Annotated in this window: 54 protein-coding genes, 2 tRNA genes, 1 pseudogene and 1 riboswitch (2 of these 58 only partly in view); of the genes and pseudogenes, 38 read left to right on the top strand and 19 right to left on the bottom strand. The window is 48.4% G+C overall.

Going from position 1 to position 57,671, the window contains the following annotated elements:
- The 5 genes from C8J48_RS10090 to C8J48_RS10070 form a co-directional block, all read left to right on the top strand.
- Nucleotides 1–275: the final stretch of a thiamine phosphate synthase gene (locus tag C8J48_RS10090; RefSeq protein ID WP_107727689.1), read on the top strand. The gene continues 382 nt to the left of window position 1, outside the view; only the last 275 of its 657 coding nucleotides appear in the window; its start codon lies off the left edge, out of view; the stop codon is at nt 273–275.
- A gap of 17 nt (nt 276–292) precedes the next feature.
- Entirely contained in the window at nt 293–1,441 is a 1,149-nt protein-coding gene (thiO, locus tag C8J48_RS10085; protein ID WP_146160476.1) for a glycine oxidase ThiO, read from the top strand.
- Complete coding sequence (gene thiS / locus C8J48_RS10080) at nt 1,438–1,641, top strand: sulfur carrier protein ThiS (protein ID WP_107726438.1); 204 nt, start codon at nt 1,438–1,440, stop codon at nt 1,639–1,641. Before thiO ends, thiS begins: the two co-directional genes overlap by 4 nt.
- Nucleotides 1,642–1,645: 4 nt before the next feature.
- A complete protein-coding gene (locus C8J48_RS10075) occupies nt 1,646–2,410 on the top strand; it encodes a thiazole synthase (protein ID WP_107726437.1) in 765 nt (254 codons plus the stop codon).
- Between the two features lie 361 nt (nt 2,411–2,771).
- The gene (locus tag C8J48_RS10070) at nt 2,772–3,827 is read left to right on the top strand and encodes a tartrate dehydrogenase (RefSeq protein WP_107726436.1); all 1,056 of its coding nucleotides are present in this window, start codon (nt 2,772–2,774) and stop codon (nt 3,825–3,827) included.
- 154 nt (nt 3,828–3,981) lie between these two features.
- Here the strand turns inward: C8J48_RS10070 and C8J48_RS10065 are convergent.
- The 3 genes and pseudogenes from C8J48_RS10065 to ftsW all read right to left on the bottom strand — a co-directional run bounded on the left by C8J48_RS10065 (nt 3,982) and on the right by ftsW (nt 6,267).
- Nucleotides 3,982–4,430, bottom strand: a pseudogene (locus C8J48_RS10065) (carboxymuconolactone decarboxylase family protein).
- Between the two features lie 32 nt (nt 4,431–4,462).
- Complete coding sequence (locus C8J48_RS10060; protein ID WP_170105358.1) at nt 4,463–5,038, bottom strand: sigma-70 family RNA polymerase sigma factor; 576 nt, start codon at nt 5,036–5,038, stop codon at nt 4,463–4,465.
- Nucleotides 5,039–5,085: 47 nt separating this feature from the next.
- Nucleotides 5,086–6,267: a putative lipid II flippase FtsW gene (ftsW, locus tag C8J48_RS10055; protein WP_107726432.1), complete on the bottom strand. Its 1,182-nt coding sequence runs from the start codon at nt 6,265–6,267 to the stop codon at nt 5,086–5,088.
- A 134-nt stretch (nt 6,268–6,401) separates the two neighbouring features.
- Between ftsW and rodA the strand changes: the two genes are divergently transcribed.
- The 3 genes from rodA to C8J48_RS10040 are packed head-to-tail and all read left to right on the top strand — an operon-like array spanning nt 6,402 to nt 8,138.
- The gene (gene rodA, locus C8J48_RS10050) at nt 6,402–7,550 is read left to right on the top strand and encodes a rod shape-determining protein RodA (RefSeq protein ID WP_107726430.1); all 1,149 of its coding nucleotides are present in this window, start codon (nt 6,402–6,404) and stop codon (nt 7,548–7,550) included.
- Between the two features lie 42 nt (nt 7,551–7,592).
- Entirely contained in the window at nt 7,593–7,868 is a 276-nt protein-coding gene (locus C8J48_RS10045; RefSeq protein ID WP_107726427.1) for a hypothetical protein, read from the top strand.
- A 57-nt stretch (nt 7,869–7,925) separates the two neighbouring features.
- Complete coding sequence (locus C8J48_RS10040; RefSeq protein WP_107726425.1) at nt 7,926–8,138, top strand: DUF1540 domain-containing protein; 213 nt, start codon at nt 7,926–7,928, stop codon at nt 8,136–8,138.
- A gap of 59 nt (nt 8,139–8,197) precedes the next feature.
- Here the strand turns inward: C8J48_RS10040 and C8J48_RS10035 are convergent, their stop codons facing one another.
- A complete protein-coding gene (locus C8J48_RS10035; protein WP_146160475.1) occupies nt 8,198–9,415 on the bottom strand; it encodes a cation:proton antiporter in 1,218 nt (405 codons plus the stop codon).
- Between the two features lie 679 nt (nt 9,416–10,094).
- Between C8J48_RS10035 and C8J48_RS10025 the strand changes: the two genes are divergently transcribed.
- The 5 genes from C8J48_RS10025 to dacB all read left to right on the top strand — a co-directional run bounded on the left by C8J48_RS10025 (nt 10,095) and on the right by dacB (nt 13,585).
- The gene (locus tag C8J48_RS10025; RefSeq protein ID WP_107726420.1) at nt 10,095–10,781 is read left to right on the top strand and encodes a zinc metallopeptidase; all 687 of its coding nucleotides are present in this window, start codon (nt 10,095–10,097) and stop codon (nt 10,779–10,781) included.
- A 101-nt stretch (nt 10,782–10,882) separates the two neighbouring features.
- Nucleotides 10,883–11,377 (top strand): YhcN/YlaJ family sporulation lipoprotein, encoded by a 495-nt coding sequence (locus tag C8J48_RS10020; RefSeq protein WP_107726418.1) that lies wholly within the window; start codon nt 10,883–10,885, stop codon nt 11,375–11,377.
- 226 nt (nt 11,378–11,603) lie between these two features.
- On the top strand, nt 11,604–11,867 hold the full coding sequence (locus C8J48_RS10015; protein ID WP_107726416.1) for a DivIVA domain-containing protein: 264 nt from the start codon (nt 11,604–11,606) through the stop codon (nt 11,865–11,867).
- Nucleotides 11,868–11,897: 30 nt separating this feature from the next.
- Nucleotides 11,898–12,287: a hypothetical protein gene (locus C8J48_RS10010; protein ID WP_107726415.1), complete on the top strand. Its 390-nt coding sequence runs from the start codon at nt 11,898–11,900 to the stop codon at nt 12,285–12,287.
- Nucleotides 12,284–13,585: a D-alanyl-D-alanine carboxypeptidase/D-alanyl-D-alanine endopeptidase gene (dacB, locus tag C8J48_RS10005; protein WP_107726412.1), complete on the top strand. Its 1,302-nt coding sequence runs from the start codon at nt 12,284–12,286 to the stop codon at nt 13,583–13,585. Before C8J48_RS10010 ends, dacB begins: the two co-directional genes overlap by 4 nt.
- Before the next feature lie 201 nt (nt 13,586–13,786).
- Here dacB and C8J48_RS10000 read toward each other — a convergent pair whose 3' ends face one another.
- Nucleotides 13,787–14,689, bottom strand: coding sequence for a C40 family peptidase (locus C8J48_RS10000; protein WP_107726411.1), 903 nt, complete (start codon nt 14,687–14,689; stop codon nt 13,787–13,789).
- A 135-nt stretch (nt 14,690–14,824) separates the two neighbouring features.
- Between C8J48_RS10000 and C8J48_RS09995 the strand changes: the two genes are divergently transcribed.
- Nucleotides 14,825–16,441, top strand: coding sequence for a peptide ABC transporter substrate-binding protein (locus C8J48_RS09995; RefSeq protein ID WP_342748244.1), 1,617 nt, complete (start codon nt 14,825–14,827; stop codon nt 16,439–16,441).
- Between the two features lie 57 nt (nt 16,442–16,498).
- Here C8J48_RS09995 and C8J48_RS09990 read toward each other — a convergent pair whose 3' ends face one another.
- On the bottom strand, nt 16,499–17,314 hold the full coding sequence (locus tag C8J48_RS09990) for a DUF368 domain-containing protein (protein ID WP_107726409.1): 816 nt from the start codon (nt 17,312–17,314) through the stop codon (nt 16,499–16,501).
- Nucleotides 17,315–17,572: 258 nt separating this feature from the next.
- Between C8J48_RS09990 and C8J48_RS09985 the strand changes: the two genes are divergently transcribed.
- From C8J48_RS09985 to C8J48_RS09970, 4 genes are all read left to right on the top strand, one after another.
- Nucleotides 17,573–18,112 (top strand): hypothetical protein, encoded by a 540-nt coding sequence (locus C8J48_RS09985; protein ID WP_107726406.1) that lies wholly within the window; start codon nt 17,573–17,575, stop codon nt 18,110–18,112.
- Between the two features lie 112 nt (nt 18,113–18,224).
- Nucleotides 18,225–18,298, top strand: a tRNA-Gly gene (locus tag C8J48_RS09980).
- 133 nt (nt 18,299–18,431) lie between these two features.
- A tRNA-Gly gene (locus C8J48_RS09975) sits at nt 18,432–18,505 on the top strand.
- Between the two features lie 124 nt (nt 18,506–18,629).
- Nucleotides 18,630–19,259 (top strand): O-methyltransferase, encoded by a 630-nt coding sequence (locus C8J48_RS09970; RefSeq protein ID WP_245891120.1) that lies wholly within the window; start codon nt 18,630–18,632, stop codon nt 19,257–19,259.
- Nucleotides 19,260–19,393: 134 nt separating this feature from the next.
- Here C8J48_RS09970 and C8J48_RS09965 read toward each other — a convergent pair whose 3' ends face one another.
- Both C8J48_RS09965 and C8J48_RS09960 read right to left on the bottom strand, forming a co-directional pair.
- Nucleotides 19,394–21,247, bottom strand: a complete 1,854-nt coding sequence (locus tag C8J48_RS09965) for a DUF2264 domain-containing protein (protein ID WP_107726402.1) — start codon at nt 21,245–21,247, stop codon at nt 19,394–19,396.
- 232 nt (nt 21,248–21,479) lie between these two features.
- Nucleotides 21,480–24,251: a hypothetical protein gene (locus tag C8J48_RS09960; protein ID WP_107726400.1), complete on the bottom strand. Its 2,772-nt coding sequence runs from the start codon at nt 24,249–24,251 to the stop codon at nt 21,480–21,482.
- A gap of 249 nt (nt 24,252–24,500) precedes the next feature.
- On the opposite strand from C8J48_RS09960, the gene C8J48_RS09955 reads away from it, so the two are divergent.
- The 7 genes from C8J48_RS09955 to C8J48_RS09925 all read left to right on the top strand — a co-directional run bounded on the left by C8J48_RS09955 (nt 24,501) and on the right by C8J48_RS09925 (nt 35,393).
- On the top strand, nt 24,501–25,436 hold the full coding sequence (locus C8J48_RS09955; RefSeq protein ID WP_107726398.1) for a carbohydrate ABC transporter permease: 936 nt from the start codon (nt 24,501–24,503) through the stop codon (nt 25,434–25,436).
- Between the two features lie 14 nt (nt 25,437–25,450).
- Entirely contained in the window at nt 25,451–26,284 is an 834-nt protein-coding gene (locus C8J48_RS09950; protein ID WP_245891119.1) for a carbohydrate ABC transporter permease, read from the top strand.
- 129 nt (nt 26,285–26,413) lie between these two features.
- Nucleotides 26,414–27,766: an ABC transporter substrate-binding protein gene (locus C8J48_RS09945; RefSeq protein ID WP_107726394.1), complete on the top strand. Its 1,353-nt coding sequence runs from the start codon at nt 26,414–26,416 to the stop codon at nt 27,764–27,766.
- Nucleotides 27,767–27,831: 65 nt separating this feature from the next.
- Nucleotides 27,832–29,655: a cache domain-containing sensor histidine kinase gene (locus tag C8J48_RS09940; protein WP_107726392.1), complete on the top strand. Its 1,824-nt coding sequence runs from the start codon at nt 27,832–27,834 to the stop codon at nt 29,653–29,655.
- Nucleotide 29,656: 1 nt separating this feature from the next.
- Nucleotides 29,657–31,249, top strand: coding sequence for a response regulator transcription factor (locus C8J48_RS09935; protein ID WP_245891208.1), 1,593 nt, complete (start codon nt 29,657–29,659; stop codon nt 31,247–31,249).
- 26 nt (nt 31,250–31,275) lie between these two features.
- Complete coding sequence (locus tag C8J48_RS09930; RefSeq protein ID WP_107726387.1) at nt 31,276–33,228, top strand: heparinase II/III family protein; 1,953 nt, start codon at nt 31,276–31,278, stop codon at nt 33,226–33,228.
- A gap of 38 nt (nt 33,229–33,266) precedes the next feature.
- Nucleotides 33,267–35,393, top strand: a complete 2,127-nt coding sequence (locus C8J48_RS09925; protein WP_107726385.1) for a carbohydrate-binding protein — start codon at nt 33,267–33,269, stop codon at nt 35,391–35,393.
- Here the strand turns inward: C8J48_RS09925 and C8J48_RS09920 are convergent.
- A complete protein-coding gene (locus C8J48_RS09920) occupies nt 35,390–35,614 on the bottom strand; it encodes a DUF454 family protein (protein ID WP_170105356.1) in 225 nt (74 codons plus the stop codon). The genes C8J48_RS09925 and C8J48_RS09920 overlap by 4 nt on opposite strands.
- Before the next feature lie 134 nt (nt 35,615–35,748).
- On the opposite strand from C8J48_RS09920, the gene C8J48_RS09915 reads away from it, so the two are divergent.
- The 5 genes from C8J48_RS09915 (at nt 35,749) to C8J48_RS09895 (ending at nt 39,944) form a co-directional block, all read left to right on the top strand.
- A complete protein-coding gene (locus C8J48_RS09915; protein WP_107726381.1) occupies nt 35,749–36,534 on the top strand; it encodes a ParM/StbA family protein in 786 nt (261 codons plus the stop codon).
- On the top strand, nt 36,534–36,746 hold the full coding sequence (locus tag C8J48_RS09910; RefSeq protein WP_107726379.1) for a hypothetical protein: 213 nt from the start codon (nt 36,534–36,536) through the stop codon (nt 36,744–36,746). Before C8J48_RS09915 ends, C8J48_RS09910 begins: the two co-directional genes overlap by 1 nt.
- 129 nt (nt 36,747–36,875) lie before the next feature.
- Complete coding sequence (locus tag C8J48_RS09905) at nt 36,876–38,597, top strand: acyl-CoA dehydrogenase family protein (RefSeq protein WP_107726378.1); 1,722 nt, start codon at nt 36,876–36,878, stop codon at nt 38,595–38,597.
- A 64-nt stretch (nt 38,598–38,661) separates the two neighbouring features.
- Complete coding sequence (fadH, locus tag C8J48_RS09900; RefSeq protein WP_107726376.1) at nt 38,662–39,429, top strand: 2,4-dienoyl-CoA reductase; 768 nt, start codon at nt 38,662–38,664, stop codon at nt 39,427–39,429.
- Between the two features lie 14 nt (nt 39,430–39,443).
- Nucleotides 39,444–39,944 (top strand): GNAT family N-acetyltransferase, encoded by a 501-nt coding sequence (locus C8J48_RS09895; RefSeq protein WP_107726373.1) that lies wholly within the window; start codon nt 39,444–39,446, stop codon nt 39,942–39,944.
- A gap of 177 nt (nt 39,945–40,121) precedes the next feature.
- On the opposite strand, the gene C8J48_RS09890 is transcribed toward C8J48_RS09895, so the two are convergent.
- Nucleotides 40,122–41,666, bottom strand: coding sequence for a BCCT family transporter (locus tag C8J48_RS09890; RefSeq protein WP_107726371.1), 1,545 nt, complete (start codon nt 41,664–41,666; stop codon nt 40,122–40,124).
- A gap of 533 nt (nt 41,667–42,199) precedes the next feature.
- On the opposite strand from C8J48_RS09890, the gene C8J48_RS09885 reads away from it, so the two are divergent.
- Nucleotides 42,200–43,261, top strand: coding sequence for a chitobiase/beta-hexosaminidase C-terminal domain-containing protein (locus C8J48_RS09885; protein ID WP_107726369.1), 1,062 nt, complete (start codon nt 42,200–42,202; stop codon nt 43,259–43,261).
- Nucleotides 43,262–43,479: 218 nt separating this feature from the next.
- Here C8J48_RS09885 and helD read toward each other — a convergent pair whose 3' ends face one another.
- The 4 genes from helD to C8J48_RS09865 form a co-directional block, all read right to left on the bottom strand.
- Nucleotides 43,480–45,792 carry an RNA polymerase recycling motor HelD gene (gene helD, locus C8J48_RS09880; RefSeq protein WP_107726367.1) on the bottom strand — a complete coding sequence of 771 codons (2,313 nt, stop codon included), beginning with the start codon at nt 45,790–45,792 and terminating at the stop codon, nt 43,480–43,482.
- A 401-nt stretch (nt 45,793–46,193) separates the two neighbouring features.
- The gene (locus C8J48_RS09875) at nt 46,194–47,024 is read right to left on the bottom strand and encodes an energy-coupling factor transporter transmembrane component T family protein (protein ID WP_107727686.1); all 831 of its coding nucleotides are present in this window, start codon (nt 47,022–47,024) and stop codon (nt 46,194–46,196) included.
- Nucleotides 47,024–48,775, bottom strand: coding sequence for an ABC transporter ATP-binding protein (locus tag C8J48_RS09870; RefSeq protein ID WP_107726365.1), 1,752 nt, complete (start codon nt 48,773–48,775; stop codon nt 47,024–47,026). The genes C8J48_RS09875 and C8J48_RS09870 overlap by 1 nt, the downstream gene beginning before the upstream one ends.
- A gap of 12 nt (nt 48,776–48,787) precedes the next feature.
- Nucleotides 48,788–49,348 (bottom strand): ECF-type riboflavin transporter substrate-binding protein, encoded by a 561-nt coding sequence (locus C8J48_RS09865; protein ID WP_107726363.1) that lies wholly within the window; start codon nt 49,346–49,348, stop codon nt 48,788–48,790.
- Nucleotides 49,349–49,438: 90 nt separating this feature from the next.
- Nucleotides 49,439–49,552: riboswitch (SAM riboswitch) on the bottom strand.
- A gap of 374 nt (nt 49,553–49,926) precedes the next feature.
- On the opposite strand from C8J48_RS09865, the gene queF reads away from it, so the two are divergent.
- The 3 genes from queF to C8J48_RS09850 all read left to right on the top strand — a co-directional run bounded on the left by queF (nt 49,927) and on the right by C8J48_RS09850 (nt 52,715).
- Entirely contained in the window at nt 49,927–50,343 is a 417-nt protein-coding gene (queF, locus tag C8J48_RS09860) for a preQ(1) synthase (RefSeq protein WP_107726361.1), read from the top strand.
- 62 nt (nt 50,344–50,405) lie between these two features.
- Complete coding sequence (locus tag C8J48_RS09855; RefSeq protein WP_107726359.1) at nt 50,406–51,284, top strand: GNAT family N-acetyltransferase; 879 nt, start codon at nt 50,406–50,408, stop codon at nt 51,282–51,284.
- A gap of 252 nt (nt 51,285–51,536) precedes the next feature.
- Nucleotides 51,537–52,715 carry an MFS transporter gene (locus C8J48_RS09850; RefSeq protein ID WP_107726357.1) on the top strand — a complete coding sequence of 393 codons (1,179 nt, stop codon included), beginning with the start codon at nt 51,537–51,539 and terminating at the stop codon, nt 52,713–52,715.
- A 237-nt stretch (nt 52,716–52,952) separates the two neighbouring features.
- Here C8J48_RS09850 and C8J48_RS09845 read toward each other — a convergent pair whose 3' ends face one another.
- Nucleotides 52,953–53,471: an HAD family hydrolase gene (locus C8J48_RS09845; RefSeq protein ID WP_107726355.1), complete on the bottom strand. Its 519-nt coding sequence runs from the start codon at nt 53,469–53,471 to the stop codon at nt 52,953–52,955.
- A complete protein-coding gene (locus C8J48_RS09840; protein WP_107726354.1) occupies nt 53,423–53,710 on the bottom strand; it encodes a hypothetical protein in 288 nt (95 codons plus the stop codon). The genes C8J48_RS09845 and C8J48_RS09840 overlap by 49 nt, the downstream gene beginning before the upstream one ends.
- Before the next feature lie 191 nt (nt 53,711–53,901).
- On the opposite strand from C8J48_RS09840, the gene C8J48_RS09835 reads away from it, so the two are divergent.
- From C8J48_RS09835 to C8J48_RS09830, 3 genes are read left to right on the top strand one after another with little or no spacing between them, the layout of a single operon-like run.
- Nucleotides 53,902–54,498 carry a TetR/AcrR family transcriptional regulator gene (locus C8J48_RS09835; RefSeq protein WP_170105352.1) on the top strand — a complete coding sequence of 199 codons (597 nt, stop codon included), beginning with the start codon at nt 53,902–53,904 and terminating at the stop codon, nt 54,496–54,498.
- Complete coding sequence (locus C8J48_RS19285) at nt 54,498–54,749, top strand: DUF2306 domain-containing protein (RefSeq protein WP_342748243.1); 252 nt, start codon at nt 54,498–54,500, stop codon at nt 54,747–54,749. The genes C8J48_RS09835 and C8J48_RS19285 overlap by 1 nt, the downstream gene beginning before the upstream one ends.
- Entirely contained in the window at nt 54,731–55,198 is a 468-nt protein-coding gene (locus C8J48_RS09830) for a hypothetical protein (RefSeq protein ID WP_342748242.1), read from the top strand. The genes C8J48_RS19285 and C8J48_RS09830 overlap by 19 nt, the downstream gene beginning before the upstream one ends.
- Nucleotides 55,199–55,214: 16 nt before the next feature.
- Here the strand turns inward: C8J48_RS09830 and C8J48_RS09825 are convergent, their stop codons facing one another.
- Nucleotides 55,215–55,700 carry an SRPBCC family protein gene (locus tag C8J48_RS09825; RefSeq protein ID WP_245891118.1) on the bottom strand — a complete coding sequence of 162 codons (486 nt, stop codon included), beginning with the start codon at nt 55,698–55,700 and terminating at the stop codon, nt 55,215–55,217.
- 57 nt (nt 55,701–55,757) lie between these two features.
- Nucleotides 55,758–56,264, bottom strand: a complete 507-nt coding sequence (locus C8J48_RS09820; RefSeq protein WP_211316615.1) for a VOC family protein — start codon at nt 56,262–56,264, stop codon at nt 55,758–55,760.
- A 352-nt stretch (nt 56,265–56,616) separates the two neighbouring features.
- Here C8J48_RS09820 and C8J48_RS09815 point away from each other — a divergent pair, with 352 nt between their 5' ends.
- Nucleotides 56,617–57,105: a cysteine dioxygenase gene (locus C8J48_RS09815; protein WP_107726348.1), complete on the top strand. Its 489-nt coding sequence runs from the start codon at nt 56,617–56,619 to the stop codon at nt 57,103–57,105.
- A gap of 128 nt (nt 57,106–57,233) precedes the next feature.
- On the opposite strand, the gene codA is transcribed toward C8J48_RS09815, so the two are convergent.
- Nucleotides 57,234–57,671, bottom strand: the final stretch of a protein-coding gene (gene codA, locus C8J48_RS09810) for a cytosine deaminase (protein ID WP_107726346.1). It continues 834 nt past the right edge of the window; only the last 438 of its 1,272 coding nucleotides appear in the window; the start codon falls outside the window, past its right edge; it ends in the stop codon at nt 57,234–57,236.

Below are 57,671 nucleotides of genomic sequence, written 5' to 3'. Positions count from 1 at the left end.
AGACGGCAGGGGCGGCGTATCTCTTTTTTGGTCATGTCTATGACTCGCAGTCAAAGCCAGGGTTGCCGCCGCAAGGTGTAGCCGCTCTGCGCAAAGTGGTTAACGGCGTTACCATCCCAGTTATCGCGATCGGCGGTGTGGAGGAAAGGCGCTTGGCAGAATTGGGCTCGACAGGGTGTGCTGGAGTGGCGGTGATATCAGCGATCATGGATGCTCATGATCCGGGCGAGACCGCTCGAAGAATGCGGGAGGCGTTGGTGCGACATTGGACCTAAAAGGAGCGAAATCCGATATGACGCAAACAGCGGATGTAATCATTGTCGGCGGCGGGGTAATCGGGTGTGCGATCGCCTACGCGTTGGCGGAAAAAGGGACAGAGGTAACCGTGTTGGAACGGGATCGTATTGGGGCTCATGCCTCATCGGCAGCGGCGGGAATGCTGGGAGCCCAGGTGGAAATGTCGTTTCCCGGTCCCATGTTGGATCTCTGTTTACAAAGCCGAGAACGGTATCCTCTGTGGCAGCACCGTTTGCTGGAGCAGACGGGTTTGGATATTGAGCTGCGGGAAGAAGGGATTCTCCGTTTGGCACGGACGGAGGAGGAAGTAAAAGCACTACAGGAACGGGAAAATTGGCAGCATCGCTACGGGTTAAATGCTTCTTGGATTGAAGGGGAAGCCCTGTCGCTGTCGGAACCTTCTTTGTCTCGCGAATGGTTGGGCGGATTACACATTTCCGGTGACGGACAGGTGCTGGCTCCCCGTCTGGTCCAAGCACTGGCACAGGGGGTTCGCGTGAACGGCGGATCGATTGAAGAAGGTGTGGATGTGCATGATGTAGTGACAAAAGGAAGGCGGGCAACGGCGGTAGAGACCAATCGCGGTACCTTTTATGGTGAAATGTTGGTGTTGAGTGGTGGGGTTTGGCTTTCCTCGCTTCTTTCCCGCCTGGGGATGTCACTTTCTGTCTCTCCTGTCAAGGGGGAGTCAATCGCCTTGCGTCCACAACGACCCTTGTTTCAACGGACATTGTTCGGGTCAGAAGGCGTTTATCTCGTGCCCAAACGGGATGGGCGCGTGTTGGTAGGGGCGACGGAAAAGCCGGGAGATACCCGTCCTGGGGTAACGGCAGCAGGGGCGGCATGGCTGTTGCAGGAAGCGATTCGCCTCGTTCCCGCTCTAAAAGAGGCGGAATGGATTGACGCCTGGTCCGGCTTCCGTCCACGAACAGCGGATGGGTTGCCGGTGTTGGGGCCGTTGTCCGCTTGGAACAATGTATTTGTCGCCGGCGGTCACTTTCGGAACGGCATTTTGCTGGCGCCTGCCACCGGCGAAGGGATGGCTGCTTGGATTTTGGGGGAAAAGGTGCCGGAGTGGGAGGCGTTTTCACCGGAACGATTTCAGAAGGTGGCGATCTCAGAACAGGGAGGTGGGAGGCCGTGACGATTGAAGTAAATGGAAAAAAGATGGAGCTGCCGGTGGAAGTAACCACGATTGCCGCTCTTCTCCGTCATCTACAATTGGAATCCCGCATTGTAGTAGTGGAACAAAATCGAAACGTGTTGGAACGGGATCAACATCTCGATTCGCCCTTGCAGGATGGAGATCGGTTGGAAATCGTGCAATTTGTAGGAGGAGGATGAGAAAATGTTGAAAATCGGGGAATTTACGTTTGCATCGCGCTTGTTTTTGGGTACCGGCAAATTTTCATCTTTGGATATACAGGCGAAAGCGGTAGCAGCTTCCGGCACAGAGGTACTCACCTTTGCCTTACGCCGCGTCAATCTGGATCAACCGGATCAACCGGGTTTTTTGGATCAACTGGATCTAACCCGTTTTACCTTACTACCAAACACCGCCGGGGCAAAAACAGTGGAGGAAGCGGTCAGGTTGGCTCGCTTGGCGCGGGCATCCGGACTCTGCCACATGGTAAAGGTGGAAGTGATCGGAGATGATCGCACTTTGCTCCCGGACCCCATCGCTACACTGGAAGCGACTCGTCAGCTGGTAGAAGAGGGATTTACTGTTCTACCCTATACCAATGACGATCCCATCTTGGCCCGGCAGTTGGAGGAGGCGGGAGCCCATGCGATTATGCCCGGTGCCTCTCCGATCGGATCGGGTCAAGGAATTCTCAACCCCTTAAATATGCGGCTCATCATTGAACAGGCAAATGTGCCCATATTGGTAGACGCCGGCATCGGCTCACCCTCCGACGCTGCTCTGGCCATGGAGATGGGAGCGGACGGTGTTCTCCTAAATACTGCAGTCTCCCAGGCAACAGACCCGGTCCGAATGGCTCAGGCGATGAAACTGGCAGTGGAAGCGGGACGACTCTCCTATCTCTCCGGCCGTATTCCGAAGAAGGAAGTGGCTTCTCCCAGCAGTCCCATGGAAGGAATTCCATCTTAACGATTCGAACGATTTTTGAAGCAAAAGGGGAACAAACCCTGTTGTACCTTTGATCAATTACCGAGCAGAGTCACCAAAGGTTCAATGTTTAACTTTCCAACCTTGATTGTGACTTCACAGGGGTTCAAAAAAGATACCTCGAAATAAAAAGACATAAGACTGCTGACAAGGAATTCAGGTCGGCAGTCTTTTTATGTCAAAAAGAATTTTCCGAGGAAATCCATCGACAAAAAAGCTTGGAAATGATGAATATTGAGGGGAGAAATATCCCTTGCCAAAATCATTCGGTTATTGATAGTATTATAAACGAGATACAGTCGACCGTATACCGCGTATAGAATGATGTGAGGAGGGATTTGCTTTGAAACTAACGATTGCTTCAATCCCCGGTGATGGCATTGGAAAAGAAGTGGTTCCCGCAGCAAAAGAGGTTTTGGAAACCATTGCAGACATTCATGGCGGCTTAAGTTTTACGTTTACCGATTTTCCATGGAGTTGCGAGTATTATTTGGAACACGGAACGATGATGCCGGAAGACGGTCTTAAAAAGCTAGAGCAATTTGATGCTGTTTTTCTTGGAGCCGTAGGAAATAAACAGCTTGTTCCCGATCATATCTCCCTGTGGGGATTGCTGATCAAAATTCGGCGTGAGTTTGAACAAGTGATCAATATCCGACCTGCCAAAATGTTCAACGGCATCAAGTCTCCTCTGGCGAACCCAAAGGATTTCGATTTGATCGTCGTTCGGGAAAACAGCGAGGGAGAATATAGTTCCATTGGCGGACGGATCTATAAAGGAGTAGAGGAGATCGCCATCCAAAATGGTGTATTTTCCCGACGAGGAACGGAACGTGCCATCCGTTTTGCGTTTGAATTGGCGCAGAAGCGCAGACAACATGTTACCAGTGCAACCAAGTCCAATGGAATCGTTTATTCGATGCCGTTTTGGGATGAGGTATTTGAGGCGGTTTCACAGGATTACCCCGACGTTAGCACCGATTCACAACATATTGACGCGTTGGCGGCCTTTTTTGTCACCCACCCACAAAAATTTGATGTGATTGTAGCCAGTAATTTATTCGGCGATATTTTGACCGATATCGGTGCCGCCATTATGGGAAGTGTGGGCATTGCGCCTGCTGCCAACATCAATGTGAATGGGAAGTATCCCTCGATGTTTGAACCGGTCCATGGATCGGCTCCAGATATTATTGGAAAAGGAATCGCCAACCCAATCGGGCAAATTTGGACGGCCAAAATGATGTTGGACCATTTTGGTCAGGAAGAAATGGGTCAATTGTTGTTGGATGTGATCGAAGAGGTATTGCAGGAAGGATATTTAACCCCTGACATCGGCGGGAAGTGTACGACGCAGGAATTGACGCAAGCGATTATCACAAAAATGAAGGGGAAATAAACGGATGAGATGAACTATGAGATCAGATATGCCGTTTGAAGCGGCCTGCTGATCTTGGCCATCAAGTCAAAGTGTTGTCTGATCGAGACGGCGATCAATAACTTCCTGATTTCATACAGAAAAGACGCCTCTAATTAGGAGGCGTCTAGTTTTATTATTGATCCCAACAGCCGGGAAACATACCTGTCGTAATCGCGAGTCGATTCCAGTTATTGATTGTGTTAATAGCCATAACGAGGGCCACAAACGCTTCCTCATCAAAGTAGGTACGAACATGATCATACACATGGTCGGGTACACCACCTTCGGACACAAGTGTTACCGCTTCGGTCAATTCAAGGACTGCTCGCTCCTGGTCGGTATAGCAAGGAGATTCCCGCCACGCGGTCAGCAGAAATACCCGTTATTCCAATTATCCCATTTCCAGCAAATCCTTGACATGCATATCGAGACAGAAAGAACAACCGTTGATTTGCGAGACGCGGATTTTGATCAGTTCGTATAGCGAGGATCGAGTCCGCTTTCTTTCATAAAGGTCTCCAGCTGTAACATCGTTTGATATGCTTTGGGATTGGCCTTGCGATAATTCATACGAAGCTTCATCCATATAACCTCCATTGTGTGAAAAATGGCTTTCACATATGGAGACAATCGGGCGGGGGGTTTTGTGACACTCCCTGCAAGTTTTTTAGTTTGTCCGGATTTAGGACCACGTGTTGCAGTGGGGCGGTAGGAAGGGGATGTGGAAGCTTGCGCTTGGCACGACTCATGATTTTGCGGCAGTTGGACGTCGTTTTATCAAGTATGTCCGCAATCGCCTCATACTCAAATCCCAAACTTTCACGCAAGATAAACACGGCCCGTTCGATTGGTGATAACTGCTCCATCAGTACAAGAAAGGCGTATGAGATGGACTCATTCCGCTCGATGATATCCGCAGGTTGCTGTTGATCCAGTAGCGGTTCAGGAAGCCAGGGTCCTACATACTCCTCCCGCTTGTGGCGCGCTGACCCCAGTAAGTTTAAACAACGGTTGGTCGTCATCTTAATCAGGTATGCTTTTACATGGCTGATTTTATCGATTTCCTGTTGCTGCAAGCTAAGAAAAACGTCCTGGACGATATCTTCCGCATCGGAGATGGAGCCCAGCATGCGATAAGCCACACCAAATAAGAGCGACTGATAGTGCTCGTACAATTGTTCTAGTTGCAAAATATTTCCTCCATGACATCGATTAGAAAAGATCCGCACAGAGTATATCAAAGTTGGCGGTTGTTTACACGGGCATAGCGAGATCCGGGAGTGTAGGAGGTATGCTGAGGCCTCTGCTTGGTATGGGTATCGGCTGCGATGGGGCGAAAACGGGAGATGCTGAGAAGGATACCTGCTGCTAGCATACTGATCATCAACGACGACCCACCGTAACTAATAAAGGGCAAAGGAACGCCGGTTACTGGTAAAACGGCGGTTACCACGCCTAAATTGAACAATGCTTGAATCGCAAACATGCTGACGATCCCAATTCCCAATAAGGTGCCAAATAGATCCGAGGAGCGGATCGCGATGCGTATCCCCCGCACCACGAAGACGACAAAGAGAAGGATGAGAAAAGAGCCGCCGATAAAGCCGAGCTCTTCAGCGATAATGGCAAAGATAAAATCGGTCTGGGACATAGGCAGATAAGCCAGTTTTTGAATGCTGTTGCCCAATCCCTTACCGGATAACCCTCCCGGTCCGATGGCAAATAAAGCCTGGATCGTCTGAAAGCCGCCGCCGGTGGGATCTTTCCAGGGATCAAACAATACATGCCACCGCTGCAAGCGGTAGGGCTCTACCACCATCACCCACAGGATAAATGGAATCCCTGTGGAAGCCAACAACAACAGATGCTTTAGACGGGCACCGGCACAGTAGATGACGATCATACAGGAACCCAGTAGGATTACCATGCTGGAGAAATGAGGCTCAATTACAATCAGAAAACAAAGCATTCCAATCACCAATAGGGGAGGGAGTAGCCCTCGTTTAAAGCGGTGTAGCACCTCCTGCTTTTTTACCATAATCGAAGCAGTGTAGATGATCGCCCCCACCTTAGCCAGCTCCGATGGCTGAAATCCGATAGGGCCCAATTGAATCCAGCGCGTTGCTCCATTTAAGGTTTTGCCCACTCCAGGAATAAAGACCAATAGCAGTACCGTTAAGCTTCCTAATAAAATCCATCCGACATAGCGGCGATACAGGCTGTACGGGATATTCGATACAACAAAGAAAAGGATAAGGGAAGCACCCGCCCATAACAGCTGCCGCTTAAAATAATAATAGCTGTCACCGTATTTCGTCAGTCCATCATAATAACTGGCACTAAAGATCATCACCAGTCCAAATCCCATTAAAACAAACACGATTAACATCATCCAAAAATCGGGTTTGCTTCTCACCATGACAATCGTCTCCCCACCCTTGTTGTAACGTTTACCCATATGAAAAACGAATCTGTTCGTCTCTTTTTAGCAAGGTGTTCATGCGTTATACTAACAAGTAGTCCAATGTCGATAAAAGCAGGTGTTACGTTGGAATGAAAATGGGCCGCATGATTCGTCGCTTTGATTATCCGCTGTTGTTTTTAATTTTCCTGTTGGCGGTTATCAGCATTGTTGCCATCTCTGGAGCAACCTACTCCAATGATCCCACTTTTGTCCAACAGCAGATTTATTGGTATATTCTAGGTATTCTACTCCTTGGAGCCACTCTCCTGTTTGACTACAGGGTTTTGATCAATGGCCCCTTGGTCTATATTTTGTATGGATTAGGTATTTTGCTTCTACTTCTAGTGTTGATCCCCGGAATTGGAGTCAGCGTCAAAGGGGCGCAACGCTGGGTCAACATTGCTGGGTTTCAGTTTCTGCCTTCCGAATTTGTAAAGTTGTTTTTAATCATTACCCTTGCCAAAGTAGCTAGTGAATCCCAGCGATTATCGATTCGGTCCTGGCGAGAGTTCATGAAGTTAATGGTTTTGTTTGCCGTTCCCTTCTTCATTATCCTCAAGCAGCCGGATTTAGGTACATCACTGGTGCTGGTAGGTGTCTTGGCTGCAGTGATGTTGGCTGTCGGTGTAGATTGGCGTATCTTTGCAGTGGGAATGCTTGCGATCGTCATCCTGGTGGGTGGAGTATTTGCTCTTTATTTTAGCAAACATCCACTCTTGTACGATGTGTTGGAAGATCACCAAATTCAACGGATTGAGACATTTATTAATCCCGCCTCTGATCCGACTGGCTCCGGATATCAATTAACTCAATCCATGATTGCGGTCGGTTCCGGCCAGCTATATGGAAAAGGATTTCAAAATGGAACCCAGGCCCAGGGACGGTGGTTGCCAGAACCCCATAACGATTTTATCTTTGCAGTGTTGGCAGAGGAGTTTGGTTTTCTAGGCGGTAGTGTTCTCCTATGTACCTTCCTGTTTTTGGTTTATCGCATGGTGCAAGTGGGAATTCAGTGCGAGGATCGTTTTGGCGCCTGTTTGGTGGCTGGGGTAACGGGGATGATTGTGTTTCAGGTGTTTCAAAATATTGGTATGACGATCGGTTTATTGCCTGTCACCGGACTGCCCTTGCCGTTTATCAGTTATGGCGGCAGTGCTCTCATCTCTAATCTAATCGCAGTTGGATTGGTGCTCAATGTAGGGATGCGCCAAGGAGAAGATAATCTGTTTGCTGACTGAAAATCGGCCTGATTTGGCAAACTGGGAGTGGAGGGAAGTATCGTGAAGGTAACCAGTGTGTTTCTCAATATCAAAGAAGAGGATTTTGAGCTGTATGAAGAGCAGCTTACCAAGATGGGGTGGAATAAGATCGGAGGTCAGCCCATCTTTCGCAAAATCTATGCTGGAACGGAAGTAGAAGTAAAGGAGCATGTTCCCACCTTTAGCGCCGATGTTTATTTGACTGTCTCGGCACGCAACAGCGAAGGGATCACCTTTGAAACGATTCATGCCATTCTGGAGGAATTGCGACAGGCGGATAAAACCTCGGATGAATGATTACCAGCGATAAAGGAAGCTCCTGCCGCCCATACTAGGGGGCAGGAGGTGAAGGAAATGCCTGAAGTAAAATGTAGTGTAGCCAACTGTTTCTTTTGGGGAAAAGGCAATAATTGTACGGCCGACGCAATCATGGTGGATGTGGATAAAAATTGGAATAAAAATTATCGCGAGGAGATCGGTGGAGAATTTGTCGATAGCCACGATCAGTACTCCGCCCACAACTCAGCGCATACCTGTTGTCACACGTTTCGCCCCAAAGATCAGTAACCTCCGCAACAAAAAAGCACCGCCAACGGCGTGTGCTTTTTTGTTGCGGAGCAGCGGGATTACGATTTTTTGGTGTGAAAGATCCCTTTTAACAGCGGTGGAGTGACCAATGTGGTAGCTAAGACGATGATAACGGTTACTGTAAACAGTTCATTATCAATCAATCCGCGACTGAGACCGATGGAAGCGACAATGAGGCCCACCTCACCGCGGGCTACCATTCCTGCTCCAATCCCGGAGGAACTGCGCCAGTCGAAGCCGGCCAATTTCGCTCCCAGCCCACCACCAACCAGTTTGCTTAAAATAGCCACTACTGTGAGGGTGAGAATCAACCACAAGATATCCGATGACAATCCGCTGATATCGGCCGCCACACCGATACTGACAAAGAAGATCGGTACAAAAAAGGAGAAGGAAATAACCTCCACTTTTTCAAATAACTCATGGCGATATTTGGTTAAGCTCAGCATCAATCCGGCGAAGTAGGAGCCGACAATCCCCGCCAAACCGAACATCTCCGCAAAATAAGCGAAAGAGAGGGCGGTGATGATACCAAAGGTTAACAACACTTCGGTTGTCAACAGATTGGCACCCCATTGAAAGAGCCGTGGTAAAACCTTACGACCGATCAGGAAGATCAGGACGAAAAAGAGCAGGATTTTACCCAACAACAGGAAGATATCCATCATACTGCTTTCACCGCTGCCGGCGGTAAAGCCGACGACAACAGAAAGTATGATAATTCCCAGTACATCATCCAATACAGCCGCCCCTAAAATCGTCACGCCTTCTTTGGTCTGTAGTTTCCCCAGTTCACGCAAGGTTTGAACGGAAATGCTGACACTAGTAGCGACTAATAATGTACCGATAAAAATCGCCGTGGAAAATTCATAACCGAAAAGTGTACCAACCGCAAAACCGGTAACCAGCGGAAATATTACACCGCCGATGGCGACGAGAGAGGAGCCATAAGCGGTCTTTTTAAACTCTTCCACATCGGTTTCCAAGCCTGCCAAAAACATGAGCAGGATAACCCCTACCTCGGCCAGTTCTTTGATCAATCCTGGATTTTCCGGATCGACTACAATCCAGCCCAACAAGGCAGGCCCCAGAATGATTCCGACCAATAGTTCCCCGAAAACAGAGGGCTGTCCCATTTTTTTACTTAGGTGACCTGCCACTTTGACGGCGATCAAGATTAGTACCAGGTCCCACAGGAAATGAAATTCGTGCAGCTTTTCTAAGTCGATGAGCTTTTCGATGTCGATGAAGTTCATCTCAACCCTCCTTTTGTAAATCGGTATCTTGTTCTATTTTATCAAAGAACAGAAACATTGGAATACGGAGAGCCTGGTTTGTCCCCTGTAAGCTTGGTATAATCAACAAGAAAACGGATGTCACACATCCGTTGAAAAGGGGGATGTACGATGGGAAAACCCAATGTAGGTCTATGGATCGTGCTGTTGCTGACAGTAGTGGTAATCGGTGGTCTTACTCTCAGTTTCCTATCGTCCTAATTGTTGTCACAAATCGATGAAACGATAAGAAACACATAGACATAAACATTATGGTATAATAATGACAAGAATAATCCTTATCTAACGGGGTGTTTGGTTTGTGCCCAAAATACCCCACAACTTGGCATATCTTTATACTGGTGATGTTGTGCATGTGGTTTCCCATGGAAGGGGAGGCTGCATGCTTTCTCAGCTATGCCAAAAAAAGGGCTGAAGTTGTATCTTTCCCTCGATTTTCGCTCTCTTTACACAAATGGAACATACAATTGAAACAGAGTGATGATATTCGCATTCGCCGTTATATGGAACGGTGTGACGATATTCAGTATCACTTGAGAGAAATTTGGACAATTCCACGCCAATACCAGAGTGATACATTTTAAACTGAGATCCAAGGCGCACACTAGACATTAACCACCATAAAAGGGGAAATGTTTGAATGACCATCAATACGATTATGCTCTTGGTCGTTCTTGCCGCTTTCGTTCTTACGATCGTGGCGCAGTTCGCCGTAAAGGGCAGCTTTAAGAAGTGGGCACAAGTAAACGCTTCCTCCGGCATGACCGGACGCGATGTGGCAAGGCGTATCTTGGATGACAACGGTTTGCACGATGTGCCGGTGGAGCCGGTTGCAGGCAGCCTGACCGACCATTATGACCCGATTTCCCGAGCGGTCCGCTTATCGGAGCCCGTTTATTACGAAAACTCGATTTCCGCCGTTTCCGTGGCAGCCCATGAATGTGGCCACGCTATCCAACATAAAGAAGCTTACGGTGCTTTGGTTCTGCGCCATAAAATGTTCCCGGTGACCAACTTTGCCTCCGGCATCGCACCCTTTTTGCTGTTAGGTGGATTGCTCTTAGGTCAATTGCAACTCTTTGGCTTGGGAATTCTGCTGTACTCCGCTGCGGTCGCTTTTCAGTTGGTTACTTTGCCGGTGGAATTTAACGCCAGCAGCCGCGCCAAAAACATCATGGTGCAGATGGGGATTATCCGCAACCTGGAGGAGCGCGGAGTTAATCGTGTATTAAATGCTGCCGCTCTCACCTATGTGGCCGCCGCCTTGTACGCCTTGTTAGAGCTGTTACGTTTTGTCATTCTGTTTTTCTCAGCAAACGATGATTAAAGTTGCTGACCGACCGCCTTTTGAGGCGGTTTTTTTTATTACATATTTTCAATGGGAGGTTGAATACTAAGCATACCTAGATAAAAAAAGGAGTGTACAATATGCGTTCATTGATTAAGTGGACCGTCGTTGTGACGGCTTTCTCTCTCTTTTTCACCGGTTGTGCAGTACAAAAGCGCCCGCAGACACAACAGGAGATGCAACAGCAAACCCGTCGCTTACGTACGGCACCGACTCCGACTCGTGATACCCGACCGGCGCAAACGATGCGGGTGGCTGATCATGTGGCGGATCGGGTTGCCGATCTTGACACGATTGACTCCGCAACGGTGATGTTGGTCGGTCGTACCGCCTATGTCGGCGTCGTATTTGAAAAAGATTATAACGGTGGCATGACCAATAAAGTAAAAGATCAGGTCGCCAAAAGAGTTCGCCAGGCAGATCCCAATATCAACCGCGTTTTGGTATCCGCCAACCCGGACTTTGTTGGTCAACTGGGTGATTATGCACGAGATGTCCGCAATGGTCGCCCCATCGCCGGTTTGATGGATAACTTTATGGATCTGGTTCAACGCACCTTCCCTGCTTCGCGCTAAAGGGCTGACTAATGATAAGGTGGGCTACGCCGAAAATCGCTTCCCTTTTCCAATATAATTTGTCAGCAGCCTCGCCCCCTATCGGGGGCTTTTTTATCGGGAGTCCATCTCCATCATTTTAGACATGTGATAAAATAAGTAAGACGCGTGAGCATATACCCCTGTTATTTGTTCACCATTAGAATTTAGTGAACAAAAAGAAATCATCGATACGGAGGAGTTTCTCATGCAACGTTTAACACCACGCGATATCTTTGATAAAGACTTTAAAACTTCCCTCCGGGGCTATGATGTAGATGAAGTGAACCATTTTTTGGATCTCATCATTAAAAATTATGAGGCGGTGCTGGAAGAGAACCACCAGTTGAAGGAAGAATTGAAACGGACCAAGAAAGACGGAAAGCGTGGACTATCCAATGGACAACAGGATCCGACCATTCAGGATATTTTGCGTCGATTGGAACGGTTGGAGCAAATGATGCATCGATAAAACTAGAAGATCGCGAAAGAGGGGGATCTGATGTCCGGATGGGGAAGAATGATCAGCGGAGTGACCGTAACAAAGGATCAATCCAAAGAGCCCGACTTAAAGACGCGCTATTATAAAGGATCGTTACGGGAGGTATTAGAACGGATTCGTAAACTTCCGGCGGAGGAAACGATTTTTCGCCTTGTTCACGTTGATGAGGAGCGGGGAGAGGTGATGTTGGAATATCGCGGAACGCTGGGAATCACCCATGATGTGGTGATCACGCCGGTAGCCATGACTCCGATTCGGATTGCGGTCGATGTTCACGTTGCGATTCGAGGACAAATCTGGGATGTAGGCGGTTGGAATCGCAATTTGGTCGGAAAGATCTACAAATACTTAGACCGTCATCTTACACCGATATCTGGGGCGAAAACATGAACGGAGAGAAATTTCGTGCCCTGTTGACGGAGTGGGAAAGAGCTTATGGCGAATACGGAGCACGGATCGGTTGCTCGGTTTTAGAACCGAGTGGACGGGTGATATGGGAGCAGGATAACCATAAATGGTTTGTGCCCGCTTCCAACCAAAAATTATGGACGACGGGTGTGGCGCTGGATCGATTGGGGCCCACTTTTCAGTGGGAGACCCACTTTTCATGGGAGGAAGAGGCTTGCTGGATTCGAGGCGGTGGTGATCCTGGCTTTGATCTCGTTCAAAGTGCTGCTGTTGCGGAAGTGATGAAACGAGCGGGGCTAAAACGGATTCGCCGTTTTTACATCGACTGTTCCATCAATCCCGATCCAGTATGGGGACCGGGCTGGATGTGGGATGATCTGGACGAAGGGTTTACTGCTCCTGTAAGCAGCTTGGTGATGGAAGGAAATCGCATTCGCTTTTTTGCCGAGCCCGGAGGGGATTCTCCAATATGGAAATGGGAACCGGCCCAGGCGGATGTACAAGTGAATGCCGATGTAACCTGGGATGGTGATGATCCTACCGATATCGTTGTTCGGCGAAAAAAGCATCGCAATCACTTTTTCCTTCAGGGGACACTTTCACCGCAAGAGCCTGAAGTGGAGGGAGCGGTTGCTTCCGCTCCACGCTTTTTTGTCGAAATGTTCTCCCATTCATGTCGGGAAGCGGGTATCCAGGTGGATCGTTTTCCGCTGATCGATTTTGCTCCTTATCGCAGTGGGGAAGCAGTATGGATTCAACCATCCCAGCCTTTGGCAACCCTGCTGACACGAGTAAATGGAGACAGCGACAATCTGACGGCAGAGATATTGTTGCGGACGCTGGGACGGGATGATACCGGAACTTTTTCGCAGGAGCGGGGATTGGAACTGCTTTCCCGCTACTGGAGCGAGCAAGGAGTGAAACCGCCGTCACGACAAGTAGACGGCTCCGGTTTATCCAGTCATAATGCCGCAACACCGTATGCGTTGGCAACCTGGATGAACAGGATGTTGGCAAGACCCCATCGCCAGGTTTGGATTGACAGCCTCGCTCGTTACGGCATCAGTGGCACCTTAAAAGACCGTCCTCTTCCGCAGGTACCGCTGACGATTGCCGCTAAGACCGGCTCCCTTACCGGTGTTCGCACCTTGACGGGTTATCTCTTGCAGAGTGGTCTGCCTGTGTTAATCTTTTCTCTTTTAATCAATGGGTTAGCGGAAGATGAACACGGAGAGCTTTTACAAGATCGGTTTATCGATTTGCTCTGCCGATGGCGATGAATGGGACATAGATACAGGTGTGGTAGGGGTTTTTGAGACTGCGTGCTCTTGCTGCTTGCGAAGAAGTAGAGAACTGTCCGCTCCAGTCCCCAAAGACGGGAGCGGGTAAAACTCGCTATCGCTCAAACAAGTTACCCGCTTTTTCCCGCCTTGGGACTTCCGCTGAGTGGCGCAGCAAAGAAACTTCGCTTGCAAAAATCCCTACCCGAGATCATAACGTGCCCCACCACAGCATTCGGTGTGATAAGGCTCCTCTGTCAATGTATTGACTTGAATGGGCAACCCTGAACGAGGGGAATGAATAAAGCGAGCGTGATCCACCATCATGCCGACATGGTGAACGGCTCCTTTTCCTTGTTCATAGGCAAAAAAAACGAGATCTCCCGCTGCCAGTTCATCGCGGAAAACCGATTGACCGGAACGGCATTGGTCGCTGGCGTCACGGGGAATGCGGATGCCTCCCGCCTGAAAGAGCCGATACATCAAGCCGGAACAGTCAAAACCATAAGCAGACATCCCTGCCCACAGATAAGAGAGGCCGAGAAAACGATGAGCGTCGGCAATGCGTGCAGCGGGGTTCGTCACAGGAAGTTGCGGACTGACGATCACATCGCTCACAGGTAAGTATCCGACTTTGCCATCAGGGGTGAGAACGGAGATATTGCCGTTTTGTTCGCCGATCTGGGGGAGGCGTGTTAGATAACTTAAAGAAAGGTTGGATCCGTCCTCCATGCGTATTGTCGTCATTTTGGCGGTTACATGGGCCAAGGGGCCTTTTTTCCATGTACGTATGTATTCATCATGGCTGCTCAGATGTGCCGACACGATCCAACCGGGATATCCCCTTTCATCCAGCCGCGTGGGTTGCTCTGGGACGACCACACGCGACCATCCATTTTGCTCTTCCAACACTTGTACCGGTTCGCCGTATAATACTTGCGTATCCAACAAGCCGGTTAAGCCTTTTCGTTCTTCCAGGCTCATCTTTTTCAACCAAGCGGTTATATCCGGCGGATTAGTCACAATCGACTGATCCACCCCTCGTACTTTCTCGGGGTGACGCCATACCAGTACAACAGGGTGAGTGGCGATTTGAACGTTCATAGGTACCTCCTCAACTTTGATGCAATATTGTCGATTCTCTTTCAATTCTAACGTAAAAAAGAGGAGTTTGGCTGTCTGATCGCGAAAATTCGTTCATATGCTAATCATGTATCAATCTTAAAGGGGGTTCCACATTTGTTGAAAAAAGGTGGTCGTGGATTACTCACATTGATTCTTATGGTCAGTTTATTTTTAAGTGCCTGCGGAGGCGGGGGCGACTCCGATGCCGATGGTAGCCAAGTCTTGAAGCTTAACTTGGGCAATGGAGAGCCCACTTCCCTCGATCCGGCACAAGCCTTTGATTCCAACTCGATGGAAGTGGTTTATAACTTATTTGAGGGCTTAATGCGTCTGGATGAGAATGAAAAACCGCAACCGGCAGCGGCGGAAAATGTGGAAGTATCTGATGACGGACTAACCTATACCTTTACATTGCGGGATGATCTCCAATGGTCCAACGGTGATCCTGTTACCGCCGAAGATTTTGAGTTCGCTTGGAAACGGGTACTCGATCCGGAAACTGCCTCCGGCGCGGCATTCTTGATGTATTTTATCAAAAACGGTGAAGCGTATAATGCTGGAGAAGCAGAGGCTGATGAAGTGGGAGTAAAGGCCGAGGACGAAAAAACACTGGTAGTGGAGTTGGAGCAGCCGACGCCTTTTTTTGAGGAGTTAACCTCGTATTCTGTCTTCTCACCGGTCCATAAAGCTAGTGTAGAAGGCAATGACAAAGCGTTTGCAGAAGCGGATGAATACATTAGTAACGGCCCCTTCTCCATGACGGGTTGGAAACATAAAAACAAGATCACGGCGAGCAAAAACGAACATTACCGCGATGCCGATGCTGTCAAATTAAGTGGAGTCGAATGGTCGATGGTGGAAGACAAGACCACGATCTATCAATTGTTTAAGAAGGGGGATTTGCATATCGCGGACGATGATGCGCCCCCGGATCTAATGGGCTCTCTCATCGAAAAAGGGGAAGCCAGAGTGGCAGACTCTTCTGGGTTGGAGTTTTACCGCTTTAACACGACCGTTGAACCTTTTACCAATAAGAAAGTACGACAAGCGTTTGCACTGGCGGTGGACCGACAGGCGATTGTTGACAATGTGACGCAAAAACAACAACAGATTGCCTTGGGCTTTGTCGCTCCAGGAACGGTGACGGAATCGGGTGATTTCCGTGAGGGTGGAAAAGAAGTACTAAAAGATGCCCAGTTTGAAGAAGCCAAGAAGTTGTTAGAAGAAGGAATGGAAGAAGAAGGGTGGAACAAACTGCCCAAAGTGGAGATCCTCTATAACAAGGATGATCAGCATAAAAAAATAGCGGAGGCTATCCAGGAGATGTATCGTGAACACCTTGGTGTAGAAGTGGGCTTACAAGCCCGGGAAGTGGGCGTTTTCTTTGATGAGCAAAAAGGATTGGACTTTTCGCTGTCACGCTCCACTATTCTTCCCGATTACAATGATCCCTATAACTACTTGGAAAGCTTTACAACTGATCACCCCATGAATCGAACCGGATGGAGCGATAAGAAATACGATCAGTTGCTACAGCAAGCAAACGGAGAAAACGATGAAGCAAAACGGATGGATCTGCTACATCAAGCGGAAGAGCGTTTGTTGGAAGAAGTGCCGATGTTCCCGCTCTTTTATTACAACAATGTTATCTTGGAGCAGGAAAATGTGAAAGGCGTACTCCGTCACAATGTAGGCCCAAACGATTATAAAAATGTAGAAATCGAAGGATAAGTAATACAATGGAAAAACCGACTCCCAGCAGGGGTCGGTTTTTTATTTCGATGTCTGTTAGTCTTTGTTTTTGGTACTAAAAAGAGCCGTAAGCGTCAATCCCAATGCAAAAGTGATAATACTGATCACCATCGTCACAAGATTATTGGCAAATCCGGGGAAAATGACAAAGGTGGAACCCAAGATCAAACCGATGATAATGGCGTACATCATATAGGGAAACTGGGCCAATAAATACCGGATAAATTTGCTGCTTACGATAAAACCGACGGCAACTCCGGCTCCGATGATGGCGATAAAGGGAATATTTAAGGTAGACAAGGCATGGATCGCTGTTGGATAAACACCGAGGAGAAGCAAGATAAAAGAGCCACTAATTCCGGGGAGAAGCATGGCCATGCTGGCGAGCCAACCGGAGAAAAACAAGCCCACTGCCGATAAAAGTGACAATGATGTCATCGGCTCACCTGATTTGTCAGAGTTTGTAAAAGCCATAGAAGCAATTAAAGCTCCAGCGATCAATAGTACGATCCAATGTTTAAAGGTGAAATTATGTTTTGCATCCGCCCGTTTCACCAGATAAGGAATCACCCCAAGGAGCAAACCGATAAAGAAAAACTGAGTCGGCATAAAATGTTCATCGAGAAGATATTGAATTAGGCGGCTTAATAATAACAGCGCCAACCCAATTCCCATCCCTAAGGGCAACAGAAAGCCGATGTATCGTTTCCATTCTCTGCTAAAGAAACCGCTGATCGCTTCCAGTAAGCGATCGTAAATCCCAAGAACGACGGCGATCGTCCCTCCACTTACTCCCGGAATTAAGTCACTGATCCCCATAACCAGCCCACGAAAGATGTTTTTCCACTCCATGCGATCCTCTCCCTGGTGTTTTTCATTGCCATCTATTGTGAGTTCATTCACATGTGTGTGTTATGTAATTAAAACTGACGATTCCATCTTAGCATTCGCCTTTCGCCTAAACAAGATATATCACGTGAAATACACGATTGGAATTAGTTCGTATCTTTCTGGATCTACGCCAAATGTAGCTGGTGCAAACTGACATGATCAGCACGCAGTAGGATGTACATACTAATGGCAACCCGCTAGAGGGGAGGCATAATCAAAATGGCGCACCATAAAAAGAAAAAGAAAAATAAACACCATCGCCATCAGGATGTTAATCATGGCAATGAAGCCCGTATTGACCGTTCGGCGGATGAAGTTGAATTCGCCAACGAACCTGGTTTTGCTGCGGATGAAGTGGTATTTCCAGAAGGGGTTCCGGGTGCCGTTGATGAAGTGGAGTTTGGCGAAGAGGCTTGGGTTGATCGCCAGGATAACCGCATCCGGGACGACCGTAACGCCTATGGCGATCGGTGGGGGATGGAAGCAGCGACGGAGACGGCTCCTGTTGACGGTCCAATCGAACGTGAACGGGATGGTGATGCGGACCAAGCGGGTGAAGCTGGCCGTGGACTAGGTATCTTCAGCGTTGTGTTGTCCGTGCTCTCCTTTTTCATGGTTCCTTTTCTGTTGGGAGCCGCCGGGATCGTTCTAGGTATCATTAGCGCTCGCCGCGGAAGTCGGTGGGGGATGTGGGCCGTTGGAATTGGAGTTGTCTCCATCATTCTGACAGCTTTTATCGCCCCAATAACGGGTTTTTGAGCGAAGGATGACTCATTGAAGACCGCCCAATTCAGGGCGGTTTTTTGTGTTTGTTTTATTAAAAATCACTTGCGCTTCTATGATATTTCATGATAAAATGAAAATCCATCGCGCGGATGTAGTTCAATGGTAGAACTCCAGCTTCCCAAGCTGGTAACGCGGGTTCGATTCCCGTCATCCGCTCCAATTGAAAACCACCATTGAAATGGTGGTTTCTCAACCATAATCAAAATATAATTTCCTTTAAAATGGTTCTAAATTTTTTTAAGAAAATGCTTGTTTTTTAACCCGGTCCATGCTATGATAAATTTGTCACCACGCGGATGTAGTTCAATGGTAGAACTTCAGCTTCCCAAGCTGACGGCAGGGGTTCGATTCCCTTCATCCGCTCCACATCAAAACCACCACATTTAATGTGGTGGTTTTTCGATTTACGCGGAAAAAGGATTTTCAAATGACGATCACGTATACAAAGACTTAAGAGAGCAGGTTACCTTTTTACGAAAGGAGCATCATGATGGAGCGAAGCCAGTTTGTACGTGAACATTATATTCGTGAGGATGAAGTGTTGCGCTCAATTCGACCGGGACTGGAGGAGCGGGGGATGCCCCAAATCTCTGTTCCGGCGGAGGTGGGATATACGCTAAACTGGCTGGTTCGCCTCAGCGGTGCTAAGCGGATATTAGAAGTAGGCGGACTAGGAGGTTACAGTGCGATCTGGATGGCCCGCGCTTTACCGGCAGAAGGGAAACTACTGTCCTTGGAATTGGAAGCGAAACATGCCGCTTTTGCCGAAGAAAATGTGGCTAAAGCGGGGTTGGTGGATCAGGTAACCTATCGGGTTGGAGATGCGAAGGAGAGTATGGTCTCCCTGCGGGAAGCAAGGGAACGGTTTGATTTCTTTTTTATTGATGCGGATAAAAAAGGATACCCCTTTTATCTGGAGCAAGCGATCCAGTTGGCGGAACCGGGAGCGGTGATCGCTTTGGATAATCTTTTTTTGGCCGATCGCATTTTCGCGGAGGGTGAGGATGACCCGGATGTGGAGGGATTACTTCAGGCTCATGAGCGGTTATCACAAGATCCGCGCCTGGATGCCACGGTCTGGACCATCGGTGACGGTCTTGGCGTTGCGCGGGTGAAGTGAGCAGTAGTATTGAAACAATTGAAAAAGTTAATGTAAAAGCTTTCTCTATTTTGAACCCCATAATCTCATGTAACTTTAATACTAAACCCCAAGCGAACATGCTTGGGGTTTAGCAATCATTGAATCATTCTGCCCTAGTCCATTTTTTGACAAAAAACGGGGGAGTCGGAGTCGTTTGTATACAGGATCATCGCATCGTTTTCCACTCTCAGATACGGAGCGTGATCCCAGTGATAATGATCGCGATCATCATCTGGTTCGCCAAAGACGGCGGAGGCAAGCCACTCAATGCCGGGTGTGATGGTGGTAATGACAGTGGGAAGTACGGTACGAGCGTGAATGAGATTGGTATTTGCATGGGGATAGGTCAGTTTCGATTTTCCGTCACCATATAAGATTTTGATCCCGCTTGCCCCTTGCGCGGATACGGCTAACAACTCTTTTTTATTTTGTATGAGGTCGATTGGATGATTGTGTTCATCTGTTATCCCCAAGGCAAAACCGCCCTCAGCACTGTCTAAAGCCCGTTTTGACTCAATGCGATGGATGCGGATATGCCAAGGGGATCCGGGCACCAGCCAGGTTTGGATCACGACATCTGCCCATGGTCTCCATTTGCTATAGATAATTGAGCCTTCGATTTGATACTCCTCACAGGTTCGTTTGACGCGGTATAATTGATCGTTTTCACTGACGGCCAGCATGGAATCAAAGGCGCCTTGCTCTAGCCCCCATTCTCCTCGTGGCACACTAAAGGCAAAGCGATTAGAATAGACGAACTTCTCATATTTGGCCGATGTATGAGTGTGGGCATTGGTAGAGGGATGACCAGAATTAAAGGCGAGTACATGGTTTTTTTCTTCCTGTCGGCACAGTACCAAGTGTGGAGAATGTTGTACGGATTGAGCTTTTAGCGGGGGAAGGGGTGATTCTTCCGTTTGCCAAAAAGGATGCTCTGGCTTAAGCGCTAGCGGCAAAAAGGTTTTTAAAGCCCAATAGGGGGATCCCGGTGCGTTATAGTTTTCCGCCATGATCAGATTGGGATAGGTATACCCGATGGACAGTGTGCCATCGGGATTAAAAATGGGTTGCTTTAACCACCAACGCAGATGGTTTCGGATCAAACCCTTCATCACACCGTAGGGAAAGGGTGTCACCTCCGCAAACACCAGGGCGCTCCAAAAAGCCGCTTGTGCAAAGCGATAGGTGAGACTTCTCCCATAAGGGATGGCAGATCCATCTGCCGCAAACCAATAGATAAAATCGTGAGCAAAGATTTTTGCCCTTTCTTTATAGCGCTTGGCTCGCTCCGGGTCTTCGGCTTCCATCAGCTTGGCGTAAATCAGGCTGTAATAATGAATGGCAAAAGAAGTGTAGTAGTCACAGTGAGCGTTCTCACCATCTGCATACCAACCGCTGGAGAGATAAAATTGATCGATGCGGTTTAAGTTTTTCGCCATTTTTTCGCGATCATAGGAAGCACCTACTTTTTTGAGGCCCAGATTGACGAGTACAAGAAAAAGGAGCCAATTACAATCGTGGATTTGATGGTGGTTGATCTGATTGAGCCATGCGGAGAGATGGTCCTTTTCCTGGCTGGTTAACGGTTCCCAAATTTTTTCCGGGATAAGGGCAAGGGCTAGACCAAACGCCGCCATTTCGACGATACGCTGATCATAATCTTGGATGGTTCCCCAGTATTCCTCATGGTAGGGGTTGGTCCCGTTTTTGATCCCTTGCAGATGAAACTCCCATAACGGAGATGTTTCACCACCTGCCATGAGCGGGACAAGCCCCCAAAGCACACGTGAAAAACCCTCCATCTCCGCGATGGCATCCGGGTAGCCAGCACTGGTATTGCCTAGGTGAAGGCGTGCACACTCTTTGCTGTAATAAGGTTTTAAGGGACGGCAGATTTGTTCCAATGCGTAAATGAAGTCCGCTCTCGTCTGAAGTGGATTGCGAGAAATCGGTAAATCTGGCTTCATCAATCAAATCCCCTTTATTGCACATTATTAGTAGGCCTGGTGCGGTTGGATAACACCAGGTCGGAATCAACTTACGGGTATTACTCAGACACTTCCAATAGTTGCACGGTTTGTCCATGTTGGTACATGTCAACATAGTTAGACGGTATGGGATGGCGCAGTCGACACCCTTAGACTAAGCTGACGTCTGACACACCTTGGAGGCCATGGTGCCTTCTTCAGTCTCTTTCCTTCACGGTCGACCGGAACCTTTTGCTGATGTGGCTTCCATCACTTCCAACGCATCCAACTGTAACGGCGATTTTGCGATGAGTCTGAGGTGATGTTTGCCAGGCTGAAGATCGGTAATTTGATACAGTACCCGTTTATTTCCCTTGGGTGCGTTTTCTTTGTGAATCTTCTGCACAAGCTTTCCGTCTACATAGACGTCAAACAGTAGATGATCCGTGGTAACACCGATGATGGAGATGCCGGAGCCATGAAAGGGTTGGGTAAATTCCGCCTGTTTCATGACGCCGGTCTTAACTACTATACGGTCAGCCATGATCCAGCTGTTGGTGGCGCTTTCATTTTTATCGCCTGTGACGCGCACTTTGACGCGATGCTCCCCTGGGGGCAGGTCCGGGCTTGTATAGACCAAAGCTTCTTCTTGTCGGGATGGGGAATAAAGATCCACCTCGGTCTCCGGCCCTCCATCAATGGAGACGGCGGCGATCCCATGATTAGGTGCTTTGATCATATATAACTTGACCTGTTTGCCTTCAAATCTCACTTGGTAAGTAGCGTCCGTCTGATTGGACCAACTGTCATTGCTGCCGTGATTCCAACTGCCCTCAAAATCAAATTGGTGTAGGTCCGTTCCGAGTGCGGTATGATCAATCTGGATCACATCGCCAGCGGTCGCCTTGCTCAAGGTTCGTTTGTAGTGGATATAGGAGTCATGGACGTGCTTCCACTCACCCTCGTATTGAATGGAGGAATCTACATCATCGATTCGTTTACTGAAGACAGGGGTTTGAGCATCGATAGCCTCAACGCGCAGATTGTCAAAGCTGGCATAATGATAACCGCTACCGAGAGCGATCATGCCGCTGGCAAGACCACCGATTCCTTCATCCACGCGTGTGATTTCTTTTCCGTCAATGGAAGCCTGAATGGTTTGATTGATAAAGGTTAGTTTGATCCGGTGCCATTGGGCCGGATCGAATGACTTTAGGCTTCCATCCTTTAAAACGGTGTCCCCTCTTCGTAACTCCCATGAACCATCGCCGGATAGTCTTAGATTATAACCCAGGGGAGGCACATGGCCGGATGGATTATCCACGACTCTACCTGCGACAAATACATATCCATCTCGATTTCCTTCCAACGAGACATCACTGCTCACGGAATAATTGGTCCACTCGCTATCACCCAGAATCGTATACGGATTGGGAGAATTCCGGTACACCCAGTCGACCGGTTTGATGTTGGAGGTGATCACCTGTCGCAAAGCCTTCCCCTCTTTGCCGATTTTTGCGATCTCAAAAGCGCCGCCTTGGTCCATCGTATATGGCGGTTGGTTGCCGATATTGTACCGGTTAAAGTTGTCTGTATAGGGGAGCGACAGGTTTTTGTTTTTTGGAAATCCATGTTTGGGCTTTCCTTTTTGCTGACCTGTTGTGGTGGTTAAGGAATATAACGAGTAAGGTTCAATTGTGATGCTATAAGTGGCGTTTTTCGGTTTGATGCTGTTCAATTGAACAAAATCTTCCTTTTCATTGGTTCGCCACACGTGGACAGGGTCGGTGGAAAGACCGCCGGATAAGTGAAAGGTATAGGTTTGTGGTTTGGCTGTTACATTGGTGATGATAGTGCTATAGTTTCCGCTGTTATCCGGTTTTTTTAAGGTGACATAATTAAAAGTGGAACCGACAGCAGAGCCGCTGTCGATAAACTTCCAACCTGGTTTGGCAAACTGGGTAAAGTGGGCTGCGATCCATACGCCTTTACCGATTTCATAATGGCCGGACCATGGTTTATCTGCGATCAATGAACCCTTGGTGTTATAGACCACATTGTCATACCAGGATTCTAAAAAGGGCTGAAACTCCACTTTTGTCATCTTACCGTTTACATACGCTGCCATGATCCCTTTGGCTACGTCCTCCAACGCGCCAATGCTGCCCCTCATACCGGCGGATCGTAGCGGGGGGCGCGCCTCGCTGTGCCATAGCGGTTTGTTGCTGGCTTGAGCATCGGTGGTACTGGTAAAGGTATAATGCTCACCAAAGGCGTCGATCGCCTCGTTTAAGGCAGGGTCCTGCTTGGTCTGGGCGGCGATAGACCAGTTGGAACCGACGGCGTCTTTGGCTACAAACTTCACATCGGCAAAGCCATCCCGATTGAAGCGAGGGCGTAATATATCCACCACCCAGTCCCGATCAAAGGCGCCTTCATTTTGATCCGGTCCGAGGTAGTCAAACTCCAGTCCGTAATGATCCCGTGCGCCTTGTAGGAAATTTTTATAATAGAGGTACTTGTCATCCCGATTCCCTTCTGCCACCCACTTTGGCGTTCCCCAGCGCAGGGCGTCAAGCAACAGGTCGGGATTGGCTTTTTTCGCTTTTTGCGCCAACCATAAGCCCGATCCACGGGTGATGTCAAAGTCGGTGCGGGAACGCATGTGACTGGGTTCGGTACCGGAGGAGGAATTGACATCGCTGCCGATCTCCATTTTGTAATGGGTTAAGCCAGCACCGAAATCAGGCTTAAACAAAAAGTCGATAATGTCTTGCTGCTGTTCTTTTGGATAATCCATCAATAGTTTACTGGAGCCGCTGGAGGAGACATATCCAAGCCCCTCCCATACCCGCCCTTCGGTCGTGCCATCGATATGGACGGTGGTCGTTTCTGCATCTGAATCGGTTGCCGAGATGGCACTCGGTGTGCCCCATGTGAAAAAAGCCCCAGACAGAGGCAGCAGCAGGGATAAAGTGAGGGAGAGCGCACGGGTTTGATTCATTGAACACACTCCTTGTATCAGGATTGACAATCGAACAGACGGTTGGTTCTATGCTTCCCGCCATTGATCGTACCACGATTCGCTCTACTATAATATAAATATTTTTACTATTGGCAAGAATCCTTTTACCATATCCGGTTGCCGTGAAAATAAAGTCAAAATTGTTTTACTCCGATCAAAATAGAATGAAGCATTTTTGCGAGGTTTCTTTGATAATGGGAGCACTACCTGGAAAGATGAGGTGTTTCGATGGAATCGCATACACCGATTATGACAAGAAAGACATCGCTGAAACGGCGTAAAGGCTCCCTACAGCGAAAAGAGACGATGGCGGGATGGCTGTTTGTTGCGCCGATGCTGACAGGAGTATCCGTCCTCACCCTGCTGCCGATTGTGGCTACCCTGATCCTCGGTTTTTCTGAATGGAACTTTGTTGCCGGGATCGAGGGACTCACCTGGGTTGGGTTTAATAATTTCCAACGTCTAATCCAGGACCCATCCTTTGTGACCGCGCTCTTCAACAATCTCATCTTTCTTCTCGCCATTCCGATTTATATGGTGATTGCGTTGGTACTCGCCATTTTGATCGATCGCTATGTGTATGGAAAAGCTTTTTTTAAAGTGGCTTTTTTTATGCCCTACATTTCCAGCGTGGTGGCGGTGGCGGTGGTTTGGCAGGTCTTGTTTCATCCCTCCGCTGGTCCGATCAATCAGTTTTTGCTGGCTCTCGGCATCCAGAATCCACCCAAATGGATCGCAGATCCGGCATTTGCGCTGCCCTCGATTATGCTGATTTACATTTGGATCTCGATTGGTTTTAACATGGTTGTCTATATTGCCGGCTTACAGACCATTCCCAAAGATTTGTACGAAGCTGCCGAAATCGATGGGGCCAATGCATGGGTCAAATTTAGACAAATCACGGTTCCGCTTCTGTCCCGTGCCTCGTTTTTTTTGCTGATCACTGGGATTATATCGACCTTTAAGGTGTTTGATCTGATCGCCATTTTGACTCAAGGCGGGCCGATTCAGTCAACCAGTGTATTGGTCTGGTATTTATATGAGACGGCTTTTGTCAATCTGGAAATCGGATATGCTTCTGCGATCGCTATGATTTTGTTCAGCTGTGTGTTGGGTGTGACGTTATTGCAATGGGTGATTCAAAAGAAATGGGTGATCGACTAAGGAGGCAGGGTCCGATGCTAAAAATATTCGATTGGAAAAAAGGATTGTTAACAGTGCTTCTGTTTGCCTTCAGTATGCTGTTTTTGTCTCCGTTTTTATGGATGGTCTCTACCTCATTTAAGATTGAAGCGGATGTGTTTGTTTTCCCGATCGAATGGATTCCAAAGAACTGGAATGCTTGGAACAACTACAAGGAAGTTTGGTTTGGTCCCTATCCGTTTTCCCTTTATTACTGGAACTCCATTAAGGTGTCGGTGCTAACCACACTGATTTCCTGTGCGGTTTCCACCTTCGCCGCTTATGGATTCTCTAAGATCCGATTTGCCGCCGGAAAGTGGCTCTTTTTTATTGTGCTGGCCACCTATATGATTCCACAGCAGGCGATCCTGGTGCCACAGTTTATCCTTTATCGGTCGATCGGCCTGTTTGATAGTCATCTCGGCTTAATCCTGTTAAACAGTTTTAGTGTGTTGGGAACCTTTATGCTACGTCAATTTTTTATGGGCGTCCACGATGAGTATATCGAATCCGCCAAAATCGACGGAGCCGGGCATTGGCGAATATTTTGGCAGATTGCGCTGCCGATTGTACGTCCCGCGGTGGCGACGTATGCGATCTTGCGTTTTATCTGGACCTGGAATGACTACCTCAACCCGCTGATCTTTTTGCGAACGGATCACTTGTATACCATCCAGTTGGCGATCCAGAAGTTTACCACCATCAACGGGGAGTTTTATTCCTTAAACATGGCTGCTGCGGTTTCCGGTATCATCCTTCTGCTGGTCATCTTTATCATTGGCCAAAAGAGTGTCATTGACGGGATTAATGTTGGAGGCGTAAAAGGATAGACGGAAGAAAAGTCAAAATAATAATAAAAGGGTAAATTTACGACCATCCACAACCGGATGTATGTTGTTATAATCATCACAAAATGTAAGCGTATACAAAGAGATAGCAACAAACATTGGAGGATGAACATGAGGAAAAGAGCTTGGAGTGTTTTACTCAGCGCAGTCATGGTGGTGGCGTTGTTTGCCGGTTGTGGGGTCGATGATGCGGCTGAGGGTTCACAAGACGGTAAAGTCACGATTCGCTTCCACACCCATGGAAATGAGGCCAGTTATAATTGGAAAGAGACGATTGCGGCTTTTGAGAAAGAGTATCCCGATATCAAGGTGAATCTCGTCATTTTGAGCGAGAAAGGGGATACACAGGAAGCGATGAAAAAGCTTGATTTGGCTGCTGCATCTGGTGAGGAGATGGATGTGTTGATGTTTAGTGATCCGGCCTCTTACGCCCAGCGCGTTGGTATGGGTATGGTAGCGCCACTGGATGACTTGATTGCGGAGGATGGCTATCAAGTGCAAGAGGAATATAAGGTGGACACCCAACTCGATGGACACGTTTATGCACTTCCGGGCAAATTTAATCCCTGGTATGTCCTTCTTAACAAAGACCATTTGGATGAGGCGGGACTGGCGGTGCCCCAAGACTGGACCTGGGATGAAATGATGGATTACGCCAAAAAGCTGACAAAAGGAGAAGGGGCAAATAAGCGTTACGGTGTCTATTTTCATGGTCCACAAGGTGGCGGATGGATGGAGTTTTTAAAGCTGGCCCTCGGCAATCAACCGGATCAAACCGAATTTTTAAAAGCCGACGGCAGCTCCAATCTGGACAGCCCGCTCTTCCGAAAATCGCTGGAAATGCGACTCAAAATGGAGAAGGAGGATCAATCTTCTACTCCCTATGAAGCGATGCTCTCGCAAAAGTTGCATTACCGGGCGCAATTTTTTAACCAAGAAGCGAGTATGATTATGATCGGAAGTTGGATGAATACCGAATTGGGAGGGACGGAGCAGTTTCCGTTAAGGTTTGATGTAGCGGTTGCACCATACCCCCAAAATGAGGAAGACGACCCGGTTGGCTACGCACCCGTCACCACTGACTATATGGCGGTAGCCGCCAAATCGAACCATCCGAAAGAAGCTTATCAATTTATTCGCTGGTATACGACAGAAGGGCAGCTAATCCAAGGGAAAAACATTCCTTCTTGGAATAAGGTGGGGACGAATGAGTTGGACCAGCTTGTCGATGACATATTGGCAACGACGGAAAACCCGGAAAAAGTGGACAAAGAATCTCTCGTAAAGGTGCAATCTGAAGCGAAAGCGGCTAAAATGACACCGCCGGTCTCCTATCAAGCTGAAATTTACAAAGTGCTTAACGAAGAGTATGAGAAGCTTATTTTCGACAAACAAGATCTTGATACTACTATCCGACAAGCACAGGAACGGGTACAAACAATCATTGATAGCAATAAGAAGTAATCCACAAAAAAGAAAAGGGGTACAGCATCAAGCTGTATCCCTGCATCCTTTGAGGAGAACGAGCGATGTGGAAACGGCTGCGTAAAATGAGGTTGCCGCGCTCTTTTCGATTGAACCTCATGTTTGCTGCTGTGACGTGTATCCTGATCCCCGCCTGTCTTTCGCTTATGATCTACAATTCCTTAACCAAAAATGCCATCAAAGAACAAGCGGTCACCAATTCGCAGGAATCGCTGCAACTGGTAAACGGATATGTATCTCATCTATTCAATTATATGCTGGATATCGCCAACTACGTCCAAATGGATGCGGAAATGAATGCCATTCTAAAAGAGTCTGCATCCGATCCAATCGTTAACGGTCCGGATGGGGAATATGAGCGGTTTATGGATCGCAGCAAAGTAACCGATAAAATCGATCATCTCACCCTTGGCGGTGAAAAATGTTATGTCACCATTCTGTTGAAGAACGGCACGTTTTATACCAATTATCCCGTCTATGACTATCACCCTACCGATCTCATGGCAGAGCCGTGGTTTGACCGCCTCAATCGTTTATACGGATTTGAATCTCACTGGATTGGGTCAACCCCAACTGTTTTTCGATCGGAACAGCGCAATAATCCCTATCAGATCTCCCTTGCTCGCACCCTGCGCGAAGGAGATGCGGGGATATACGGATATGTGATCGTGACGATATTGGAAAACCAAGTCAATCAAATATTTGCAAATGCCCCGCTTGATCAGGAAACCATGCTGGTCGATTCCGGCGGACGGATCTTATCTCATCCAAACGGTGCACAAATCGGAAAGTACTTTCCGTATCTCCATCAAATATCCGAGGGAAATCGTTCTCGCATTATCCCGATCGATGGTGAGAACTATCTGGTCAGCGGGCATGCGCTGCCTTACTCCGGCTGGACGCTTGTTGCGCTTACCCCCTATAAGAAAGCAGTATTTAAAATTAATACGATTTTCAATCGAGTGTTTTTGTTTCAACTGGGGTCCTTTTTTACGTTTCTACTTTTGCTGCTCTATATACTACAACGCTTTACCAAACCGCTTGTTCGTTTGGGGAAGGTTGCCAACACAGTGCAGCGCGGCGAGTTGGGGGTTCGCTCCCATATTCGCGGGCCGGATGAAATCGGACAGCTGGGTTTATCCTTTGATTTGATGTTAGATAAAGTGAAAGCGATGATCGATGAGATTACGGTGACAGAGATGCGAAAGCGTAAGGCGGAATTGCTGATGCTGCAGGCACAAATCAATCCACATTTTTTGTTTAACGTGCTTAATTCCATCCGTATGAAAATGATGGGCAAGGGAGATCGGGAAAGTGCGGAAATGATCAGCTCTCTCTCCAAACTATTGCGGATGACCATCAGCCGAGATAAAGGGAGTATCGGTTTTCACGAAGAGGTGGAGACGATTCGGGACTATGTCCGCCTGATGAATATGAGACAAAAAGAGAAGGTGGCACTCGATATCGATGTTACCACAGATGCTGCTATGATGCCGGTTCCCCGTTTTTTTCTGCAACCCCTGATTGAAAATGCGCTGATTCACGCCTTTTATCAGTCTGCGGGGATGATTGTTCTGCGTGCATGGGTGAGGAATCGACAACTTGTCGTTATGGTGGAGGACAACGGTGAGGGGATGAATCAAGCGGATTTACAAGCGCTTCGCCAAAAAATCGCCTGTGGAAGGGAGCGACCGGATGGGGAGGTGGATTCGCGCAAAGGGTTTTCCGGTATCGGATTGGCCAATGTGTATGAACGGTTGCACATGACATATGGCGATTCATTTCAAATGGAAATGGATAGCGAACAGGGAAAGGGCACACGCATTACACTGTTGATTCCGATGGAGGAGGCGCATTCCATTGTATAAGGTGATGCTGGTGGACGATGATTACCCTGTTTTGGAGTTTCTATCGGAAGCGATCGATTGGGAGTCACTGGGCATGGTGCTGCAAGGGACCTATGAAAATGGGGCCACTGCCCTGGAAGCCGCAGCCCGCGCCATGCCGGACATTCTTATTACCGATATCGGGATGCCCCGAATGAACGGGTTGGATTTGATCCAGCGTCTTAGGGAGAAAAAGCGGGAATTGCGTGTTGCTATTTTATCCTGCCACAGTGAGTTTCACTATGCCCAACAGGCGTTAAAGCTATATGTACAGGATTATCTGTTAAAGGATACCCTTGATCCCGGTGATTTGTACAAACTACTTCATCAATTTAAAGAAAGCTTGGAGCAGGAGAAAATCTTGCAACTGAAACAAATTCAACTGGAGACGATGGCGGATCGCAGTCAAGCGACGATAAAAGAAAGGTTTATCCGGGAGACGGTTGATCAAGGAATCACTGATCGGAATCAGTGGAAGTTGGAAGCAGAAACGTATGGCATCCGCTTTGATGAGGGTATCGCTTATTTACCGATGGTGGGTATGATAGACGGTTATCGCTCCATCCAACGGCGTTTTCGTTCGGATGATCGCATGCGCTTTGCCATCGATAATGTGATGGCTGAAGTAATTAGCAACGATGGTTTGAAAACGGTTACAATCCCATATGGCAGGAGAACGCTCTTGTTAAACCCGGTTCCCATCAACTTAAAAGCAACCCCCTATGATGATGCGATCGCGCTGGCGCAAAACATACAGATCGGCTTTCAGCGATCATTAAGCATCTCGATGTCGTTTATACTGGGGGATCTGTGTCAAACTCCGGAGGAACTGAAAGGGGGGTTGACCGACTTGCTATTAAGCAGCAGTCAACACTTTTACATGGAAAGAGGGGGGATTGAAAAGAGGCGATGCCTCTCCTTTGCCGAGGACGATTTATTTTCCTGGTATGATCAAGCCAATCGCCAGTTTCGGGAGATGTTGATCCGAAAAAAATCAAACCGGGTGGATCCGACGGTTTCACAGTGGATGACATTGTTACGAGAGAAAGCGTTTCCTCCAGAAACGGTGAAAGACTGGATATTAAAGCTTTTGTTGGATCTAAAATTGAAAATGCAGTCGCTGCAGTATTTTCGTTCTGCTGATCACGCGGATATTTTGCATCGAGAAGTCGTGGCGATCGACACCTTAGCGGAACTTCACGATTGGTTAGTCGAATACTTCCTCACAGTGATCGCCGTTGCAACGACGATTTTGGATCGGAGCAGAAGGGTGGAGGTATGGGAAGCCTGCCGCTATGTCAACCTTCATTTGCATAAAAGGATTACCTTGGAGGAAGTGGCCAACCACCTTTATTTAAATGCCAGTTATTTTAGTCGGTTGTTTAAGAAAGAAACCGGTGAGACGTTTATTGAATATGTCACACGAATGAAAATCAATCGGGCGAAGGAACTGCTTGATCAGACCAGTTATTCAGTCGGGAAAATATGTGAGCTGCTCGGCTACGACAATCAAAGCTATTTTAGCAAAACGTTTAAGGCCCATGTCGGCTTTACTCCGGTTGAATACAGAGAGTAGAAAGTGAATGAGGGAGGGGGTGAAACATGAATCGTAATCAAATCAGAAACATTTTGAAGTCCCATCCGCATACACGACAGACTCTTTTATTCGCTGATAAAAAACAGCAGGAGTTGTGGTGGCGAAACGTAAATACATCCCCATCCTATCAACCGATGGTGGATGAGATCCGACGGGAAGGGGCAAGGATTCAGGGTGAGGCAACGCCGGAGTTAACCTATTCCCTTTTTCGTCTGTTTGCGGAAACGGGTTCCAGATTGGAATATGAGCGCGTATATTTTGCGAGGCGAAACCGTTTAAACACGTTTGCCCTTCTCTCCTTGCTGGAGCCGGAGAAGCGAGAATATCGGGAGGGGCTTTCCGACATCGTATGGTCGATTTGCCACGAATACACCTGGTGCCTTCCCGCTCATTTGCAGGGCTGTCCGGAAATGAGGGCAGATACCCGCTATTCACTGACAGCTGTAACGGGAGAATCGCCGGCAGATCCGGTGACGATCGATTTGTTTGCAGCGGAAACGGGGTTTGCTTTAAGCGAAATCATGCGGTTGACAGAGCCGTTTTTACCGCAGTTGCTGCAAAATCGGATCAAGGAGGAGGTTTACCGCCGCATATTTTGGCCCTTTATCCGCCATGGACCGTTTGCCTGGGAGAATGCGACTCACAATTGGTCGGCGGTGTGTGCGGGATCGATCGGGGCTGCTGCGCTGCATCTCATCGATGATCCCAATGATTTAGCCCTTATCTTGGAACGGGTGTTGACGGCGATTCAGGCTTATTTAAGTGGATTTGGAGATGATGGCGCATGTAGAGAAGGATATGGCTATTGGCAATATGGCTTTGGCTTCTTTGTCTATTTTGCCGACCTGCTAAAAAAGAGAAGCGCTGGAGAAATCGATTTGTTCTCTTCCAAAAAAGTTCATCAAATCGCGTTGTTTCAACAAAAATGTTTTCTAAGTAGAACGAGTGTCGTCAATTTTTCAGACTCCCTTCCGCAAGGGCGCATCTTATTGGGGTTAAGTCATTACTTAAATAGTATCTATCCGGATGTAGAAGTTCCTGAGATCAATCAACGCGCATCGTATACGAATGACCACTGTAGCAGATGGGCGTCGGCTTTTCGGGATTTGCTCTGGTTTCATCCCGCAGAAAAAGGACAGCCGTGGCAAGCGGCGAGTTTTTACTTCAACCATGTACAATGGTTGATCTCCAGACAGGTGCGGGATGGACGCTATTACAGTTTTGCAGCAAAAGGCGGGCATAATGGGGAACCCCATAACCACAACGATGTGGGACATTTTATTCTTCATGGGGACGGGGAAACTTTTTTCGCCGATATCGGCTGTGGCATGTATACCGCCGGATATTTTGGTTCTGAGCGATATTCGCTTTTATGCAACGGTTCCCAAGGGCATTCGCTGCCGATCATCGATGGCCACCATCAAAGCGAAGGTGCCACTTGTCGTTCCCATCTTGAAGAGATCGTCATCGGCAAGGATGAGGATGTGTTTTCCCTCAATATCGCCGCTGTCTATCCCATTCCAACCCTCATGCGGTTAGGCAGACGGTTTTTATGGCAGAAAGGCGAGCAACCGACGCTGATATTGGAAGATACCTTTGTTTTTACCGCGAAACCGGAGTCGATTACGGAGCGCTTTATCACAACCTTTCCGCCAGAAGCAGAGGGGGCTGGCAGCTTTACACTGACAGGCATCGCGGGGCTGGGGACCAGAAATGACCCCGACGAGACGGGGAGAGCGGTTGCGGGAAAATCGGGACCGGGTGTGAATACTTCAGCGAACAAACCGCATCTTCATATTCATTTTGATCCATCTATAGTGGAGCCAGTGATCCAAGAAATGCAGTATATTAATCATTTTGGTGAACAAATGCAAATATTTGCGCTCGACTTTAACGTGCGAGAGCCGGATCATCGTCACAAGATCCGATTTACTTTCCAATTTATCAAACACAATTGAGTCGATCCGAATGATCGTTTATAAGGGAGATGGAATGAATGGAAAAAAACAAAAAATTGACGGTATCCTCTTCCGCTGCCATGACAAAGACTTCTCATCCACAATTGCTTGTTGATTTGGCGGAAAATACAGGAGCGCTAAAGTACGGTGCGACGGGTTTTCTCTACGGTCTCGGGGTGGACGGCACACCTACCGACAATATGTTGATACCGCTAAAGCCGCAAGTGACAGCGCAAAAAGCGCCGGATGGACTGCAGCATCCTACTGGAGACGCGCTTCAGATCGCACCACAGTATTTCCGAGCTGGTGGAAGAGAAATTCAGATTTATATGCAGGATATTTATGCTGAATGGCCCTATGAGAACAAGGGGATCGATGATTATATAAGCAAGGTTGAAACACAAGTGAAAAAAGTGGTTGCCGATCCGTATCGCACCCGTTATGTATATGTTCCCTTCAATGAACCGGATTTTATCTGGTACAATACCTCGGATCGGTTCCAAGCTTTTCTACAGGACTGGAAGGCCGTCTATCAAAAAATCCGCTCCCTTGATCCTACGGCTAAAATCGCCGGCCCCAACTGGGCCATCTATCATCCCGATGCCATGGATGCGTTTATGGTTTTTGCCAAAGAGTACGATGTACTTCCGGATGTCACCACTTGGCATGAACTGCAGGACAATTTCTTTGCCAATTGGACCAACAACTACCATCATTACAGAGAGATTGAATCCAATCTGGGCATTTCCCCCTGTCCCATTTCAATCAATGAATATGGACGGTCATCTGGAGATTTAGCCGTTCCTGGGCACCTGTTGCAATTTATGGCGCGCTTTGAAAAAGCCAAAGTTGACGCTTGTCTCGCTTTTTGGACATCACCGGGCAGCTTAAACGATCTAGTAGTGGAGAACAATAAACCGACAGGGGCTTGGTGGCTGTACAAATGGTACGGCGAGATGACGGGGTACACTGTAGGCATGATCCCACCGGATGAGAACGCTTTTGGACTGCAGGGGGTGGCTTCTCTTGACAGCGGTAAAAAACAGGTTCGCGTGATTTGCGGCGGTATTTCTGGAAGGGCGAACATTGTGGTGCATGGCTTTCACTCCGCTGTTTCTTTTGGCGATACGGTTCATGTGACGGTTTGGGGTGTCGATTCTGTTGGCGTTACCCATTCGGGCGGTCCCTACTTGAAACAAGAAGGTGATTATACGGTCAAAAACGGCCAAATTACGGTTCATATGGATCATATGAAAACGGAATCGGCCTATCTGATGATCATTACTCCGGCTACAGCGTTAACCCCCGCCGACAACCGTTACCGTTATGAAGCGGAATACGCCAACATTTCCGGTAGTGCGACCATTGCTGATGGATTCAACAGCAACGGGTACTCCGGAACCTCCTTTGTGGAAGGATACAGCGGATCCAATCACGCCAGTACCCAGTTTGTCGTCAATGCCGAGGATAACGGCTACCATCACGTAACCCTTCGTTACGCTGCAGGCCCATTACGAAATGCACCGATCAATCGCACAATTCGGGTGATGCTAAACGGCAAGCATTTAACCGATCTCGTTTTACCGGGAACACCGGACTGGAATCAATGGAACAGCGTCACCATCAAACCCTTTCTGACAGCCGGTATCAACCGCATCGATTTTAACGCTTTTACAAACGATGATTCCAATGCCATCCATCTGGATTACATCGATGTGATTCCTACAACGGGTACGATCGGTCGCTATGAAGCGGAAGCCCCCGGCAATACGCTCAGTGGAACGGCGGTCCGTACGGAGGATGCGGCGGCTTCAGGCGGTCAAATGGTGGGATGGATCGGAGGCGGGGCGGAGAACTACCTGCAGTTTAACGACATCGTTGTACCCGCTTCCGGATTGTATCGAATGGTCGTCACTTACGCCAACGGGGAGACATCGGGTTCACATGATTACAATAGCAGACCGGTGGAGCGAGAGGCGGCGATCAGTGTTAACGGTAACCAGCCGTTTCGGTCTGTATTTCGGAATACATTTGGCTGGAGCAATTATCACACTACCGTTATCGATGTTACCTTAAACTCCGGTAGCAATACGATCCGCTTTTTCAACACTACCGGCTTTGCACCAAATATCGATAAAATCGAAATTGCTACGGCGATCGGTTAACGAGGATGATTTCGCCACTTTTTAGTTTTTTCCGCTAGTTTGGGGTAGCGGGCATATAGTTTTTCCAGTATTTGTTGCGCCCATGGACTTGATTTGGATAAAAAGATCAGGCCGATTGCGATCAAGGGAAGGCCGGGAATCACGGGGAGCACCATTCCCAAGATGCCGATAATAACCAGGGCCCACCCAAAGGTGAGGCTGACCAACCGTTTTGCTGCCATGTTGTCTCTTCTCCCCTCGTCTGTGGAAACAATGTTCATTTAGTTTGTCGCGATCGGTTTCCCTCCATGCGCGGGTTGTCCCTCCTTCATAAAAGAACGAAAAAAGGCGTATACATGTGTCGGAGGGATGCGGCATGATTGTGGCGGTTGATTGTGGAAGAAGTTATGTCAAAGTCATAACGGAAAAAAAGTCATTTCTGTTTCCCAGCAAGGTAAGCGGGTGGCGTCAACGGAATTACCGGCAGGAATTGGCTGGTGATCTTGAGTTGGAATACCTGGGCAGACGTTGGTTTGTCGGAAAGCTGGCAGAGCGAGAAGGAGAGTTTACGCGCCAGGCGATGCAGGATTCCAAAGCGGTGGAAGAGACTTTGATCCTTACCATGACCGCCCTGCACCTGGCGGGTGCCCACAAAAATGTGATCCTGGTTACAGGGCTGCCGATCGGCAACTTCACTGATGTGGAGCAAAAGGCGATTAAACGCTTATTGGAAGGGCCGCATACGGTAAGGCTCAACGGAGTGGAGCGATCGTTTTATGTGGAGTCGGTCTATACCACAATCGAAGGGGGAGGAGCCTTCTTTTCCGCGCCCCGTATGGGGTTGGTCCGGATTGTGGATGTGGGGGCAAAGACGACCAATTATGCTACTTTCCAGGATAAAGTGTTTATCGATCGGGAATCCGGAACACTCCCCATCGGCTGGGAAACGGTTAAGGTAAGCAATTTAAAGGAAATGGCGGATCTCATCGCCAGTACGGTATCTAAAACCTGGGGAGTCAATGATATCGTCATGTTGGTGGGGGGGATGGCTCGCAAGCTGGAACCGTATATTCAGGATCACTTCCGTCACGCCTTTTCGCTGGAAGAGCCGCAGATGGCCAATGTGAGGGGATATTACGAAATTGGAAAGGCTATGATTTGATGGGTATCAAAAAAATGAAAACTGTTACCTTTGATATGAGCAATCCGCAGGAACGGGAATTGTTTATGGTTGTAGAACGGAATCCGGTTCATTTCAGCGATTGGGTGAAAAAGCTGCTGTTTCAACAAATTTATGGCCGGTCAGAGCCAACCTCCGAATCCTCACAGGATCACGGCGAAGCGATTCGCAACAGCGGTCTTCCCTTTGGTTAACCATGCAGGCGATGGATGCGCCTGTATTTTTTTCGGGCAAGGCGGTAAAGTCATATGGATTGACGTTTGAAAGCGCTTCCGATAGCATTGAATGTATATTCATTCATTTTAGAAGAAGGGGGATCACCGGTGATCGATTATAGCCGCTATCGAGATGGAACGGAGTTAAATTGGTATGAAAGTGACTTTGCGATGAAGCGGTATACGGAGCGTTATTTGTCCGCGGCTGTACGGAAGTGGGGAGAAGAGCGACTGCAGGAGATGGGAGCATATGCAGCGGGGCCGATGGAGGAGCGGGCACGCCATACGGATCGGGAAGGGGCCCCACGTCTGCTCCGGTATGACCGCTATGGACAGGAGATCAATGAGGTATGGGTCAATGAGGGCTACAAGCGGACGTTAGCGAAGGGGTACGGCTCAGGAGTGGTAGGTTGGCGCTATCGGCAGGATGTGCCGGAGTCGATTCCCTTTTTTTATACGCAATTGTTACATATGTTGATGTCCAAAGCGGAAGTGGGCTTTACCTGTCCTACCACGTTGACGATGTCAGTGGCATTTGTGTTGGAAAAATTCGGTTCCGCAGAGCAGCGAGAGCGGTATTTGCCGCGGTTGGCCAGTATGGATCCCGCGATGTTGGAAGAAGGGGCCACCTTTTTAACGGAAATTCAGGGAGGATCGGATGTGGGAGCGACCGCAACCCGGGCGGTGGCTGCTGGCAATCATTATCTTTTGACAGGGGAAAAGTGGTTTGCCAGCAATTGTGCTGCTGGTTTGGCCATCACCTTGGCCCGGGAGGGGGATACCCCGGGAACAAAGGGATTAAGCCTCTTTTTACTTCCCCGTATCCTGGAGAACGGTGAAAAAAACCGTGTGACCATCCGCCGACTCAAAGACAAACTGGGTGTGCGAGCGGTGCCCAGTGGAGAGTTGGAGTTAAAGGAGGCGACCGCCTATCGGATCGGGGAACCGGAACGGGGCTTTCAATATATGGCGGAAGCCCTCAATATCTCCCGCATGTGTACGGCTACCGGTTCCCTTGCCCTCTCACAGCGGGCTTTTGTGGAGGCGGTGATTTATACCGCCAAGCGAACGGCGTTCGGCAATCGCCTTGACCGTTATCCGTTGGTGCGCCAAACGCTGTTGGACATGGTGACGGATATTGAGTTGGGATGGGCGCTGGCGGCGCAGATGATACGTGCCATGGACGATTGTCACACCTATCACGAGGAAACGGAAGAAAACCGGATTATGGTACGGCTGTTGTTGGCAATGGCGAAGTACCGTCTTTCGGAGAATGGGGTTCGGCATGCGAAGGAATCTCTGGAGCTGCACGGCGGCAACGGCTATATTGAGGAGTTTGTACCGGCGCGTCTGTTGCGGGATGCGCAGGTGAATACCGTCTGGGAAGGACCATCCAATATTATGGCGCTGGAGATTGTGAAAAGCTTGGAGCGGGAGACGAAACGGACCGGAGGGGATCGGTTTGTATGGCAACAGCGGGTAGAGGAAGCCTTGTCCCAGGTGACGGCCCCGGAATTGGCTGAAGCGGTGGAAACCGTTCAACAGGAATCTAATCGTGTATCCCGCGATGCTGAAGTGCTCCTTTCATCCAATCCAGTGATACAGAACGCGCATGCTCGCCGGTTTGCGGATCGTCTGATCGATGTTTGCAGCATCACGTTTCTGTTGGAAGAGGCGCAATACGACCGGGATGTGCGTACCTCCGGCCGCTTGGCGCAAGTGGCTCGCTATGCGGTGTGGCGTACCTATCAGCCTGCCGCTTTTGATATCGGTGCAGCGGTCACCCCTAGTGTGGAGTGGTTTGATTCGATCGTGCTTTACCAAGAGTAACTGCTGTGGTGGGTCAATTAATTTTCCAGACATATCAGCACTTGTGGCTAGAGGAGGAATCGGAATGACAGCAAAAACGGTGTTGGTGACAGGCGGATCCAGCGGCATGGGGAAAGCGATTGCTACTCGCCTTTGTCGAGATGGGGCCAATGTAGTGATCACCGGTCGTGATCCGGAAAAATTGGAGCAAGCCAAGGGGGAAATGGCCACCCTAGATGGACGGGTATGGACGGTGGCGATGGATGTGCGCAAGCGGGAGCAGGTGGAAGAGACATTTTTCCAGGCTACTTCCCAATTCGGTGGAGTGGATGCTTTGGTTAACAATGCTGCCGGCAACTTTGTGGTACGGGCGGAGGAATTATCCCCGAACGGCTGGCAATCGGTGATCGATATTGTCTTAAACGGAACTTGGAACTGTACCCAAACGGCGGCAAAGGAGTGGATTGCAGCAGGGAAGGCGGGTTCGATCGTCAATATTGTGGCGACCTATGCTTGGACCGGAGCGGCCGGGGTGGTTCACTCCGCTTCCGCCAAAGCGGGTGTTTTAGCCATGAGCCGCTCGTTGGCGGTGGAGTGGGGCAGCCGCTACGGCATCCGGGTCAACTGTGTTGCCCCCGGCCCAGTGGAAAAGACGGGCGGAGTGGAGAAACTGATCCAGGATGAGCGGATGCATCAGCGCGTTTTGCAAAACATACCCGCCGGACGGTTTGGTAAACTGGAAGAAATCGCGGGTGTAGTCGCCTTTCTGTTATCTGATGACGCCGCTTATATCAACGGTGACTGCCTGACGATGGATGGCGGGATGTGGATGAACGGGGCTCGCTTTATATAAGGGGATAGATACCGGTGCAGATCAGAGAAATTCAAATGGATGACGCAGAAGCCTTTCTACTGTTGCAAAAAAAGTTGGATGAAGAAACTTCTTATATGTTGCTGGAACCCGGCGAACGAAACACTGAGGTTGCAGGGATTTTGAAAAGAATTCAGGATGTCATGGCCCAGGAGAACCGCACAATTCGGGTGGTAGAAGTGAACGGGGAGTTGGTGGGTTATATTGAATTGGTTGGAGGAAATGTCCACCGTAACCGTCACACCGCCTATATCGTCGTGGGGATTCGGAGTAATAATCGGGGAATGGGGCTGGGAACACAATTATTTACCAAAGGGGAAGCGTGGGCGCGGTGCCATGGGATTCATCGCCTAGAGCTGACGGTGATGGTTCACAATCATGCTGCTATCGCTTTGTATAAAAAAATGGGCTTTCACATTGAAGGAACCAAGCGCCATTCCTTGAAGGTTGATGGCCAGTATGTGGATGAGTATTATATGGCGAAGTTGCTTGATTAATGGCAGTAAACGACGCTCGCTTTTATCCCCATCTATTACTTACTCGAGGAGTTTTCCCGCTCGCAAAAAATATAAATCCCTCCTCCTCTGACGTTGGCTATCATCTCCATAACTGCTAGAGGCTTTCCCGCTCGCAAAGAGAAAACCCCCGTCCACTTTTGGGATGGGGGTAAACGGTTATCCGGCTTTTATTTGCGGGCGTTGTTTTTGGTCTATCTCCTTCTGCCAATCTTCCTGTAGCCATCGGCGTAAAGAGAGAGTCATCAGGGTTAGCACCAACAATAACGGAACGGATGTGATGATCGTCAGGTTTTGCAACGGTTCTAACCCGCCTCCGGCGATCATCACAATGGCGACGACGGCCAGTACAAAGGACCAAAACATGCGTTGCCAACGTGCCGGTTCCTGTTCGCTGTCCAGCTCTTTTGTAGCCACACTGGCCAGTGTATAGGCGGAGGAATCGAGAGTGGTAGCCATAAATATGAGAAACAACAGCAGGAATACCACCAGCAGCAGATCACCGAAGGGAAGAGCTGCCAAGATGGAGATGATGGCGGCTGGAGCGCCGTTGTTTGCCAGAATATCCGTTACCGGGACTACATTGTTCAGCTCAAAATACAAACCTGTATTACCCAAGATGGCAAAGGCAAGCCAACACCCAACACTACCCGCCAGCAGCATGGCTAGGATTAACTGACGAATGGTGCGTCCGCGGGAGATGCGGGCTGTAAACAGTCCGATATAGGGAGCATAGGCGATCCACCAAGCCCAGTAAAAAATGGTCCACGCCTCGGTAAAGTCAGATCCGCCGATGGAATCAAAGAAGAAACTCATTGGGATAAAATTTTGCAAAAGTAGCCCGACACTGTTGGTAAATGTGTCTAATATAAACAGGGTCGGCCCGACGACCAAGATAAATACTCCTACGGCGGCGGCCAAGTAAAGGTTGAGATCGGCCAGACGCCGGATGCCTCGTTTTAAGCCAAGGAAAGAGCTTAATCCAAACAAGAGAGTCCACAGCAAAATGATGCCGGTATTAAGTCCCAATCCCTGCGGGATGCCGGTGAGGTTGGAAACGCCTTCGGCCACCATCGGTGTACCTAGGCCGAGGGAAGTTCCAACCCCACCGACCAACCCAAATACAAAAAAGATATCGATTATTTTTCCCAACCATCCGTCGGCATGTTTACCGATGATACCGCGGCAAGCTTGACTTAGATTGAGTACACGATGTCCCCGCTGGTGGAATGCATAGGCGATGATCACACCCGGTAGGCAGTAAATCGCCCAAGCGGTAAAGCCCCAATGGAATAATCCGTAGGTGGAGGCCCAACGGGCCGCTTCATCACTATTCGCTTCCAGTCCAAAGGGAGGATCGGTAAGGTAATAGGACCACTCGATCGCTCCCCAATAGAGGAGGCTGGACCCGATTCCGGCGGTAAACAACATCGCGATCCAACTAACCGTGGAAAACTCCGGCTCGGCGTCAGCACCGCCAAATTTGATCTTTCCGGCACGTCCAGCGGCTAACCAGATTAAGACGGCAAAAATGGCAACGGTAAACCACAGGTATAACCAACCAAAGCTGCTGGTAATCCAGTTGCGCACTTCATTCATCACGTTGACACTCTGTTCAGGCCCTAGTGCCAAAGGTGCGATTAAAAGCGCGATCGCCGCCAGCGATCCCCAAAAGACAATCGGTTGAATTTTCGGTTTTTTCATAGCTTGATTTTCATCCTTCCTCTGAGTTGCACCAGATATATAATAGAGTGAAGCTGAACATAAAAGTGATAGAGGCTTTTTTATTCCCAGTTGATGTTTGTTCACCACAGGAGATTGGGGGCAGTTTTTCCGCTTCGTTCTTGTGCGATTCCATCTTGTGATGAGGATAAATATTTCGGTACTGAAAACATCATTGCTTTTATCGTAACAAAACAGAAAGAAGGTTTCAAAAGCCCGTTGTGGCAGCGATACGGAGGGATCTCGCCTTTCCGCCACCATTCTGCTCCTCAACGGTGGAGTGGCTAGGGAGCGGGAGATAACCATCGTTAACCGCTGGATAACGGATATCGATAAAAAAGTTTTGAAAATGGGCTTTAGAAGATATCATAGTCCCACCAAGATACCGAATCCGTTTTGACAAACATAACCCTATGTAGTAGCATAGTGCTAGTTTTATCGCATTTGTTGATGGGTGCTCTTTATTTACAAATCATTTTGAAACCGCTTCCACTAAATCGCTTGAGGGGGATATTATGAAAGGACTCATCAGTGTTTTATGTGTTTTGTTGATGCTACCGGCGTTTAGTATGCCTGCTCTGGCGGAAAACAGCGGAGAATTGGCTGCACCTACCGCTACTCCAGCACCTGGTTCATACAGTGAATCGCAAACGGTTACATTGCAAACGGCTACCCCCGGTGCCAGAATTTATTTTACGACGGATGGAAGCGACCCGACGAATCAGAGTCATTTGTATACGGAGCCGATTACGGTAGATGCCACAACTACCGTTAAAGCGGTGGCGATCAGAGGGAATGGAAACGATCGAATGGGAAAGGGAAAAAGCGAGGTAGTAAGCATGACCTATACGATTGAAAGTCGTGAAGATATCGCTGCTAAATTCCTAAAATTGCAATATAAAGAGATGCCGTATCGCCTGTATGTACCGGAAAATTATGATCCCAATCAGTCTTATCCCCTTGTATTGTTTTTACATGGGGGAGGAGAGCGCGGCACCGATAATGAAAAGCAGCTGCTAGCCAATGATGGAGCGATCGTCTGGGCAAAGCCGGAAAATCAGAGGAAAAATCCGGCGTTTGTGTTGGCGCCACAGGCACGGGATACCCCTGACGGCGGATTTGGACTTACCCGTGATTCCAATAATGAGCTAAATTTAGACAGGGTGTTTCAGTTTTCAGAGGACCTTGGCACCGCTTATGAAATCTTACAACAGGTGCGGGATGAATATCCTATCGATAGTCGTCGCCTTTATTCCACTGGTTTATCCCAAGGCGGGTTTGGTACCTTTAACTTAAACACCGCCTATCCGGATCTATTTGCGGCGATGGTTCCGATCGCCGCTGGCGGAGATCCTGAAAAAGCAGACCGTATCGTCGATAAACCGATGTGGGTGTTTCATGCGGTAGACGATGGGGTGATCCCCGTCTCCTACTCACGCGATATCGTAGAGGCAATCAAGGCAATTGGGGGCGATCCCATCTATACGGAATACCCGACAGGAGGCCATGCCTCATGGGAACCGGCTTACGCCAACCAAGAGATGATCGATTGGATGTTTAAACAGGTAAAGCCTTGAGACCCACTCGCCTGAAGGATGGGATTCTTGGGTTTTGACAACACCGTCTTTCATTCCACGATTAAAAATGTGGGCTTTCAGACGACAACTTACTGTACAGCCGTAACTCCCTTCAGCAAAAAAAAGATGCTTCGTATATAAGTCAATAACAAACCCGGCAATCCGATTGGTTGGATGCCGGGTTTGTTTTTTCCCGATGGCCTTCAGGGGAAAGGTACTTATTTCAAGAATGGGCTTCTCTCTCCAATAAAATAGAGATGCAACTCATGCATTGCCCGCGTACATGCGGTATATAATAAGTTTCGCTCGTTTTCCCGCCCATATTGTTCCTGTGACCCGTTGTAAAGGATGACGACATCAAACTCCACCCCCTTAGCGAGATAGGAGGGAATGACAACGACCCCGGACTCAAAAGAAGCGGTTTCTTTCTGAATGAGGCGAAGCGGCACATCGCTTTTTAGGGCTTGATACGCTTCCTGACTTTCGCGGGCGGTTTTGCCTATGACGGCGATGGTGCGGTGACCTGCAGCTTGTAAGGTTTTAATGTGGTTGATGATTTTGCTGGCCAGATCAGCTTTATTGGCCGCTTGTGTCACGGTCGGTTGAAGACCTGAGCGATTAAACGGTTCAATCTTGTCTCCCCCAGGAATCATCCGGCGTGTAAATTCGATAATGGGCCGGGTGGAGCGGTAGCTACGTGTTAAACGGATGGTCGCGGTCTGCTCACTTTCAAACAATGAGGACAGCGCCAATCCATTCCCGGTCGCATGGGGGTGAATGGATTGGTTTAAATCGCCGAGTACGGTAAAGTTGGCACGTGGAAACAGCTGTTTGATAAAGTGAAACTGAAATGGAGAATAGTCCTGTGCTTCATCGATAAAAACATACCGGATCGCAGTATTGGACCGAAAGCCCTCAATCCGTTCTTTCAAATAAAGATAAGGAGTGGCATCTTCATATGCCAGCTTGCCATGCTCCAGCTTCTCCACCGTCTGCGCGGCGACCATCCTCCATTGCCGTGGTAGTTTCTGTTCCTGCTTGCAACGATTGACCCATATAGGATCGGCAAACAATCTGCGGTAAAGGGCGGGGATATCGATAAACTGCAACTGTTTTACCCCTGCGCGCAGCGGTTTGAAACGCTTTCGAACAACCCAGGTGGCAAGTAGCTGCTGTTCCTGCTCATAGTCGTCAAAGGAATCGTCACTATACGAGTTCTTTCGTGTAAGCTCTTGGTAAGCCTTGAGGTATGTCTCTTGATCCAGGAGTTGAATCTCTTCTTCCACCCAAGGTTGTTTTCGTTCTTGGCGAGCGTACTTTTTCAGTTCCTTCAACAGCCAATCGATGAGCAATTCAAGGCGGTGGGGGATGGATAATGAAGGATCGAAGGAATAAAAGGTTTTCTTTATTATTTTAGCGGAAATTATCGTCTTCCCTCTAAACTTCACATTTTTAAAGATCATGCCTTCTTGTTTAAGCAACGCCACGTAACGTTCGAGGAGCTGCATAAAATCGAGGGATGATTTATAACGAATCCCTTCCATGCGCGCAGAATACCCTGGCTCATTCATGGCTGTCAGTACGTATTCGATTTGAGCGAAGGCATCTTCTAGACGGAAGTTCGCTTTCAGTTGATGCTCTAAATATTCCTGGAATGTCGTCTGTGACATATTGTCCTCCCCCAGTTCAGGCAAAACGGTGGAGATATAGCTACTAAACATTGGGTTGGGGGTGAATAGCAGGATCTGATCAGCCTGTAGTGTTTCCCGGTGTCGATACAACAAATAAGCAACCCGCTGCAGTGCGGCCGATGTCTTGCCGCTACCGGCGGCGCCTTGTACAATCAGCAGGCGGTTGCCTTCGTTGCGGATGATCTGGTTTTGCTCTTTTTGGATGGTGGCTACGATCGTTTTCATCTGATTCTCCGCTTGTTGGCCGAGCACTTCTTGCAGCAGCTCGTCACCGATGGTAATACTGGTGTCAAACAGGCTGCGGATGCGACCGTCCCGGATGATATATTGACGTTTGCGTTCCAGGGTGCCGGTGATTGTTCCAGTAGGTGTGTCGTATTGAGCCGGTCCAGGCCCATAATCATAGTAAAGGCTGGAGATTGGTGCACGCCAATCGTAGATAAGAAAATCATGACCGTTTTCATGGAGCAGAGAAGTAAGGCCGAGGGTGATAGGCTGGGTTTCGTTGTCTCCGTCTTCTGTAAAATCGATACGGCCAAAATATGGGGACTGCTTCAACCGCGTCAACAGGTGAAGCCGTTTCTGTGCATGACGGTGTCTACGCTCCCGTTCTGACAATACTTCTGCCTGTTGTTTTATACTGACGTAGGTTTCTATCGCTTCACTAGGATCGTCAACATTGACGGTGACATCGTCCCAAAAATGTTTGCGGATATTGACGATATCAGCCTTTACATGTCCCGCCTGCTCCTGTAATGTCCCCAGTTGCCGATCGATGGTATCGATTACCTGATCGACTCGTTCTTGCTCTTTCCGCTTTTCTTGTTCGGAGATACTCATCATATCGCTCCTTTTTTTGTGGATTGGAAAAAAGGGTTGACAAATCGATCAATCTGTAATATGTTTAAATAGGGATCATATATTTAAAATCAAAAATATGTGTCGGCTGTTTTTCATTTTATCATGGAGCCTACCCAAATTCAATAACATCAATTGTTATTGCACCCCAAAAGGAGACACCTATTTGTCTCTTTTTTTATATGCGAGCAGGAAAACCCCCTCGGTTTATCGATGGGAGTGGTCAAGGCTTGATGTTGCTTGGGGGAAATGATCACGAAGTCTCTGCGTTTTCTGTCGGGATCGAAGTCAGTGATAAATTTACTATCTAAAAAGATGGTTCATACGATGGCCAAATAAAAAGACCCAAGGTGGGCCTTTAAACGATTTATAAATGGATATTTCTAAAATGGATACCACAACGGCAGTGAAAGCTTCACTTTCAAAAAAATGGCCGCACCCAAAGCAAGAATCGATAGAGCGGCGACCACAAAATCTACCGCTTGCAGGGGAGTGGCATGGTACCAGGTTCGTCGGGGGTGTTTGCCAAATCCTCTTAATTCCATCGCATTGGAGACTACTTCAATCCGTTGCAATGAGGAAGTGATGAGTGGAATGACGAGGGAGGTCACATTTCGGATTCGTTGGAGCAAAGGGGCTTCCCCTGTTTGGAATCCCATCCCCCGCGCCTGCTGTGAGTGAAGGATATGTTTGATTTCAGTCTGAATGTCAGGGATGTAGCGAAAGGCGATATTGAGCGCATAGGCGATTTTGTAGGGAACCCCGATCCGGTTGAGGCTGCAGGCAAACAGGCTGGGGTGGGTTGTATAGATAAAAATAAAGGTGATCGGTAACAGTGTTAAATATTTGAGAGAGAGTGTCAGCACAAAGTGGATGGTCTCCAGATAGATCGTGCCGATCGCACCCATTTGCAGGACAGGAGTTGCGCTTCCCGTCAACTCTGTGCCGTAGGCGGGGGTAATCAACAGGATAAAAACAGAATTGAGCAGATTGAAAGTGATCATCATCCATACAATCAATCGGATTGCTCGAAACGGGATTTTAGCGATCGTGATTAAGATGATTCCCAATACAAGCATCCATACAAAGATCCGCATATCTAAAAATAAGAAAGTGACAATGGTCCATACCAAGAATAATAATAGCTTGATACTCCCGTCTAAACGGTGGAAAAAGGTGTCGTTCGGGATGTAAAGGGTACCCATTCGGCTCATCATGTGTTTTCACCTGTTAAAGTTGTTGATTGATCCGTTGCGAGGGAAGTCAACCGCCCACGTTGCTGTCGCACATGCTGGATAAAGTGGGTTAACAAACGTTCTGGATCGAGTTGGGCCTGCCGAGCCAGAGTGGATAGGGAGGGCTCCGCCAGATTGGCTTGTTTGATTACACTGGAATCGGTCAGAATGCGGGTAACCTTGTCATCAGCTATAATCCGCCCCTGTGACAAAACAATGGCGCGGTCACTGTACTCCATCGCCAGGTGCAAATCATGAGTAATCAATAAAAAGGCGATTCCCTGCTGGGACAAGGAGTGGATGAACTGCATAAATTCTGTATAATGCCGATAGTCTTGCCCTGCGGTCGGTTCATCCAGGATGATCACTTGCGGTTCCAATGCCAGTATAGCTGCAACGGTAACTCGTTTTTTCTGTCCATAACTGAGAGCGGAAATGGGCCAGTTGCGATACGGATATAACCCGCAGGTCTCTAGTACTTCCCGCACTTTTTCATCGATTTGCTTTAGATCTGTCCCCTTCATTTTTAACCCCAGCGCTACCTCCTCGGTTACCAACTGTTGTGTGATCATCTGGTTGGGATTTTGCATGACATAGCCGATTGGTTGTCCGCGTTTTTTAATGGACCAGTGACGGATGCTTTTTCCATTGAGAGTGATATCACCGTTGGTAGGGGTATACATACCGGTGATCAAGTGGGCCAATGTCGACTTGCCGGCGCCATTATTCCCCAGGATGGAGACAATTTCGCCTTCATGGAGATCAAAAGTGATCCCCTGGAGGATTTCGGGTCCGTGGTTATAGGCGAAGCGAACGTTTTCCAGAGATAACACTGTAGATTTATGATCGGCATCGGTTGTTACTGGGACCGGTCGACACCAGTTGTGCAACGCTTGTGTAAGTGAAGGGGACAGGATGTGACGGATGTTGCTGAGGCGATCCGTCGGTTTCCACTCAGGCTGAAGGTGTTTGAGAGCCTCGACATATAACGGTTCCCGCAAGCCGACATCCCGTAGGATGCTGGTAGCGAGCAATTCATCCGGTGTGCCGATCGCTTGGATACTTCCTTGGTCCATAATCACCATGCGATCAATCGGTTGGCGCAGGACATCTTCAATCCGATGTTCAATAATAATTACCGTTTTACCGGTGCGTTGCCCAATTTCAACAATTAACGCCATCGCTTGTTGCGCACTGGCGGGATCCAAGTTGGCAAGGGGTTCATCAAACAGAAGCACATCACAAGACATAGAGAGGATACCGGCCAAAGAAACCCGCTGTTTTTGCCCGCCGGAACATTCATGGGGGCTTCGATCGATCCAGGGCAGCATATCGACCATATTCAGTGCGTGCTTGACCTCGATTTTCATCTGTTCCAGGGGAATGCCCTCATTCTCAAAAGCAAACGCAACATCTTCTCCTACGGTTAAACCGACAAACTGACCATCCTGATCCTGGAGGATGGTACCCACCACACGGCTGATATCGGACAGATGTTTCGGTTGAGGAGCAACTCCACGGATGAAAAGCTCCCCTGTGATCTCCCCGGGATATGAAAAGGGGATAAGCCCATTGATACAATGGGCCAGTGTCGATTTGCCGGAACCGCTTGGTCCGGCGATCAATATCATTTCCCCTGCTTGAATGTCCAGGTTGATCTTTTTTAGCGTCGGGTTGGATACATGTTTATAGCGAAAGCTAAAATCCTGAAACGAAAGGATGGCAGACATGAGCGGACTCCTTTAAACATCCAGTTTTAAGTTGGTGTTACGCCGGTTCCATTTGGTTAAGCCCAAGACGGCAGGAATCCCCAATGCCCCCAATACGATGACATTGGCGACCGAGGCGCCGATCACTTGCAGCACGACTTTGTCGGCGGGTTCTGACATCAACCACACATCGAGTGCTCCGGCTAACGAGACAGCAATGATAATGCCGATAAGGCCGGAGATGGCCAAAAAGACGAGATGTCTTCCCTTGACTTGGCCATCGTTGACGCTAAAGCCCTTATTGGTAAATACCAACCCCATAAACAGACCGGTGATGCCGGAACTTAACACCCATCCCCACCAAATGCCCCAACCGGAGATGAGGTCGGTCAGGAGATGCCCGATAAACCCGATCAAAAACCCGACCACCGGTCCAAACAATGCCCCAAAGATCACCAATAGGGCAACAGCAGGCTTAATAAAGGTGTTGGGTGCGATCGGAAATCCCAATAAGCCCAATATTCCGTATAAAGCTGATCCGATGCCGATCGTGACGACGGTTTTGGTGTTCAATTGAAAAAGGGAAGTAAACATGGTATCCGCTCCTTTTTTAAGATTTGGTGGAACGCGATCGTGCAAAATAAAAACCCTTTCCGAAGGAAAGAGTGGGACGGTGTGTCGTTCATCTTATCTTTCAGAAGATATCTGGTGATCTCTGTTGGATGTGGCACCTTTTTTGCGGTCAAATAGGTTGCTGGGCTTCATCGGGCCAAATCCCTCCGCCGCTCTTGATAAGATCAAGTATGTAGTTTTGAAAAAAAGATACGACAAAAGTACATAATACCAAAAGATATATTAGTATAGATCGATAAGGTCGTCAAGGTTTTCGACAGCGGGAGATGCATTGGTTTCTGTTTCCCGTCAAATAAAAAAAGAACGGCCAAAAGCCGTTTTTAAGGGGTAGACCAAGATAGAGAAGACATGATTCTAACTGGGTCGAGAAAGGGATGTTTTAATCTTAATCCAATCGATCGACGGTGTCAAGAACTAACGTTCGTATGAGCCTTAATTTTTTTATGGACGAGAGTGGACCAGTGTCAATTTCTCGAGGTTGCGTTGTATGGTAAAATGGATCGCGGTATGATGAGAGTGGATCAAAGGGGGAGAAATGGATGGCAGAGATTAATGTGGACCACAGTAAATATCAAAATATCCGCTTCGACATTCAAGATGAGTCGGCGATTATGACTGATATCTTGGAAACGATTCCTTATGAATATCCGGGTAAAGACATAGAAGTGGAGATTCCTACATCTGAATTTACCTCGGTATGTCCATGGTCGGGTTTGCCTGATTTTGCAGAGATTACGATTTCGTTTGTCCCGGGTCGCCATCTGATTGAGATGAAATCGTTAAAATACTACCTTACCTCCTATCGCAATGTGGGCATCTATCAAGAGCACGCCACCCGTCGTATTTTGGAGGAGCTGGTGGCAGTGTCCAAACCAAAGTGGATGAAGGTGGAAGCTTTATGGAACGCCCGTGGTGGGCTTGGCACGCGTGTGGTGGCGGAGTGGACGGGGGAATAACATATGAATGACCTGGCGTAAGCCGGGTTTTTTTGGTTCAATCAAAAAAAGGAGGGGATCTCATGGAGATGGTATTTCGATCGTTACATGAATACTCGTTTGAAGAGGCGACACAAATATGGAACCGCTGTTTTGAAGGATATCTGGTGGATGCTACGATGACGGTGGATCGATTTGTCCAACGGATGGGTATAGAAGGGCTGTCCCCGGCGCGATCGTTGGTGGCCGTTGCGGGAGAGGAACCGGTGGGGATCGTGCTAAACGGGCTAAGAACGGTACAGGGGAGAAAAGCGGCATGGAACGGAGGAACCGGTGTAGCGGTACCCTACCGGGGAAAAGGGCTGGGCACAGCGTTGCTGGAAGCGACAATGGCTCTGTATCAACGGGAACAGGTGGAGATCGCCACATTGGAAGCCTTTGAAAAGAATAAAAAAGCCATTTCTCTGTATGAGAAGATGGGGTATCGTGTGGTTGACCGGCTGCTTTTTCTGGAAAAAACGGGGACGCTGGATGTTGCGTTGTTAAAAGAGCGGCAGTCATACCGGGTACAGATCGGAAGCGCCGGTGAAGTGTCATCGTTATCATTTTATCCGTCACTGTCCCCTTGGCAAACAGACTGGGAGGGAATCAAGGACGGCATGGCGGCTATTGTTCGTGACGGAGATGGGGAGTCGGTTGGTTATGCCCTCTTTAAACGTGTTTATCACACTAATGGAACATTGGAAGCAATCATTTTGTATCAATGTCGTACAAAACCAGGGGCAAACGATCCGGATGCCGTTATCCGTTCTCTGATACAAGCAGCTTTTTCGCCGTTGGATACCGCCTGTAAAAGGAGTACGTTTAATCTGAGCACTACAGATGAGCGAGTTGTGAGGATATTGGAATCCGTTGGATTTACCCACTCCCTCGCTCAGGTATGGATGGTGAAAAAATACTAGCCACAACTTGAAGTTGCTTCATACGGGTTATCTTTGTATGAGGCATGCCAAATCGTGATTGATGTAGTAACGTATCGATCAACATAGTGGAAAATGCGATCATTTCATAATGGATGAACAAACCAGGCAATATGAGATTACGTTGCCTTTCTCACCATTGCGGCAAACAGGCGACAGGCGTACAATGGCATCAGTCGGTAAAAAACGGAAAGAGAAAGCCCTTTCTAAAGAGAGGGCGGAGATGGGGGAACAATGGCACAGACGAAAGAGCGTTGGATCTTTAGTTCGTTGTTCTTTTTGGTCTTTTTTGGCTATGGGGGCTTCTTTCCTTTGTTGAGTGTTTATTTTCGCGATGAAATGGGACTGACGGGGACACAGATCGGGGCGATCCTCTCCATTGGACCAATCGTGATGGTGTTTGCTCAACCGATATGGGGAATCATCTGTGATTATACCCAGCGTTCAAACGAGGTGCTGATTCTGGCGGTGGCGGTAACGGGAACCATCGGCTTAGGATATCTGCTGTTGGAGCAATATGTGTGGTTGTTGCTGTTGGCGGCGGCGTTGGCAGCGTTTCAGGCGGCGATTGTGCCCATTTCGGACAGTATCGCGATGAACTATGTTCACCGGGTTGGAGGCGACTACGGCAATATTCGCTTATGGGGAGCGGTCGGATTTGCGGTCGCGGCATTTATCATGGGGGAGATGTCGGATCGCTGGGGATTGGTTGTTATCTTTTTCGGTTTTGCCGGGGCCTTGTGGTTGAGTGCATTAACCGGATTGGCGTTACCAAAGGAAAGGGTTGCATTTGATCTCAATTTGCGGACAGGGTTGAGTCGCTTGCTGAAACTGCCCCGGTTTGGCCTGTTTTTGGTGGCGACGTTTTTGGTGTTTGGTCCGGTACATGCCAATAATGTGTACTTCAGTCTGCTGGTACAGGACTTAGGTGGAACCTTGGCGGGAGTGGGGTTGGGGTTTCTTCTCGCCGCCGGCAGTGAAGCGCCTTTTATGAAGTTTGCCGCAAAATGGATACGACAACGAGGGTTACTGACGGTAACTATTCTCGCCGCAGTAGTATCAGGAGGCCGTTGGTTGCTTTACGCCTTTGAACCCTCGCTGTCGCTCGTTTACGTGAGCACGATCACCCAAGGTTTTTCCGTTGGATTGTATATCCCCGCCGCTTTGGAGTATATCCGTTCCATCGTCCCCAAAGAAGTGCGGGCGACGGCAATTTCACTTTATGCCGCAGCCGGTGTGGGACTGGGCAATTGGTTTTTTGCACTTGTAGGAGGGGCGATTATGGATCACTACCCCATTTTCACTATGTATATGATGTTTGGGGTAATGACGTTATTGGGTGCGGGTATTCTCATTGGGGTGAAGCGGATGGAGAAAAAAGCGCGATCAGCGGAGGCGGATTCGTTGATATGATCCAAACACGGAAGCGGAAACGGCTGAAAAAGCAGCGTTTCCGCTACGTTTGGGGCATTAACTACCGATAATGAAAGTGTATCGGAAGTTAGAAAGGCGATCGACGAGAGGTGGGAAATTTGTTTGCCGATGCAGACGATGCGATTTTTTTGATGCGTAAACGGATAGATGGGGTTGATGCCCTAAGGTGCACTCACTTGGTTAATTTTCCAAACGGGAGATTCTCCTGGGTTTCCCTCAAGGATTGTGGAGTGCTGAAACAGAGGAATATCCCCTCATAATGGTAAACAGATCACCCAATCGCTGTAACGTCCAATCCGGGGGCGGAAGATCGTTGGGCCAATCGGCGTGATTTTGTAACCAGGCCGTTTTCATTCCAACAGCGGCAGCACCGTGGATATCGTTATGAGGATGGTCGCCGAAAAAGAGGCAAGTTTCCGGTGGAACTTGTAGGCGATAAGCTGCTTTTAAAAATAAGGCGGGGTCCGGTTTCTTTCGTCCTTCTTGCTCGGATACCAACACGACATCTAATAAGGGGAGAACGCCGATGGATGCGGCGTTTTTTTGTTGGAACGGGGTCTCGCCGTTGGTGATAAGAAAGGTGTGGATTCCTTGTGCCCGAAGATGGTGTAAGAGGGAGCGGCTGTGTGGCATTGCGATGCAGTGACGAAAGAACTGTGTGCGGTATTCCGTCAACAACTGTTTTGCTAAGGGGCGATCATCCCTGGTATCGGTTTTCGGTCCTCCCCTTCCCATTGGTACCGAGATGCACCTTTACCTCCTAGTGAAAAATGGTTTATCAGCTTTGTATAAACGACTTCTTTACTTACATATCCGCCGCGATCCCAGTCGATGAAGCGCTCACACCAATCTTGCAGGGAAATGCTTCGGCGGATCAAAGGATGCTGGCCATGTTGCCAGCGGATAAAACGGAGCAGGGAAGCACTGCGATGAAGTAGCGTTTCGTCTAAGTCAAAGCCGACGGCATGGACCATGATGATTGCTCCTTTCAAAGGTGGTCGCGCTCTTTTATCCCAACTTTTACCCATGGGATATCTTTCTTTGCGATACGGGTCAATGGCGCTTGGATATCATTCGGGAGGGAAGGGGATTTTTCCTGCCGCTTGACATACCGACCGTCGGTCTATAAACTGGATATTATAGTAATGGAGGAGGGGTTTGGTTGGTGCGAGTTGGAAAGGGATCGAGCTATCCGATTTTGCTGGAAACGACGGAAGCGTTAATCCGAGAGAAAGGATGCCAGCAGACAACACTAAAGGAGATTATGGAAAGCTCAGGTTTGTCCAAAGGAGCCATCTACCATTATGTAAAAAGCAAAGATGAGCTATTTGGATTGGTGTTAAAAGAGCGACTGGCAAAAGTAAATCAACGATTTCAGGAGGCGGTTAACACCGACAGTCCGGATTTAGAAACACCGCTGGCAGCGATTGTACAGGGGATGACCCATGTGGATAACCCTGAGGATGTAACCAATCGCATCTTTATCTATTTGTTGGGAAAAAATGAAGATCCTACGGTGGAAGCACTATTAAAAGAGGGTTACCGCATCGCAGAGGAAAATGCGGTGGATTGGATTGAGGCGGGGCAGGAGAATGGGGTGATTTCAAAAGAGATCGATGCCAAAAAGACGGCTCACCTCTTTATCGTTCTCTCCTATGGGTTGCGAGTGCGAGCGATGGTGGAGCCGGATAACCCGGCGTTTCGTCTGGAGGATTTGCACGCTTATATGCACAATATTCTGCGCGGTGGAGGGATGGGCTAATGGTGTGGTTTCAACTCTTTTTGGTATTGCATATTGTGGCGGGCTTTGTGGCCTTGGCTGTATTTGCGATTCCGATTCTATCCCGAAAAGGCGGGAGAGTTCACGTCGTTACTGGGTGGATATATACATGGGCGATGAGTGTAGTAGCTGTCTCTGCATGGGTGATGGGGATTTATCGCATCGGGTGGGACCCCGATAAAACGGCGGAGTCGGTGCCTTTGCATGGTTTTTATTGTTTATTGGGGTATTAAGTGCCGCTACGGCTTGGTATGGGATGCGGGTACTTCGCCAGAAAAAAAGAACAACCCCTCATCGTGGAATGGTTGATGTAGGATTTTCGCTGGCGCTGTTGGTGGCGGGAGTGGCTGTGACTCTCTATGGGGTGGCTCAGGGAAATGCGTTATTGACTTGGTTTCCACTGGTAGGGATTGCGTTAGGGGTTTCTCAATTGTTTTATTGGCTACGCCCTCCCCAGGACCGCATGCATTGGTGGTATGAACATCTAACTGGGATGTTGAGCTGCTCGATCTCTACCATTACTGCCTTTACGGTGTTTGGAGCTCCTCGTCTGTTGGGGATGGAAGTGGCACCGTTGTGGCTGTGGTTTGCCCCAACCGTGTTGTTGGCACCGGTGATTACCGGGTTTAATGTCTATTATCGGTTGAAGTTTCAAAGGAAAAAAAGAGCGGATGACAAATAGAAAAAATCGATTTGCTTTATGGCTGTGTCACGATGTAGGTAGCGAGATTCTCCAAGGTTGATCGCATACCGGCTTCGTGATCTTCCTGCTGTATGCCTTTGGGCACGTTCTCACAAACGATGGTGACTTCGGTGCTTTCCTGGACGGCTGTCAGCGTCCATGTCATGGTCATTCGGCCTGCAAACGCAGGGTCCTCGGAATCAAATTCAACCAGCTGCACGATCCGTTCGTTCGGGACCAGTTCCAAGAATCGTCCTTGGACAACATCCGAGTGTTCTGATGTTTTTCCAGCTATTGAGGGGTCCGGTTCGACATAGGTGAGGGACATTCGATAGGTTCCTCCTTCTTGCGCGTCAAACGAATAAAGATGACCTTTCATGCCCTTCGGCGGCAGCCATGAAACCAAGGCTTCCGGGTCTAAAAACGCTTGATAAATGGTGTGTGGAGATGCGGCAATTACTTTCGATGCAGAGTCCGTTCTCTTGTCGAACGTATGGGTCAAGACGGATTCCTCCTTGCGGGTGTGTAAAGATGATAACATTCCTTAAACGAACTTTTTTTATTTGCCCTCATAAGCGTGCTTTAACGTTTCAATATTAATTTTTTTCTCTGTTTGCAGCAGGGCTTTCATCACTCTTTGTGATTTTTCAGGATCGGGATCGCTGATCATTTCATTTAAAACGGTGGGAACAATCTGCCATGACACGCCGAACTTGTCTTTTAGCCAACCGCACACTTGTGCTTTTTCGTCACCTCCGTCAGACAATTTTCCCCAATAATAATCCACTTCTTCTTGATTAGCGCAATAAACGATAAATGAGATGGCTTCATTGAATGTAAAATGCGGACCGCCGTTTAAGGCGACGAAATCCTGCCCATCGAGCCGGAAATCCACAGTCATGACGGAACCCTCTGGCATTCCGTGAATTTCACTCCCTTCTTTTCCGTAATGTGTGGTCCTTTCAATCTTGGAATTGGTAAAAACGGAGACGTAAAACTCTGCCGCCTGTTCAGCTTGTGTGTCAAACCACAAATTTGGGGTGATTCTTGTGATTTTGTTGTTCACTGTGTTTCCCTCCCATTTTTTATAGCCTTTCATGCCTTTAGGAGGCCCGAAAGCCAAGGCCATGTGTCCCAATACAGCCATGCAACCAATGCATTTTATTGAAGGTGAGTGACAAGAAAATGGTTTTGTTTTGTCCGCTGTCTCGACAAATTAAATGTAGCATAAGAAATCAGTTACGATTTCTTATGCTTTGCTGTATTTTCTATACCTGATCGTTGAATATGTGGGGTTGGGCGGGAAAATTAAAGCCGTGTATTTATAAAGGTTGAAGGAACCTCTTCTTATCGACAACATAATATGGATTTCGAATCCTAAGTAATCAAGTCAAGTTTAAGTGAGAAGAGGGGAAAAGATGAATTTAGCTCAACAATTGCGCGATTTTCTTGAGTCGGTTGAGCAGCCTTGTACCAGGAAGGTGGAAAAAGCGATCCAAACGACTGGTTGTACACTTGAACGGATCGCTCCATTTATCAAGGGACCCGGAGATCGATTAAAATACGGAAGAAATGTAATTCTGCGTTCGGATTTATTTGAGGGCCTTGTTATCAACCTGCCTGGGGGAGTGGCGACTCCCGTTCATGACCACGGTGAATCGATGGGATGTGTTTACGTCATTTCCGGTGCCTTTATCAATCGCTTATACATGGTGGAAGAGAATTCGTCGAAAGTGATGCCATTTTCGGAAAGCCGGGTTGACAAAGGGGAATCCCTTTTCATTGAGCGGGGAGTGATCCACTCCATGTACAATCCGGGAAAAGAGCGGATGATTTCCCTTCATGTCTATTTTCCACCGCTTAGCGGTAACCGCATTTATCCTTCAGAAGTGGTTGAGAGTTTTTGAACTCCTAGGATTTCACAAAAAAATCGCCGAGAACCGGCGATCAGATGGTGAATTTACGTTTCCTGTAGCTGGGGCGGGTAAGTGTGTAACGGCGGGTATTCCCCCCTCACAGCCTGAGAAAAAAGCCCTTAGTGGGGCCTTTTTTGAAAGGTGATCCGTTCTGTATTCTCCAGTTCGATGAGTGTTGTTGCCGGTTGTGTTCGGGCGATTACTTTTCCGTTTCGCACCGAGTATAGTACCGGCGCTTGCCGGCGGATCGCGTCGTATTCGTCTTCTGCCGCCAGGATGATAAAGTTGGCCGGTTTTCCTTCTTCGATGCCGTACCGGTCGGCGATATTTAACGTGTTGGCGCTGTTGGTTGTGATTAAATCGATGGCGTTGATGATCTGTTCATAACCCATCAGCTGTGTAACATGGATACCCAGATGTAAGACTTGAAGCATGTTTCCGGTACCCAAGGGATACCAGGGATCGATTAAATCATCATGGCCGAAACAAACATTGATCCCCGCTTCCGTCAACTCTTTTACCCGGGTGATGCCGCGTCGTTTGGGGTAGTGATCAAA

It is taken from the genome of Desmospora activa DSM 45169 (assembly GCF_003046315.1).
In the GTDB taxonomy this organism is placed as follows: Bacteria; Bacillota; Bacilli; order Thermoactinomycetales; family DSM-45169; genus Desmospora; species Desmospora activa.
Note: the sequence above shows the minus strand (reverse complement) of the source record. Positions and strands in the feature narration are given on the sequence as shown.

Coding starts and splice junctions, on each gene's coding strand:
- thiO (WP_146160476.1), top strand. CDS start 293: ATGACGCAAACAGCGGATGTAATCATTGTCGGCGGCGGGGTAATCGGG.
- C8J48_RS10075 (WP_107726437.1), top strand. CDS start 1,646: ATGTTGAAAATCGGGGAATTTACGTTTGCATCGCGCTTGTTTTTGGGT.
- ftsW (WP_107726432.1), bottom strand. CDS start 6,267: ATGGTGAGAAGCAAACCCGATTTTTGGATGATGTTAATCGTGTTTGTT.
- rodA (WP_107726430.1), top strand. CDS start 6,402: ATGAAAATGGGCCGCATGATTCGTCGCTTTGATTATCCGCTGTTGTTT.
- C8J48_RS10040 (WP_107726425.1), top strand. CDS start 7,926: ATGCCTGAAGTAAAATGTAGTGTAGCCAACTGTTTCTTTTGGGGAAAA.
- C8J48_RS10035 (WP_146160475.1), bottom strand. CDS start 9,415: ATGAACTTCATCGACATCGAAAAGCTCATCGACTTAGAAAAGCTGCAC.
- C8J48_RS10025 (WP_107726420.1), top strand. CDS start 10,095: ATGACCATCAATACGATTATGCTCTTGGTCGTTCTTGCCGCTTTCGTT.
- C8J48_RS10020 (WP_107726418.1), top strand. CDS start 10,883: ATGCGTTCATTGATTAAGTGGACCGTCGTTGTGACGGCTTTCTCTCTC.
- C8J48_RS10015 (WP_107726416.1), top strand. CDS start 11,604: ATGCAACGTTTAACACCACGCGATATCTTTGATAAAGACTTTAAAACT.
- C8J48_RS10010 (WP_107726415.1), top strand. CDS start 11,898: ATGTCCGGATGGGGAAGAATGATCAGCGGAGTGACCGTAACAAAGGAT.
- dacB (WP_107726412.1), top strand. CDS start 12,284: ATGAACGGAGAGAAATTTCGTGCCCTGTTGACGGAGTGGGAAAGAGCT.
- C8J48_RS10000 (WP_107726411.1), bottom strand. CDS start 14,689: ATGAACGTTCAAATCGCCACTCACCCTGTTGTACTGGTATGGCGTCAC.
- C8J48_RS09990 (WP_107726409.1), bottom strand. CDS start 17,314: ATGGAGTGGAAAAACATCTTTCGTGGGCTGGTTATGGGGATCAGTGAC.
- C8J48_RS09985 (WP_107726406.1), top strand. CDS start 17,573: ATGGCGCACCATAAAAAGAAAAAGAAAAATAAACACCATCGCCATCAG.
- C8J48_RS09970 (WP_245891120.1), top strand. CDS start 18,630: ATGGAGCGAAGCCAGTTTGTACGTGAACATTATATTCGTGAGGATGAA.
- C8J48_RS09965 (WP_107726402.1), bottom strand. CDS start 21,247: ATGAAGCCAGATTTACCGATTTCTCGCAATCCACTTCAGACGAGAGCG.
- C8J48_RS09960 (WP_107726400.1), bottom strand. CDS start 24,251: ATGAATCAAACCCGTGCGCTCTCCCTCACTTTATCCCTGCTGCTGCCT.
- C8J48_RS09955 (WP_107726398.1), top strand. CDS start 24,501: ATGGAATCGCATACACCGATTATGACAAGAAAGACATCGCTGAAACGG.
- C8J48_RS09950 (WP_245891119.1), top strand. CDS start 25,451: ATGCTAAAAATATTCGATTGGAAAAAAGGATTGTTAACAGTGCTTCTG.
- C8J48_RS09945 (WP_107726394.1), top strand. CDS start 26,414: ATGAGGAAAAGAGCTTGGAGTGTTTTACTCAGCGCAGTCATGGTGGTG.
- C8J48_RS09940 (WP_107726392.1), top strand. CDS start 27,832: ATGTGGAAACGGCTGCGTAAAATGAGGTTGCCGCGCTCTTTTCGATTG.
- C8J48_RS09930 (WP_107726387.1), top strand. CDS start 31,276: ATGAATCGTAATCAAATCAGAAACATTTTGAAGTCCCATCCGCATACA.
- C8J48_RS09925 (WP_107726385.1), top strand. CDS start 33,267: ATGGAAAAAAACAAAAAATTGACGGTATCCTCTTCCGCTGCCATGACA.
- C8J48_RS09920 (WP_170105356.1), bottom strand. CDS start 35,614: ATGGCAGCAAAACGGTTGGTCAGCCTCACCTTTGGGTGGGCCCTGGTT.
- C8J48_RS09915 (WP_107726381.1), top strand. CDS start 35,749: ATGATTGTGGCGGTTGATTGTGGAAGAAGTTATGTCAAAGTCATAACG.
- C8J48_RS09910 (WP_107726379.1), top strand. CDS start 36,534: ATGGGTATCAAAAAAATGAAAACTGTTACCTTTGATATGAGCAATCCG.
- fadH (WP_107726376.1), top strand. CDS start 38,662: ATGACAGCAAAAACGGTGTTGGTGACAGGCGGATCCAGCGGCATGGGG.
- C8J48_RS09890 (WP_107726371.1), bottom strand. CDS start 41,666: ATGAAAAAACCGAAAATTCAACCGATTGTCTTTTGGGGATCGCTGGCG.
- C8J48_RS09885 (WP_107726369.1), top strand. CDS start 42,200: ATGAAAGGACTCATCAGTGTTTTATGTGTTTTGTTGATGCTACCGGCG.
- helD (WP_107726367.1), bottom strand. CDS start 45,792: ATGAGTATCTCCGAACAAGAAAAGCGGAAAGAGCAAGAACGAGTCGAT.
- C8J48_RS09875 (WP_107727686.1), bottom strand. CDS start 47,024: ATGAGCCGAATGGGTACCCTTTACATCCCGAACGACACCTTTTTCCAC.
- C8J48_RS09870 (WP_107726365.1), bottom strand. CDS start 48,775: ATGTCTGCCATCCTTTCGTTTCAGGATTTTAGCTTTCGCTATAAACAT.
- C8J48_RS09865 (WP_107726363.1), bottom strand. CDS start 49,348: ATGTTTACTTCCCTTTTTCAATTGAACACCAAAACCGTCGTCACGATC.
- queF (WP_107726361.1), top strand. CDS start 49,927: ATGGCAGAGATTAATGTGGACCACAGTAAATATCAAAATATCCGCTTC.
- C8J48_RS09855 (WP_107726359.1), top strand. CDS start 50,406: ATGGAGATGGTATTTCGATCGTTACATGAATACTCGTTTGAAGAGGCG.
- C8J48_RS09850 (WP_107726357.1), top strand. CDS start 51,537: ATGGCACAGACGAAAGAGCGTTGGATCTTTAGTTCGTTGTTCTTTTTG.
- C8J48_RS09845 (WP_107726355.1), bottom strand. CDS start 53,471: ATGGGAAGGGGAGGACCGAAAACCGATACCAGGGATGATCGCCCCTTA.
- C8J48_RS09840 (WP_107726354.1), bottom strand. CDS start 53,710: ATGGTCCATGCCGTCGGCTTTGACTTAGACGAAACGCTACTTCATCGC.
- C8J48_RS19285 (WP_342748243.1), top strand. CDS start 54,498: ATGGTGTGGTTTCAACTCTTTTTGGTATTGCATATTGTGGCGGGCTTT.
- C8J48_RS09815 (WP_107726348.1), top strand. CDS start 56,617: ATGAATTTAGCTCAACAATTGCGCGATTTTCTTGAGTCGGTTGAGCAG.